At 72.9% G+C, this 56165-nt stretch carries 55 protein-coding genes and 3 tRNA genes (2 of these 58 running past the window's edge); 26 read left to right on the top strand and 32 right to left on the bottom strand.

All coding sequences use genetic code 11. The features are described from left to right. Positions 1-468, top strand: the 3' portion of a protein-coding gene (locus JOE38_RS10645) for a TetR/AcrR family transcriptional regulator (RefSeq protein WP_204576248.1). The gene continues 228 nt to the left of window position 1, outside the view; 468 of the gene's 696 nt are visible here — the last part of the coding sequence; its start codon lies off the left edge, out of view; its stop codon occupies positions 466-468. A gap of 10 nt (positions 469-478) precedes the next feature. Here JOE38_RS10645 and JOE38_RS10640 read toward each other — a convergent pair whose 3' ends face one another. Next, the gene (locus tag JOE38_RS10640) at positions 479-1222 is read right to left on the bottom strand and encodes a TetR/AcrR family transcriptional regulator (RefSeq protein ID WP_204576247.1); all 744 of its coding nucleotides are present in this window, start codon (positions 1220-1222) and stop codon (positions 479-481) included. A gap of 83 nt (positions 1223-1305) precedes the next feature. On the opposite strand from JOE38_RS10640, the gene JOE38_RS10635 reads away from it, so the two are divergent. Next, positions 1306-2868: an MFS transporter gene (locus tag JOE38_RS10635; protein WP_239544808.1), complete on the top strand. Its 1563-nt coding sequence runs from the start codon at positions 1306-1308 to the stop codon at positions 2866-2868. On the opposite strand, the gene JOE38_RS10630 is transcribed toward JOE38_RS10635, so the two are convergent. Beyond that, positions 2840-3595, bottom strand: coding sequence for a DeoR/GlpR family DNA-binding transcription regulator (locus JOE38_RS10630; protein ID WP_204576246.1), 756 nt, complete (start codon positions 3593-3595; stop codon positions 2840-2842). The genes JOE38_RS10635 and JOE38_RS10630 overlap by 29 nt on opposite strands. Before the next feature lie 54 nt (positions 3596-3649). Here JOE38_RS10630 and JOE38_RS10625 point away from each other — a divergent pair, with 54 nt between their 5' ends. Beyond that, a complete protein-coding gene (locus JOE38_RS10625) occupies positions 3650-4018 on the top strand; it encodes a DUF4406 domain-containing protein (protein WP_204576245.1) in 369 nt (122 codons plus the stop codon). A 31-nt stretch (positions 4019-4049) separates the two neighbouring features. Further along, the gene (locus JOE38_RS10620; protein ID WP_204576244.1) at positions 4050-4994 is read left to right on the top strand and encodes an alpha/beta fold hydrolase; all 945 of its coding nucleotides are present in this window, start codon (positions 4050-4052) and stop codon (positions 4992-4994) included. Between the two features lie 25 nt (positions 4995-5019). Here the strand turns inward: JOE38_RS10620 and JOE38_RS10615 are convergent, their stop codons facing one another. The 6 genes from JOE38_RS10615 to JOE38_RS10590 all read right to left on the bottom strand — a co-directional run bounded on the left by JOE38_RS10615 (position 5020) and on the right by JOE38_RS10590 (position 10190). Further along, entirely contained in the window at positions 5020-5610 is a 591-nt protein-coding gene (locus JOE38_RS10615; RefSeq protein WP_204576243.1) for a dienelactone hydrolase family protein, read from the bottom strand. Between the two features lie 136 nt (positions 5611-5746). Beyond that, positions 5747-6685, bottom strand: coding sequence for a MerR family transcriptional regulator (locus JOE38_RS10610; protein WP_239544807.1), 939 nt, complete (start codon positions 6683-6685; stop codon positions 5747-5749). A gap of 22 nt (positions 6686-6707) precedes the next feature. After that, on the bottom strand, positions 6708-7454 hold the full coding sequence (locus JOE38_RS10605) for a HEAT repeat domain-containing protein (protein WP_307838858.1): 747 nt from the start codon (positions 7452-7454) through the stop codon (positions 6708-6710). Then, a complete protein-coding gene (locus JOE38_RS10600) occupies positions 7451-8182 on the bottom strand; it encodes an alpha/beta fold hydrolase (protein WP_204576242.1) in 732 nt (243 codons plus the stop codon). Before JOE38_RS10600 ends, JOE38_RS10605 begins: the two co-directional genes overlap by 4 nt. 95 nt (positions 8183-8277) lie before the next feature. Then, positions 8278-9387 (bottom strand): Gfo/Idh/MocA family protein, encoded by a 1110-nt coding sequence (locus JOE38_RS10595; RefSeq protein ID WP_204576241.1) that lies wholly within the window; start codon positions 9385-9387, stop codon positions 8278-8280. Next, entirely contained in the window at positions 9384-10190 is an 807-nt protein-coding gene (locus JOE38_RS10590) for a sugar phosphate isomerase/epimerase family protein (protein ID WP_204576240.1), read from the bottom strand. Before JOE38_RS10590 ends, JOE38_RS10595 begins: the two co-directional genes overlap by 4 nt. Before the next feature lie 237 nt (positions 10191-10427). Here JOE38_RS10590 and JOE38_RS10585 point away from each other — a divergent pair, with 237 nt between their 5' ends. Together JOE38_RS10585 and JOE38_RS10580 are read left to right on the top strand one after the other, a co-directional pair. After that, the gene (locus tag JOE38_RS10585; RefSeq protein WP_204576239.1) at positions 10428-10817 is read left to right on the top strand and encodes a VOC family protein; all 390 of its coding nucleotides are present in this window, start codon (positions 10428-10430) and stop codon (positions 10815-10817) included. Between the two features lie 95 nt (positions 10818-10912). After that, the gene (locus tag JOE38_RS10580) at positions 10913-11950 is read left to right on the top strand and encodes an alpha/beta fold hydrolase (RefSeq protein WP_204576238.1); all 1038 of its coding nucleotides are present in this window, start codon (positions 10913-10915) and stop codon (positions 11948-11950) included. On the opposite strand, the gene JOE38_RS10575 is transcribed toward JOE38_RS10580, so the two are convergent. From JOE38_RS10575 to JOE38_RS16030, 4 genes are all read right to left on the bottom strand, one after another. Then, complete coding sequence (locus JOE38_RS10575; RefSeq protein WP_204576237.1) at positions 11947-12132, bottom strand: hypothetical protein; 186 nt, start codon at positions 12130-12132, stop codon at positions 11947-11949. The two genes, JOE38_RS10580 and JOE38_RS10575, sit on opposite strands and share 4 nt — an antisense overlap. A gap of 226 nt (positions 12133-12358) precedes the next feature. After that, entirely contained in the window at positions 12359-13330 is a 972-nt protein-coding gene (glsA, locus tag JOE38_RS10570; protein ID WP_204576236.1) for a glutaminase A, read from the bottom strand. Positions 13331-13981: 651 nt separating this feature from the next. Further along, positions 13982-14185, bottom strand: coding sequence for a hypothetical protein (locus tag JOE38_RS10565; RefSeq protein WP_204576235.1), 204 nt, complete (start codon positions 14183-14185; stop codon positions 13982-13984). Next, a complete protein-coding gene (locus JOE38_RS16030; protein ID WP_307838857.1) occupies positions 14182-15267 on the bottom strand; it encodes an RHS repeat-associated core domain-containing protein in 1086 nt (361 codons plus the stop codon). The genes JOE38_RS10565 and JOE38_RS16030 overlap by 4 nt, the downstream gene beginning before the upstream one ends. Before the next feature lie 623 nt (positions 15268-15890). On the opposite strand from JOE38_RS16030, the gene JOE38_RS10555 reads away from it, so the two are divergent. Together JOE38_RS10555 and JOE38_RS10550 are read left to right on the top strand one after the other, a co-directional pair. Further along, on the top strand, positions 15891-16109 hold the full coding sequence (locus JOE38_RS10555; protein ID WP_204576234.1) for a hypothetical protein: 219 nt from the start codon (positions 15891-15893) through the stop codon (positions 16107-16109). 134 nt (positions 16110-16243) lie between these two features. Beyond that, on the top strand, positions 16244-17488 hold the full coding sequence (locus JOE38_RS10550; protein ID WP_204576233.1) for an MFS transporter: 1245 nt from the start codon (positions 16244-16246) through the stop codon (positions 17486-17488). Between the two features lie 45 nt (positions 17489-17533). Here JOE38_RS10550 and JOE38_RS10545 read toward each other — a convergent pair whose 3' ends face one another. Continuing rightward, complete coding sequence (locus tag JOE38_RS10545; RefSeq protein WP_204576232.1) at positions 17534-18283, bottom strand: copper homeostasis protein CutC; 750 nt, start codon at positions 18281-18283, stop codon at positions 17534-17536. Between the two features lie 157 nt (positions 18284-18440). Here JOE38_RS10545 and JOE38_RS10540 point away from each other — a divergent pair, with 157 nt between their 5' ends. From JOE38_RS10540 to JOE38_RS10520, 5 genes are read left to right on the top strand one after another with little or no spacing between them, the layout of a single operon-like run. Further along, on the top strand, positions 18441-19727 hold the full coding sequence (locus JOE38_RS10540) for an extracellular solute-binding protein (protein WP_204576231.1): 1287 nt from the start codon (positions 18441-18443) through the stop codon (positions 19725-19727). A 7-nt stretch (positions 19728-19734) separates the two neighbouring features. Continuing rightward, positions 19735-20697, top strand: a complete 963-nt coding sequence (locus JOE38_RS16025) for a carbohydrate ABC transporter permease (RefSeq protein WP_204576230.1) — start codon at positions 19735-19737, stop codon at positions 20695-20697. Then, positions 20694-21641 carry a carbohydrate ABC transporter permease gene (locus JOE38_RS10530; RefSeq protein WP_204576229.1) on the top strand — a complete coding sequence of 316 codons (948 nt, stop codon included), beginning with the start codon at positions 20694-20696 and terminating at the stop codon, positions 21639-21641. Before JOE38_RS16025 ends, JOE38_RS10530 begins: the two co-directional genes overlap by 4 nt. Beyond that, positions 21638-22645, top strand: coding sequence for an ROK family protein (locus JOE38_RS10525; protein WP_204576228.1), 1008 nt, complete (start codon positions 21638-21640; stop codon positions 22643-22645). The genes JOE38_RS10530 and JOE38_RS10525 overlap by 4 nt, the downstream gene beginning before the upstream one ends. After that, complete coding sequence (locus JOE38_RS10520) at positions 22642-23919, top strand: ROK family transcriptional regulator (protein ID WP_204576227.1); 1278 nt, start codon at positions 22642-22644, stop codon at positions 23917-23919. Before JOE38_RS10525 ends, JOE38_RS10520 begins: the two co-directional genes overlap by 4 nt. 27 nt (positions 23920-23946) lie before the next feature. On the opposite strand, the gene JOE38_RS10515 is transcribed toward JOE38_RS10520, so the two are convergent. Continuing rightward, complete coding sequence (locus JOE38_RS10515; protein ID WP_204576226.1) at positions 23947-25443, bottom strand: M81 family metallopeptidase; 1497 nt, start codon at positions 25441-25443, stop codon at positions 23947-23949. Positions 25444-25665: 222 nt separating this feature from the next. On the opposite strand from JOE38_RS10515, the gene JOE38_RS10510 reads away from it, so the two are divergent. Together JOE38_RS10510 and JOE38_RS10505 are read left to right on the top strand one after the other, a co-directional pair. Then, on the top strand, positions 25666-26526 hold the full coding sequence (locus JOE38_RS10510; protein WP_204576225.1) for a sugar phosphate isomerase/epimerase family protein: 861 nt from the start codon (positions 25666-25668) through the stop codon (positions 26524-26526). Beyond that, positions 26523-27602, top strand: coding sequence for a Gfo/Idh/MocA family protein (locus JOE38_RS10505; RefSeq protein WP_204576224.1), 1080 nt, complete (start codon positions 26523-26525; stop codon positions 27600-27602). Before JOE38_RS10510 ends, JOE38_RS10505 begins: the two co-directional genes overlap by 4 nt. Before the next feature lie 11 nt (positions 27603-27613). On the opposite strand, the gene JOE38_RS10500 is transcribed toward JOE38_RS10505, so the two are convergent. Both JOE38_RS10500 and JOE38_RS10495 read right to left on the bottom strand, forming a co-directional pair. Then, positions 27614-29428, bottom strand: coding sequence for a RecQ family ATP-dependent DNA helicase (locus tag JOE38_RS10500; protein WP_204576223.1), 1815 nt, complete (start codon positions 29426-29428; stop codon positions 27614-27616). A 128-nt stretch (positions 29429-29556) separates the two neighbouring features. Then, positions 29557-30630: a GTP-binding protein gene (locus tag JOE38_RS10495; protein ID WP_204576222.1), complete on the bottom strand. Its 1074-nt coding sequence runs from the start codon at positions 30628-30630 to the stop codon at positions 29557-29559. A gap of 43 nt (positions 30631-30673) precedes the next feature. On the opposite strand from JOE38_RS10495, the gene ykgO reads away from it, so the two are divergent. Continuing rightward, entirely contained in the window at positions 30674-30796 is a 123-nt protein-coding gene (gene ykgO, locus JOE38_RS10490; RefSeq protein WP_015488840.1) for a type B 50S ribosomal protein L36, read from the top strand. 94 nt (positions 30797-30890) lie between these two features. Then, positions 30891-31478: a hypothetical protein gene (locus JOE38_RS10485; protein ID WP_204576221.1), complete on the top strand. Its 588-nt coding sequence runs from the start codon at positions 30891-30893 to the stop codon at positions 31476-31478. Between the two features lie 31 nt (positions 31479-31509). On the opposite strand, the gene JOE38_RS10480 is transcribed toward JOE38_RS10485, so the two are convergent. From JOE38_RS10480 to JOE38_RS10465, 4 genes are all read right to left on the bottom strand, one after another. Beyond that, entirely contained in the window at positions 31510-32640 is a 1131-nt protein-coding gene (locus JOE38_RS10480; protein ID WP_204576220.1) for a sensor histidine kinase, read from the bottom strand. 7 nt (positions 32641-32647) lie between these two features. Further along, a complete protein-coding gene (locus JOE38_RS16020; RefSeq protein WP_204576219.1) occupies positions 32648-33334 on the bottom strand; it encodes a response regulator in 687 nt (228 codons plus the stop codon). Continuing rightward, complete coding sequence (locus JOE38_RS10470; protein WP_204576218.1) at positions 33331-35577, bottom strand: bifunctional lysylphosphatidylglycerol flippase/synthetase MprF; 2247 nt, start codon at positions 35575-35577, stop codon at positions 33331-33333. The genes JOE38_RS16020 and JOE38_RS10470 overlap by 4 nt, the downstream gene beginning before the upstream one ends. A gap of 170 nt (positions 35578-35747) precedes the next feature. Beyond that, positions 35748-35834, bottom strand: a tRNA-Leu gene (locus JOE38_RS10465). A gap of 191 nt (positions 35835-36025) precedes the next feature. On the opposite strand from JOE38_RS10465, the gene JOE38_RS10460 reads away from it, so the two are divergent. From JOE38_RS10460 to pknB, 7 genes are all read left to right on the top strand, one after another. After that, positions 36026-36757, top strand: coding sequence for an FhaA domain-containing protein (locus JOE38_RS10460; protein WP_204576217.1), 732 nt, complete (start codon positions 36026-36028; stop codon positions 36755-36757). Continuing rightward, on the top strand, positions 36754-37338 hold the full coding sequence (locus JOE38_RS10455; RefSeq protein ID WP_204576216.1) for an FHA domain-containing protein FhaB/FipA: 585 nt from the start codon (positions 36754-36756) through the stop codon (positions 37336-37338). The genes JOE38_RS10460 and JOE38_RS10455 overlap by 4 nt, the downstream gene beginning before the upstream one ends. 4 nt (positions 37339-37342) lie before the next feature. Next, positions 37343-38602, top strand: coding sequence for a PP2C family protein-serine/threonine phosphatase (locus JOE38_RS10450; protein WP_204576215.1), 1260 nt, complete (start codon positions 37343-37345; stop codon positions 38600-38602). Then, positions 38595-39992, top strand: coding sequence for an FtsW/RodA/SpoVE family cell cycle protein (locus tag JOE38_RS10445; protein WP_204576214.1), 1398 nt, complete (start codon positions 38595-38597; stop codon positions 39990-39992). Before JOE38_RS10450 ends, JOE38_RS10445 begins: the two co-directional genes overlap by 8 nt. Then, positions 39989-41440 (top strand): peptidoglycan D,D-transpeptidase FtsI family protein, encoded by a 1452-nt coding sequence (locus tag JOE38_RS10440; RefSeq protein WP_204576213.1) that lies wholly within the window; start codon positions 39989-39991, stop codon positions 41438-41440. The genes JOE38_RS10445 and JOE38_RS10440 overlap by 4 nt, the downstream gene beginning before the upstream one ends. Then, complete coding sequence (locus JOE38_RS10435) at positions 41437-43341, top strand: protein kinase domain-containing protein (protein WP_204576212.1); 1905 nt, start codon at positions 41437-41439, stop codon at positions 43339-43341. Before JOE38_RS10440 ends, JOE38_RS10435 begins: the two co-directional genes overlap by 4 nt. A 134-nt stretch (positions 43342-43475) precedes the next feature. Continuing rightward, positions 43476-45224, top strand: a complete 1749-nt coding sequence (gene pknB, locus JOE38_RS10430) for a Stk1 family PASTA domain-containing Ser/Thr kinase (protein ID WP_204576211.1) — start codon at positions 43476-43478, stop codon at positions 45222-45224. A 96-nt stretch (positions 45225-45320) separates the two neighbouring features. Here pknB and JOE38_RS10425 read toward each other — a convergent pair whose 3' ends face one another. The 3 genes from JOE38_RS10425 to JOE38_RS10415 are packed head-to-tail and all read right to left on the bottom strand — an operon-like array spanning position 45321 to position 46917. Beyond that, positions 45321-45959, bottom strand: a complete 639-nt coding sequence (locus JOE38_RS10425; protein WP_204576210.1) for an anthranilate synthase component II — start codon at positions 45957-45959, stop codon at positions 45321-45323. After that, positions 45956-46114: a hypothetical protein gene (locus tag JOE38_RS10420; RefSeq protein WP_015488827.1), complete on the bottom strand. Its 159-nt coding sequence runs from the start codon at positions 46112-46114 to the stop codon at positions 45956-45958. The genes JOE38_RS10425 and JOE38_RS10420 overlap by 4 nt, the downstream gene beginning before the upstream one ends. A gap of 2 nt (positions 46115-46116) precedes the next feature. Beyond that, entirely contained in the window at positions 46117-46917 is an 801-nt protein-coding gene (locus JOE38_RS10415; RefSeq protein ID WP_204576209.1) for a class E sortase, read from the bottom strand. A gap of 105 nt (positions 46918-47022) precedes the next feature. Here JOE38_RS10415 and JOE38_RS10410 point away from each other — a divergent pair, with 105 nt between their 5' ends. Beyond that, a complete protein-coding gene (locus JOE38_RS10410) occupies positions 47023-47262 on the top strand; it encodes a cell division protein CrgA (protein WP_015488825.1) in 240 nt (79 codons plus the stop codon). Between the two features lie 393 nt (positions 47263-47655). On the opposite strand, the gene JOE38_RS10405 is transcribed toward JOE38_RS10410, so the two are convergent. Together JOE38_RS10405 and JOE38_RS10400 are read right to left on the bottom strand one after the other, a co-directional pair. Then, on the bottom strand, positions 47656-48519 hold the full coding sequence (locus tag JOE38_RS10405) for a rhomboid family intramembrane serine protease (RefSeq protein WP_204576208.1): 864 nt from the start codon (positions 48517-48519) through the stop codon (positions 47656-47658). After that, positions 48519-49058, bottom strand: coding sequence for a peptidylprolyl isomerase (locus JOE38_RS10400; protein WP_015488823.1), 540 nt, complete (start codon positions 49056-49058; stop codon positions 48519-48521). Before JOE38_RS10400 ends, JOE38_RS10405 begins: the two co-directional genes overlap by 1 nt. Before the next feature lie 121 nt (positions 49059-49179). On the opposite strand from JOE38_RS10400, the gene JOE38_RS10395 reads away from it, so the two are divergent. Continuing rightward, entirely contained in the window at positions 49180-49800 is a 621-nt protein-coding gene (locus JOE38_RS10395) for a hypothetical protein (RefSeq protein WP_239544805.1), read from the top strand. A gap of 127 nt (positions 49801-49927) precedes the next feature. Here the strand turns inward: JOE38_RS10395 and JOE38_RS10390 are convergent. The 7 genes from JOE38_RS10390 to recF form a co-directional block, all read right to left on the bottom strand. Continuing rightward, positions 49928-50000: transfer RNA gene (locus JOE38_RS10390), tRNA-Ala, on the bottom strand. Between the two features lie 80 nt (positions 50001-50080). Then, positions 50081-50157 (bottom strand) — tRNA-Ile (locus JOE38_RS10385). A 48-nt stretch (positions 50158-50205) separates the two neighbouring features. Next, complete coding sequence (locus tag JOE38_RS10380; protein WP_011931227.1) at positions 50206-50613, bottom strand: DUF3566 domain-containing protein; 408 nt, start codon at positions 50611-50613, stop codon at positions 50206-50208. Then, positions 50606-53293 (bottom strand): DNA gyrase subunit A, encoded by a 2688-nt coding sequence (gene gyrA, locus JOE38_RS10375; RefSeq protein WP_204576207.1) that lies wholly within the window; start codon positions 53291-53293, stop codon positions 50606-50608. The genes JOE38_RS10380 and gyrA overlap by 8 nt, the downstream gene beginning before the upstream one ends. A gap of 82 nt (positions 53294-53375) precedes the next feature. Next, positions 53376-55421, bottom strand: a complete 2046-nt coding sequence (gyrB, locus tag JOE38_RS10370) for a DNA topoisomerase (ATP-hydrolyzing) subunit B (protein WP_239544804.1) — start codon at positions 55419-55421, stop codon at positions 53376-53378. A gap of 188 nt (positions 55422-55609) precedes the next feature. Further along, the gene (locus JOE38_RS10365) at positions 55610-56122 is read right to left on the bottom strand and encodes a DUF721 domain-containing protein (RefSeq protein ID WP_063070915.1); all 513 of its coding nucleotides are present in this window, start codon (positions 56120-56122) and stop codon (positions 55610-55612) included. Further along, positions 56119-56165 carry the final stretch of a DNA replication/repair protein RecF gene (gene recF / locus JOE38_RS10360; protein WP_204576206.1) on the bottom strand. The gene runs 1168 nt beyond the window's last position, so 47 of the gene's 1215 nt are visible here — the last part of the coding sequence; the start codon falls outside the window, past its right edge; its stop codon occupies positions 56119-56121. Before recF ends, JOE38_RS10365 begins: the two co-directional genes overlap by 4 nt.

Raw genomic sequence — 56165 nt, 5'->3', positions numbered from 1 at the left:
ACGCGCTCCGTGCGCCCCAGCCTCGACGTGGTGCGCGGCATCGAGGACCTCGTGCCCGACCGCGCCACCGCCGCCGCCGCCCTGCACGCGCTCGTGATGGTCGACTTCCGCACGCTCGCCGACACCCCGCACAACATCGGCACGCTCTACCTGCTGCCCGAGGTGCAGGGCGAGCGCTACGACGGCTTCCGCCAGCAGCGCCGCGAGCTCCAGGACGCGTACCGGCGCATCGGCACGGCCGCGGCGAGCGCCGAGGTCCGCGCGACCATCGGGCCGGATGCGCTGGGGGCCGTGCTGATCCAGCTGGCCGAGCTCGTGATCCAGCTCCGCCGCCGCGGCGAGCCGGGGGACGCCGACCGCGACGCCATCGCCGCCACGTGCCTGCGCGCGTGCGGGCTGGGGACGGCGGAGATCGCGGAGGCTCGTCGCGACGCCGAGCAGCTGCTGTCGACGGTGCCCGCGCTCTAGCCCGCTCGGGTCACGACGCCGGCGGCAGCCCGGCCTGCAGGCGCACCCCGGCCAGCAGCAGGTCGAGCCCGGAGCGGAACACGTCGAGGTCGTCGTGCGTCGCCATCTCGCCCGCGGCGTCGTGCGCGAACGGGTACTCCTCGGGGTCGAGCTCCCGCCAGCGGTCGGCGAGCACACCCAGGAACCCCTCCCGGTCCAGCCCGCTCTCGAGGAACTCCTGCGGCGGCGGCTCGGCGAGGTCGGCCGCGACCCCGACGACGTAGCTGACGATCGACGACACCGCGTGGAAGCGCTGCCGTGACGTGAGGTCGAGCCCCAGGAGCTGCTGGCCGATGCGCTCGTACATCGCCATCGAGTTGGCCTGCAGCCCGTTGTTGCGGAGCATGTACTGCCCGAACCAGGGCCGGCGCACGAGCTCGTCGAAGAGCGCCAGGGCGACGGCGCGCACGTTGTCGATGGGGTCGGATCCGTGGGTCAGCGGCTCGGTGTCCGCGAGGACCCGGCCCATGACCTCCTCGGTCACCTTCTCGAGCAGCTCGTCGCGGCTCGCGACGTACCAGTAGATGCTCGCCACGCCGCCGCCGAGCCGCGCCGCCAGCGCTCGGAAGGTGAGCGCCTTCTCCCCGGACTCGTCGAGGATCGCGATGGCCTCCGCGAGCACCGTGTCGAGCGAGTGCGACGCGCGCTGCCGTCCCCGCGCGCGGGTGGGCGCGGCGGTGCCGCCGCCCTTCTCCGTGGATCCATCTGCCGCCATGGCTTGCATCCTACCGAACGACGTTCCATACTATCGAACGTCGTACGGTTCTCGTACGGCGTTCGATAAAGATGAGGATCCCGATGAGCACCCCCACGATCACCGCCGCGCCCCTGCGCGGCTACGCCTCCCTCCGCGCCGCCGCCATCCCGCTGGCCGCGCTCTGCCTGGCCTTCTTCGTCGAGATGGTCGACAACACGCTGCTCTCGATCGCCCTGCCGACGATCGGGCGCGCGCTCGACAGCGGCACGACGGGCCTCCAGTGGGTGACGGGCGCCTACTCGCTCACGTTCGGCGGGCTGCTGCTGACCGCCGGATCCGCCGCCGACCGGTTCGGCCGCCGCCGCGTCCTGCTGATCGGCCTCGCGGCGTTCGGCCTCATCAGCCTGGCCGTGGTCCTCGTCACCGACATCGGCCAGCTCATCGCCCTGCGCGCGGCGCTCGGCGCTGCCGCCGCGGCCATGGCGCCCGTGACGATGTCGCTGATCTTCCGCCTCTTCGAGGACGAGAAGCTGCGCATGCGCTCGATCACGATCGTCATGGTCGTCGGCATGTCCGGCTTCGTCCTCGGCCCGCTCCTCGGCGGGTCGATCCTCGCCGCGGTCAGCTGGCAGTGGCTGCTGGTGATCAACGCGCCCCTCGCGCTGCTGGTCTGGATCGGCGTCCGCGCCGGCGTCCCCGCCGACCGCCGCGATGACCTCACCTCCGAGCGCCTCGACCTGCCGGGCACGGCGCTCACCGTCGTCGCGATCGGGCTCGGCTGCTACACGCTCACCAGCGGCGTGGAGCACGGGTGGCTCGCGCCCCTCACGCTCGCCTGCGCGCTCGGCGCCGTCGCCGCCGTCGCGGGCTTCATCGTCCGCGAGCGCCGCGCGGCCTCGCCCATGATCGACCTCGCGATCTTCCGCGCCGGGCCCGTCCGCGGCGCGGCGCTCACGCAGCTCGGGGCGGCGGTCGCGTTCGCCAGCATCCTGTTCGGGCTGATCCTGCACTTCCAGTACGCCTACGGCTGGAGCCCCATGCGGGCCGGCCTCGCGAACCTGCCCATCATCGTCACGATGATCGCCGCGAGCCCGATCGCCGAGCGTTTCGCTACCCGCCTCGGCCACCGCACGGCCTGCCTCGTCGGCACCGGGTTCCTGGTGGGCGGGCTTGTGGGCCTCGCCTGGGCGGTGGACCACGGCTACCTCGCCATCATGGCGACGATGATCGTGTTCACGGTCGGGCTGCGGACGATCATGACCATCTGCGCGGTCGCCCTCGTCGAGGCGATGCCCCGGAACCGCACCTCGATCGGCGCCGCCCTCAACGACACCGCGCAGGAGCTCGGCACGAGCCTCGGCACGGCGGTCGTCGGCACCCTGATCGCGGCGCTCGTCACGACCGCGCTCCCGGCGGGCGCGTGGAGCGCCGAGCTGGTCCGCTCCTTCTTCGCGGGCGAGCGCGCCGCCTACCTCGTGGTCGCCGTGCTGACCGGCGTGATCGCGACGGTCGGCGCGCTGTCGCTCACGGACTCGCGCACGACGGAGGAGCCGACGGCACCCGAGGCGCCCGAGGAGCACGAGCCGTCCGATGCGCCCGAGCCGTCGACGGCCGACCGCGCCGCGGCCCGCGAGGTCAGCGCAGCCGCGCCCCGGCTCGAGTGAGCGCCGCCGCGACGTCCGCGTCGAGGGGCGCGTCGGGATCCAGCACGAGACCCGTCACCTCGGCGAGGTCGAGCACGGGGAAGGCCGACGCGGCGCCGATCTTCTCCGCGCTCGCCAGCACGAACGTCTCGGTCGACTGCGCGGCCATCGCGCGCTTCGTCGCGGCGTCGTCGAGCGAGCCCGTGGTGAGGCCCGCCTCCGGATGCACGCCGGTCACGCCGAGGAGGCAGACGTCCGCGCGCACGCGGCGGAGCGCCTCCGCGGCCAGCGACCCGCTCGCGACCATGGAGTGCCGGGACAGGGTGCCGCCGATGAGCACGATCTCGACGAGCGGGTGCTCGGTGAGCGCGACCGCCACGAGGGGCCCGGGCGTCACTACGGTGAGCCGCAGGTCGTCGGGGATCGCGCGGGCGACCTCGAGGGCGGTCGTGCCCGCGTCGAGCAGCAGCGTGGATCCCGGCCGCAGCAGCCGCACCGCCGCCCGGGCGACCCGCTGCTTGCTGTCCACCGCGATCGCGGCCCGCTCGGAGTGATCCCGGATCGCGGGCGACACCGGGAGCGCGCCGCCGTACACGCGCTGCAGCCGCCCGGCCTCGGCGAGGGTCCGCAGGTCGCGCCGGACGCTGTCCTCCGTGACGCCGAGCTTCGCGGCCGCGTCCTTCGCGACGAGCCGGCCGTCGCGCGCGAGCTCGGCGAGCATCCACTCGTGCCGCTCCGCAGCCAGCATCCGCGTTCCTCCTCGGTTTTGCGCGTTCATGCGTGTTTCATCTAGCGTACTCGCGTGACCGACCCGCAGCTGATCCTCATCGCCGGCCCCTACCGCTCCGGCACGGGAGGCGATCCCGAGCTCATCGCCCGGAACCTCGCCCGGCTCGAGCAGGCGGCCTGGCCCGTCTTCCAGCTCGGGCACGTGCCGATGATCGGCGAGTGGGCGGCGCTGCCGATCCTGCGCGTGGCCGCCGAGGCGGGCGTCGACACGGAGGCCGGTCCCGACGTCATGTACGAGACCGCGTCGCGGCTCCTCACGCACTGCGACGCCGTGCTCCGGCTCCCCGGCGAGTCGTCCGGCGCCGACGCGGACGTCGCGATCGCCCGCCGCCTCGGCCTCCCGGTCTACGCCGACGTGTCCGAGATCCCCGCCCGTGGCTGACGCCGGGACCGCGCCCCGGCCGCGGACGCGCATGCGCCGGCCCCTGCGGATCGCCCTCCGGATCGTCGCCGCGTTGGTGGCCCTGCCCGTCCTGACGCTGGCGGCCACGTCGATCGTGAACGCCGTCGCGACGCCGCGCGACCTCGCCGCCATCGAGCCCTACGGCGAGCGCGTGCCCGTCGACGGGAAGGAGATGAACGTCGTGGTCAGCGGCACCGGCGCGGAGACGATCGTGCTCCTGCCCGGCCTCGGCACCGCGGCGCCCGGCCTCGACTTCCAGCCGCTGATCTCCGCGCTCGACGACACGCACCGGGTGATCGCCGTCGAGCCGTTCGGCACCGGGCTGAGCGACCAGACCGATGTACCGCGCACGGCGACGGCCATCGCGGACGAGGTCCACGCGGCGCTGCAGCAGCTGGGCGTCGACCGCTACGCGCTCATGGGCCACTCGATCTCCGGCGTCTACGCCATCGAGTACGCCGCGCGGTACGGCGACGAGCTCACCGCGTTCGTGGGCATCGACAGCAGCGTGCCGGATCAGCCGGGCTGGGACGAGCCCGTCGCGACCGAGGGGCTCGGCGCGCTCCGCGACCTCGGGATCCTCCGCGTGCTGGCCGCGACCGGCGGCGACACCTACGCGGGGCTCCCCTACGACGAGGCGACGAAGGAGCAGATGCGCCTCTTCACGACGCGGAACGGCACCGCCCCGACCATGCTCGACGAGATGGACCACCTGACGGAGAACTTCGCGTCGGTGAGCGGGCGCACGTTCCCGGCGGACCTCCCCGTGCTGCTCTTCGTGGTGCAGGACGACGCGGAGGTCGACGGCTGGATCCCGCTGCACGAGGCCCGGGCGGCGAGCGTCGAGCGCGGCGAGGTGGTGCCGCTCACAGGCGACCACTACCTGCATCACACGAGGTCGCCGGAGATCGCCGCCGCCACGGACGCGTTCCTGGCGTCGCTCCCGGCCCGCTGACGGCGGCGGCCGGCGCGATCCGGCGTCAGCCGATCCGGTCCAGCAGCTCGAGGGACCGCTCGAGCACGAGGGCCGTGGCGACGGGATCCGACGACGGCAGCGACGCGTCCGTGAACAGGTGCGCGTCGCCGTCGTAGACGAAGACCTCGGCGAGCGCCGGGCCCACCTCGGCGACCAGCTCGCGGGCCGCGTCGAGGTCGCCCTCGCCGGCGAAGAACGGATCGCGCGCCATGCCGTGCACCTGCACGGGCAGCCCGGCCGGCCACGGCCCGAACGCCCACTCCGCCGTGAGCGACACGAACGACTCGTAGAGGAGCGCGCCGCGGGCACCCGGCCGGGTCTGCGCGAGGCGCTGGGCGATGGATCCGCCCCACGAGACGCCGGCGTAGACGAGCTCGGCGGGCAGCCCGTCGAGCGCGCGGTCGGTGCGCTCGGCGACGACGTGGTCGGCGAGGCCCGCCATCAGCGCGAGGCCCGCCTCGATGGACCCGGGCAGCGCGCCGTCGAAGAGGTCGGGCACGTGCACCGTGTGGCCGCCGTCCCGCAGCGCATCGGCGAACGCGAGGACGCCGGGCGTCCGGCCCTGCACGTGGTGGAACAGCACGATCTCGGCCATGGGCGCGCCTCTCGTCGTCCGCGGGGGGGGGCGCGGATCCGGGCGCTCCCGTCGCGGGCCGCCGTGCCGCGAACCTACTCCGCGGGCCAGCGGCGGGGGCGGCTCGGATGCGTGGACCCGCGTCCCCGCCGAGCCCTCAGCGAGCGGTCGCCTCGCCCACGTACGACTCCGCCGCCAGCTCCATGCACCGCAGTCGCGCCGGGGAGAGGTCGTAGGGCATCTTCGCGATGGCGTCCATCGCGCTCATGGACCGGGCGGGCCGCCGAGAGCCGACCTCGTCCGCACCGTCGGCGCCCTCGGGGTGCAGCGCGTCCCAGGCGTCGACGAGGTCGTCGTCGAGGCGCGGGAGGTCGGATCCGTCGATCGCCGCGTGCAGCGTCTCCTCGAAGGCGCGTCGCTCGGCCGCGACCTCGGCCACGCGCGGGTCGTCGACGGCGACCGTGTCGTCGAGCGCCTCCTCGGCGGCCTCGACGCGATCGGACGCCGCGCGCAGGCCCGGGAGGGTGGCGATCGCGATGTAGCGGGTGGCGTTGAGGGCTGCGCCGAGCGGGCCGAAGACGCGCTCCATCACCAGCAGGCCGTCGAGGTCGGCGGGGCGCAGGGATCCCTCGGGCAGGCCCTCGAGGCGGGTGGCGACGAAGTCGGAGAGCAGCCCGAGGCGGCTGCCCCGGGCGCGCATCCCCCGGACGGCCGCGCGCTGGCGGCGCAGCTCCGCCTCCTGGGCGTCGAGGGTCGCCTCGAGCCGGCCGAGGATGCCGTCCACGTCGGCGTCGGCCTCCGCATCCGCGCTCGCACCCGCCGACTCCGGGTCGGCGAACGCGTCGCGGATGTCGTCGAGCGCGATCCCGGCATCGGCCATGCGCCGGATCCACAGCAGCCGGATCATCTCCGCGTAGCCGTACCGGCGGCGGTCGTCGGTGCCGCGCTCGGGCTCGGGGAGCAGGCCGATCTGGTGGTAGTGGCGGATGGCACGCGGCGTGGTGCCGACGAACGCGGCGGCGTCGCCGATCCTGACCTGGCGGGGCGGGATCAGGGACGGGTGCATGGCGGGGCCTTCCTCGGCGGGGTGGGTCATGGCTCCACCCGACCACATGACGCTACGGGAGGTGCAAGCCCGGTCGCCGGGCGAGGTGCGCGCCGAAGGAGGTGCGGCGGGCCGCGTCGACCGCGTCGTCGAAGCGGAGGTCGGGGTCGGCGAGCTGCGCGATCACGGCGAGCGCGTGGATCCGCACCCGGGCGTCCGCCGCGCGCCGCGACCGATCGAGGACCGGCAGCGCCGCCCGGCCCACGCTCGCGAAGGCGCGCGCGAGGCTGGCCTGGGTGTCGCGTCCGCCGCGGCCGAGCTGCGACGCGAGCTGCTGGGAGAGCCAGCGCGCGCCGGCCGGATCGCGGTCGCCGTCGACGAGGCCCGACGCCGTCCGCCAGGCCGTGCGCGCGACGTGGTCGTCGGGATCCCGCAGCAGCGCCGGCGTGATGGCGGGCAGCGCGCGCCGGTCGCCGATCTTGGAGAGCGTGTGCAGCGCCTGGCTGCGCGCCTGCGGGATGGGCGAGACCAGCTCGGCGATGAGCGGCGGGATCGTGAGCTCGCGGTCGTGGCGGATCAGCGCCCACGTGAGCATCTCGCGCACGTTGAGGTCGGGCTCGACGCGGCAGCGGTGGATGAGGCCCTCGACCAGCGCCGGATCCGGCCGGGTGCCCGCGGTGAGCGCGGCCTGCAGTCGGGCCGACGCGTCGGGCGCGCGGAGGGCGGCGGCGAGGCGGGCGGCGATCTCGGCGTCGGCGGGGCGGTCGGGGCGCTCCGGCTCGCGTCCGGCCGGCCCGTCGTCGCGCTCGGCGTCCGTCACAGCACGTCCTCGATCGCCCGGAGCACTCGTTCCGGATCCTCGAGCTGCATGTCGTGGTGGATCCCGGGCAGGCGCCGGACGTCCCAGCCGTGGCGCTCGAGATCCGCCGCGCTCGCGTCGGGCAGCACGGAGGGCGCGTCGTCGGAGAGCACGACCGTGGACGGCACGGCGGGCGCGCTGACGGCGAGCGGGTGGAAGGCCACGTCGCGGAAGACGCTGACCGCCATCCCGCGGTCGAACCTCGCCTGCGCGGCCTCGAGCGACGCCCGGACCGACGCCGGGTAGGCGGCACGCACGCGGGCGGCGGCGCGGGCCCGCGGGATCTGCGCGGCGGCCAGGCCCACGAGCGGCGCCGCCCAGAACAGGCGTCCGCGGATCCCCGTGGTCGGCAGCGCGGGCCGGAACCCGGGGTCGAGGTAGATCGCGCGCGCGGGCTCGAGCCGGGCGACGGCGCGCACCAGCACGGATCCGCCGAGCGAGTGCCCGACGACCGCGTCGAGCCCGCGCGGCAGGGACGCGACGAGGTCGTCGGCCATCTCCTCGATGCCGTAGTCCGGCGCCCGGTCGCTCTCGCCGTGCCCGCGGAGGTCGACGGTCGTGACGGTGAAGCGGCCGGTCGCGACGAGCCGGTCGACGACGGGCGCCCAGGTCGCGCCGTCCGCGCCGAGGCCGTGCACGAGGCCGACGTGGCGCGCGCCGGATCCGGTGGTGACGCGATGCAGCTGCATGGGTCCAGTCTCCTCCGCGCAGTCGTCGGGCGCCGAGCGCGGGACGGCCCCGCATCCGTCTCGGGATGCGGGGCCGTCCGGCCGAGCGGATCGCGCTACAGCGTCGCCGCCGCCGGGTCCCAGTCCTCGGCCAGCGGCGTCGGCTTCGCGACGCTCGATGCGACCTTCACGACCTCGCGGCTGTCGGCCGCGTCGCGGATCGCGAGCAGCACGTCGAGCACGTGCGCCGCGACCTCGCCGGACGCGCGCACCGGGTCGCCGCCGCGGATGCTGCGCGCGAGGTCCAGCACGCCGGATCCGCGGCCGTACGTGGATCCCACGGCCGTCAGCGTCTCCGGCTCCTGCTGCCCGAAGCGCCACAGCTGGCTGTCGCCCTCGAACGTGTTCGGGTCGGGGAGCACGATGGTGCCCTCGCTGCCCGAGATCTCGACGAAGCCCATGCGCGGCAGCGCGTTCTGGAAGCTGAACGTCGACTGCGCCGACTGCCCGCCCGCGAACGAGATGAGCGCCGCGTGGTGCGTGGGCACCTCCACCGGGAAGTCGGTGCCCGCGCGGGGTCCGCTGCCGATGGTGCGCGTGGTGCGCGAGGTCGAGGAGACCGCGCTCACCGTCTCGGCCGCGCCGAACGCGTGCACGAGCGTCGTGACGTAGTACGGGCCCATGTCGAACAGGGGTCCGGCGCCCTTCGCGAACAGGAACTCGGGGTTCGGGTGCCAGGCGTCGGGACCGGGCACGTGGAACAGCGTCGTCGCGGTGAGCGGCTCGCCGATGTCGCCGCGGGCGATGGCGCGCATGGCCGACTGGATCCCCGCGCCGAGCACGGTGTCGGGCGCGCACGCGACCTGCACGCCGGCCGCGCGCGCCGCCTCGAGCAGGTCCTGGCCGGATTCGTGATCCAGCGCCAGCGGCTTCTCGCTCCACACGTGCTTGCCGGCCGCGACGATCCGCCGGCCGACCTCCGCGTGCGTGGCGGGCAGCGTGAGGTTCACGACGATCTCGATCTCGTCCATCGCGAGCAGCTCGTCGACGGTGCCGTGGTTCGGCACGCCGTGCTCCTCGGCGCGCGAGCGGGCGCGGTCGAGGTCGATGTCGGCGACGAACAGGACCTCGAGGTCCGGCATCGCCGTCATGTTCTCCAGGTACGTGCCCGAGATGACGCCCGCGCCGATGACGCCGACGCCGACGCGGCCGGTGCCGCCGGTCACTTGTCGTTCTCCTGCAGCCAGGCGAAGGACGCCGCGATGCCGTCGAACACGTCGCCCGCGTAGTCGTCGAACTCGACGACACGGAGCGCGTGCGGGGCGGCCGCCAGCACGGCGGCGACGTCGACGTCGCCCTGACCCGCGGGCTCCTGCATCTTGAAGGCCTGCGCGAGCTCCGGGGGCACGACGAGCGCGGACTCGGCGCTCGGCAGCACGTTCGCGATCGCGTCGGAGATCTTGCCGTCCTTCACGTGCAGGAACCGCACGCGGTCGCCGAGCTGCCGGAGGAGCGCGGGCGTGTCCATGCCGCCGACGGTCGACCAGAAGGTGTCGAGCTCGAGCACGACGTCGGCGTTGAGGCGCTCCACGAAGAGCTCGTAGACCGGGCGGCCGTCGACCTTGTTCGCGAACTCCCACTGGTGGTTGTGGTAGCCGAAGGCGAGCCCGCGCGCGGCGGCCTGCACCTGCAGCTCGTTGACGCGGTCGGCGATCCTGTGCGCGTCGTCGGCGGTCTGCCAGCGCTCGGAGGGGATGAAGGGGTCGATGACCGTCTGGATCCCGAGCTTCGCGGCGGCGTCGAAGGTGCGGGAGGCCTGGTCGTCGTCGCCGTCGATGACGGGCGCGTGGCCGGAGGGGGCGGTGACGCCGGACGCAGCGAACGCGGCGGCGAACTCGTCGGCGCGCTCGACGAACGCGTACGGCTCGACCTGCGTGTAGCCGATCTCGGCGACGCGGGCGACGGCGCCCTGCAGGTCCGCGGAGACAGCGTCGCGGACCGTGTAGAGCTGGACGGAGGGGGCGGTCATGGTCGCTCCTTTCAGGAGGGTGACTGGTGGCCCGACGGCCACCGCACGCTCCCGCCGTCGCGTACGACGGCTGAGCCACGATGCCCGCAGGGTTCGACCGGCGCGAGACGCGCCGTGCCGTCAAACCTACCGGTGGTCGGGGTCCGGATCCCAGGGGCGCGGGCGACGGATCCTGGTCGGTGTCGGACGCCGGTGCCAGGCTGGCGTCACCGCTCGACGAGGAGAGAAGGACCGCGCATGAGGATCCGGCAGACGATCGTGGTGCTCGACGCGCCGGACCTGGCCGCGGAGAGCGCCTTCTGGGCCGGGCTCCTCGACGGCGAGGTGCACGCGGGCGGCGACTGGCACTACGTGTCGTTCGACGCCGGCTGGCAGATCGGGATCCAGCCCGCGCCCGACTTCGTGCCGCCGGTCTGGCCGGGCGAGGGCCCGCGGCAGCAGCAGCAGATCCACCTCGACTTCTACGTCGACGACCTCGCCGAGGGCCGCGAGCGCGTGCTCGCCCTCGGTGGCCGCCTCCTCCAGCCGGCCGCGGACCCGACGGCGCCCGACCGCTTCGACGTGTACGCGGATCCGGCGGGGCACCCGTTCTGCCTCTGCATCTCGAGCGAGGACGCGCGGGCCTGACCGCGCGCGGGATCGGCTGACCCGCAGGCGCCGTGCCCTAGCGTGGACGCCTCGCGGATCGCACCCGACGACCCGTCCGCCGCAGGAGGCATCGCATGACCGAGCACGGCCGCCCCGCGACGACGGTCCGCGTCACGCGCCTCGTGCACCGCGGCCTCACCGTGCGGATCAGCACGCTCGGCACCCCCGACGACCGCGCGTTCGTGCTCGTCCCCGGCATCGGCGTGAGCTCCGACTACTTCGAACGCCTCGCCCCGCACCTCGACGCGCGCGGCACCGTGCACGCGCTCGACCTGCCGGGCTTCGCGGGCGTCGCCCATCCCGGCCGCGCGCTCGCGATCCGCGAGTACGCCGACCTCGTGGGCGCCGCGATCGACGAGCTCGGCCTCGACGACCCCGTGCTCGTCGGCCACTCGATGGGCACGCAGGTGGTGGCCGACCTCGCAGCTCGGCGGCCCGGCATCAGCACCGTGGTGCTCATCAGCCCGGTCATGGACCCGGCCGGGCGATGGGTGCCGCGCGCCGCCCTCCGCTTCCTGCGCTCCTCGGTGCGGGAGCCGAGCCGGATCCAGGTGCTCGCCATCCGCGCCTACCTCGTCTGCGGCGTGCGCTGGTTCCTGCGCGTGCTCCCGCGCATGATGCGGTACACGATCGAGGCGCGCCTCCCGAAGATCCGCGCGAGCACGCTCGTGATCCGCGGGGAGCACGACGCCGTCGTCCCGCGCGCGTGGGTGGAGGAGATGGGCCGGCTGCTGCCGCGGGCACGGCTGTGGGAGATCCCCGGCGCCGCGCACTCGGTGATGCACGACCACGCCGACGAGGTCGCCCGCCTCTGCCTGGCCCACCTCGAGCGGCCGCCCGTCGAGGGCTCGTCGACCGAGGATGCGTCCGCTCAGCTGCGCCGGTTCCCGGAGGGCGAGGAGCAGCACGACGAGGAGCACGCGGACTTCGCGCCCACGCTCGGCGACTCGATCCGCGGGATCCGCGCGCAGGTGGCCGAGGGCATCGCGATCCGCCGCGACGACGATGCGGCGATCGGCCGCGCGAAGACCGCGCACGCGGAGGCGATGGCGGACGCGGCGGAGCGGGCGCGGCGTCGCGGCGCGCGACGCGACGCCCGATCCCGCGGCTAGCGCGGGGTCGCGTCCGGGCGCGCGCCCGTCCCCTCGCGACCGGCCGTCGTCGCATCGCGCGACGCCCGCTCCAACGCCTCCAGCCGCTTCTCGATGCGCTCCGTCGCCCGCTGCGTCCGCACGACGGACACCGTGATGACGATGGCGAGCACGACGCAGGCGAGCGGGAGCAAGAGGGACACGAGGCCGCCGATCACGAGCCCGGCCATCGGTCCGCCGGGGCCGCCCGGACCGCCGAAGTCCTCCAGCGTGGGGGCGTCGAAGGCGGCGAGCGCGATGAGGTCGAGTGCGCTGATGGGGTCCTCCAGCTGTCGGCGGGCGCGTCCGGGCGACGCTACCCGGGCGCAGGCGCGGTCGGAAGGGGCGACGGGATCATCGCGCCCGTGAGAGGGACCGGCAGCAGCTCCCTCAGCCGCGCCCGTCCGCGCCGCCGAACGCGTGCAGCCCCAGCTCGTCCGCGAGCCGCTGCGCGAGCACCGCGCCGCGCACGCTCGTGCCCTGGTCGTCGAGCGGCGGGCTGAAGACGGCAGCGCCCAGGCGACCGGGCGACGCGAGCACGATGGCGCCGGAGACGCTCGACTTCGCGGGCACGCCGACCCGCCGCATCCACCGGCCGGAGCCGTCGTAGACGCCGCACGTGGCCATCACCGAGACGACGTCGCGCGCCACCTCGCGGGAGACCACGCGTGACCCGGTGAGCGGGTTACGTCCGCCGCACGCGAGCGTCGCGCCCATCGCCGCGAGGATCCCGGGCGTCACGAGCACCGCGCACGCCCGCGCGTAGGCGGCCACCGCGTCGTCGGCCGAGACGTGCAGCGTGCCCTCCGAGCGCATGAGGTGGGCGAGCGCGTGGTTGCGGTCCCCGAGCAGCTGCTCGCACTCGGCGACGTCCTCGTCGACCTCGAGCTCCTGGCCCGCGAACGCGCTGAGGCCCGCGAGGATCCGCTCGGTGCGCTCCTCGAGGGAGGATCCGCGCACGAGGCTCGCCGTGAGGATCGCCCCCGCGTTCACCATCGGGTTCGGCGGTCGGCCGGTGCCGCTCTCGAGCTTGATCGCGTCGAATGCCTCGCCCGTCGGCTCGATGCCGACCGCGTCGAGCGCGGCGCCGTCGGTGTCGGCGAGCGCCAGCGCGAACAGGAACGGCTTCACGGCCGACTGGATGGAGAAGGGGTGCGCGCTGTCCCCCGCCGCGTGCGTGCGGCCGTCGGGCGTGACGAGCGTGATGCCGGCGAGCGTCGGATCCATCTCCGCGAGCTGCGGGATGCTGTCGTCGACCTCGCCGCCGTCCTCGTCGGCGACCGACGCGAGCAGCCGGTCGAGGTCGAGCGCGTGGGCGACGTCGTGCGCGGGATCGTGCGGGGCGGATCCGGGGGCGGTCATGCGTCTAGCCTGCCAGCGCAACCGGCGGGCGACGCGAGCGGGCCGCGGCCGCGGCCGCGGATCCTGCGGAGACCGCGACCTCGCGGAAAATGGTGTGGCCCGGCCTCCGTGCACGGAGGGCCGGGCGGTCGGACCCTCTCCCCCGAGAGGCCGACGCTGCGCAAGGACGTCCCACCCGAAGGGCTCGTCCCGCTGATTGACAACGTAGGCCAACGGAGAACTGCATGCATCTGCATCGACGTTCCGCGGCTAGTCCAGTCGGTCAGCCGACGGTGTCGCGTGGATCCGTGCCGGCCCCCGCGCGCCCGCCGCACGTCCCGGGAGACGAGCCGCGGGAACAGCACGGCGAGCACGGCGATCCCGACCGGGATCCACCCCCGCGGGTTCCCGACCACCAGCCCGGCGACGCCCGCGAGCCCGATTGCGTTCGCGGTGCCCGACGGCGATCGCGATGCAGTACGTGCTCTTCGTCACTCGAGTTGATGAGAGGAACATGCAGCCAGGCCCGAGGGCATAGGTGTTCGCTTCTACCTGCAACGAGGCGCTGGTGCCCGCCGGAAGGCTGCATCAGGGTGGCGCGCACCGTCGCCATGAACGAACGGCCCCGCCGACACAAGTCCACGGGGCCGTTCGCCAGAGCCTCGATCGAAGTCAGAGCTCCCTGCGGCCGATGTCGCGTACGGCGAAGTAACCGCCTACGGCCAGCAAGGCTGCCACTGCCGAGAAGATGCCCCCGATCAGGATGTTGCCACCCATGAACCCTGTGATGGCAAGCAACACAGCGATTGCAGCCAATATGACGACGACGCTCTGAGCGACTCTTCCTTTATTGGACGACGGAGTCAGATTGCTCATACATCACACTCTTCCTTGACTTCCTGCCAGGTAGCCCAAACGCCAGCCCCTTCGAGGAGGAGGCCACCGGCCGTGATGGCCGTGGCGATCGCACCGACGGGGGTTGTGAGCGCAAAGCCTGCTGTTATCAGTAGCAGACCTGCGGCCGAGATGAAGCCAGCAACTGCTCCGGCGCAGCTGAGGCCGCTTGGATCGATGTTACCAACGGGGTTGCATGCCGCGTATGCGTATGGCTGAGGTTCCTGACCGGACGGATCCATCTGCGTGAAGCGGCCCAGCGATGCATCGTAGTAGCGCGCGCCTAGCTTGTACAGGTTCTCGGACTCCTGATAGCCGCCGATGTAGCGCAGCGAGTTCAGCGCCACGGGGCTGTTCGTCGAGCTAGCGCGCTCTTCGCCGTACGGGCTGTAGGAGTAGCCACCTTCCCAGATGCCCGCACCGGAGAACATACCCACGACGGAGCCGAGGAGGTCGGTCACGTAATAGTGGCTGGACGAGATCCGGAACCCCACGGCCTCACCTGAAGGCGTGCGGCTGTAGTTCTGCACGAGGCTGGCGGACGTGTTCGTCTGTCGCGACAATCCGAGGATCGAGTTGGAGAAGGATCGTCCGCCCGTGGCGCTCTGGGTGTCGGTGTTTCCCTCTCCGAACGCGGCGAAGTTGGTCGCACCGATGCTCTGCACCTGTCCGCGGTCGCCGTAGGTCGCGACGACACCGGTGATGCCGTTCTTGACCTGATTGCCGGCGGCGTCGTAGACCCACTGGGTGGTGTCCGCGCTGGTGCTGGTGAGCTGGTTCGCCGCGTTGTAGCCGTAGTCGATGGCGGTGTTCTGCGTGCCGCCCGTGTTGCCGGAGCGGTTCTGCGAGGTTCGGTTGCCGGCGGCGTCGTAGCCGTAAGCCCACATCGCGTTGGTGTTGCCGCCCACCCTCTCCTCGGCGACCGTCAGGCGACTCTGCGAGTCGTACTGGTACGCGGTGACCGCGCCGGCCGGGACGCCCTCCTCCTTGCCGCTGGTGCGGGTCTGGATGTCAAGCGTGTCCACGCCATCCTTCGCGAACGAATACGCGACGTCGGCCGACACATGGAAAAGCGATGGCCCGCCAGAGGTCCTGACGGGCCATCGCTATCAAGTTATTTCGCTTTGCGCTGACGCATGCCTGTCCAGATGCACCAGACTCCAAGGAGTAGAACAGGAATACAGACTATCCAGATTGGAATGCCGAGAGCTCCCGCCCAACCTCGAGTCGACGATTCGTACGACCCGGGTAGCGCAAAAACAAATACAGAAAAAAGGATTAGTACGACACCAAATCCGATTCCAATCTCGGGGCTTAGGTGTTGTTTTCGGTCTTGTGACAAAGGAATTCCGTTCTGTGTAGATTACAAGGCTTCACCGGTGGAAACCAAGTTTCCAACGACGCTGGACAACGCCGAGCATCCGATAGCGGCCGTCAACGATCCCATAAGGGTTGGCGCGAACCCAGTAATGATTCCTGAGCACAGGGATCCAACTATAGCACCAACACCCATGCTCACCGCTGCCTCTGCGTAACCCTTGACAGTACCGGTTCTGTAAGCCGACGCTCCATTGTATGCGAGATCGATGGCGAACATGACAGTATCGAAAACCGTATAGGCGTTATTGCCCGAAGGGTCGAGGTTGATAACTGGATTGTTGTTACCGTACGCGTACGGGGCTTTTTCTTGACCGCTCGGGTCGTACTGCGTGAAGCGTCCTACGCGAACCTCTGGCAGGTCGACGGCTACATCACCCAGGAGGGCGACAGCGGCGGACCCTGGTACTACGGCAACACCGCGTACGGGATCCACTACGGCAACATCCCCCGCGGCGGCGCGGACCGCAGCGCCTTCACCTCGATCACGGCGATCGAGGCCGCGACCGACCTGCGCGTCCTCCGCTAGCGCCCGACGAGGGGGCGGCGCACCGCCTCCCCCGACGGCAGCACGCCCGCTCCGGGCTCCGTCCGCCGGCGATGCAGCCCGCCGCCGTCGCCGGCTCGCTTGCCCGCGGCGGCGCGGCCTGCCAGCGTGGGCGCATGGGCGACGACGTGACGCTGCGTCGCGTGCCCGGGTTCCGCTCGTACTGGGCCGCTGCGACCGTCTCCTCGTTCGGGACGGCGGTGAGCGCGGTGGCCGTCCCCGTCCTCGTGGTGACGGTGCTGCACGCGACTCCCTTCGAGGTCGGTCTGGTGAACGCGGCCCAGTTCCTGCCGTACGCGCTGTTCGGCCTGGTCGTCGGCGCGTACGTCGACCGCGTCCCCCGCAAGCCGCTGCTGATCGCGGCGAGCATCGGCCGTGGCGTGTCCCTCGGCGTGATCCCCGTCCTGTGGCTGACGGGATCCCTGACCCTCTGGGCCACGGCGGCGGTGCTGTTCGTCTTCGGCGTCCTGTCGGTCGTCGGCTTCGCCGCCACGCAGTCCCTGCTGACCCGCATCGTGCCGCGCCCCCTGCTCCTGGCCGCGAACGCGCGCCTGGACCAGAGCGACGCCGCCGCCCAGACGGCGGGCCCGGCTCTCGGCGGCGTGCTGGTCGGCATCGTGACCGCGCCGATCGCGATCGCCCTCGATGCGGTGAGCTACCTCGTCGACGCCGTCCTCATCGCCCGGGTCCGCGTGGTCGAGCACACGCCGGCCCGCGAGGCGGGGGCGCGGCTGCGCCGGGACATCGCCGACGGGCTGCGGTGGACGTACGGGCACCCGGCCCTCGCGCCGCTCGCGGTCTCCACGCACCTGTGGTTCCTCGCCAACGCCGCCGGGCTGACGGTGTTCGCGATCCTCGCGCTCCGCACGCTCGAGCTCCCGGCCGCCGTCTACGGGGCGATCCTCGCCGTCAGCGGGGTCGCGATGCTCGTCGGCGCGACGGCCGCGCCGCGCCTCGGCGCGCGGTTCGGCGCGGGCCGGACGATCGTCGCCGCCCGTGCCGCCTACCCGGTCGCCTGGGCGGCGATCGCGGTCGCGACGATCGGGGTCGGCTCCGTGACGCAGCCGGCGACGGTGGCCGCCCTGTTCGTCGCGTTCGCCGTCCAGGGCGCTGCCGCCGGATGCGAGAACGCGAACGAGATGAGCCTCCGCCAGACCATCACGCCCGACGAGCTCCTCGGCCGCATGAACGCCACCATGCGCAGCGCGAACCGCACGCTCGCCGCGGCCGGAGCCGTGTGCGGCGGCGCCCTCATGTCCACCGTCGGAGGCGGGATCTCGCTGCTCGCCGTGACCCTCGTCTTCACCGCTGCGGCCGTCGTCGCCGCCTGCTCCCCCCTGCGATCCCCCGTGGTCCGATAGGGGTCCTCGCCCTCAGCGCGTCATCGACCCCTCGTCGGAGGCGGATCACCGGGACGAAGCCCGCACCGCCGCCACCGCAGCCGCCACGATCCCCCCGTCGGTCACGTCGTGCGCCGCCTCGCCGCCGCCCGGGCCCACGCGCGTGGCGGTCGCGCGCCGCCGGGCCGAGAGGTGGATCGCGTCGACGCCCGCGCCCACGAGACCGGGGATCGCGTCGACCGTCACTCCCCCGCCGGCCTGGATCTCGAGCCGCCCCTCCGCGCGCGCCACCAGCTCCGCGAGCGCCGCCACCCCGTCGCCCGCCCGCGCGGCACCGCCGGACGTGAGCACGCGAGAGGCCCCCGCGGCGAGCAGCGCATCCAGCGCGGCGATCCGGTCGTCGACGGCGTCGATCGCACGGTGGAACGTGAAGACGGCGTCGCCCGTCGCGTCGACGAGCCGCGCGAGGAGATCCGCGTCCACCCGCCCGTCCTCCGTGAGCCCGCCGGAGACGACGCCCGCGGCTCCCGCGGCGAGCGCCGCCCCCACGTCCCGCAGCATGACCGCGCGCTCGTCGGCGTCGTGCACGAACCCGCCGGGACGCGGCCGGATCAGCACGTGGACCGGCAGCCCGACCGCGACCACTGCCTCCACGAGCCCGACGCTCGGGGTCACCCCGCCCGTCGCGGCGAGCGCGGAGCACAGTTCCACGCGGTCGGCGCCGGCGGCGGCGGCGGTGCGCGCGGAGGCCGCGTCCTGCACGGCGATCTCCACCGCCACGCGTCGATCGGGGGACGGGTCGGCGGGGCGCGTCATGGCCCCATGGAAGCACGGGCACCCGGATCCGCCGATGCCGCAGATGAAGAACATGTTTATGCAGCCGCGATTTAACACGGCGCGTGCCTGCGCGGGCCCGGGTGCTCGGAGCATGGTGCCACCCGCCACCCGCACCGCGAGACCAGGAGACACCGTCATGGCCGACATCACCCGCCGCACCGCCATCGGGCTGGGAGGGGCGTTCGGCCTCACCGCGCTCCTCGCCGCCTGCGCCTCCGGATCCAGCGGCGGCGGTGGCCCCGCCACCGCCGACCTCCGCGTCTGGATGATGACCGACTCGGTCTCCCAGGAGGCGCGCGACTGGCTGAAGAAGACGTTCGAGGAGCAGCACCCCGGATCCACCCTCACCATCGAGCTGCAGGTGTGGGACGGCATCGTCTCGAAGCTGCAGACCTCGCTCGCGAGCGCCGACTCCACCCCCGACATCATCGAGCTCGGCAACACGCAGGCGCCCACCTTCTGCGCGGTCGGGGCCCTCACGAGCCTCGAGGACATGAAGGAGGAGCTCGGCGGATCCAGCCTCACGCAGTCGCTCGTGGAGCTCGGCTCGCACGACGGCCAGATGTACGCGGCCCCGTTCTACGCGGGCAGCCGCCTCTTCTTCTACCGCAAGGACATGTTCGCCCAGGCCGGCGTCGAGGTCCCCACGAGCGTCGACGAGCTCACCGCCGCCGCCGCGAAGCTGCAGGCCGCGCACGCGGGCGACCCGTCGTTCTCGGGCCTCTACCTCCCGGGCATCTCGTGGCAGTCGGCGCTCGCGTGGCAGTTCACCGAGGGCGGCCGCCTCGCCGAGCAGGACGGCGACACCTGGAAGGGCTCGCTCTCCAGCCCCGAGAGCCAGAAGGCGTTCCAGGCGCTGCAGGAGATCTGGAAGACGGGATCCACCGCGGGCGGCGTGACCGACAGCGAGGTCTCCGAGAAGCCGTGGGTGCCGTTCAACGCGGGTGAGACAGCGATGTTCTTCGGCTTCAACTGGCACCTGGCCAACATCGACAAGGCCCTCGTGGACGCCGGGAACGTGGGCTACTTCGGCTTCCCGGCCGCCGCGGGGGGCGACGCCGGGCACCCGTTCGCGGGCGGGTCCAACGTCGCCATCTCGGGCCGCTCGAAGAACCAGGACCTCGCCAAGGAGGCCATGAAGCTGATCTTCTCGCAGCCCTTCCAGGAGTACTTCGCCACCCAGGGCGGCTGGGTCCCCGGCAACCTCGACTACGCCGCCGCGCTCGGCAGCGACGAGCTCGCCACCCTCACCACCGAGGCCGTGCGGAACTCGGTCGGCACGCCGGCCGCGCAGAACTGGGCGCTCGTGGAGGGCGCGCGCGTGATCGACGACTTCTACGTCGCGGTCGCGGCCGGCGGCGACACGGTCGCGCTGGCCTCCGCCGCCGACGCCAAGCTCACGAGCCTCCTCGGCCAGGCGTGATCCGCCCGTGAGCGCCGTCCTCAGCACGTCCACCTCGACCCCGTCGCCCGCGCCGGCGCTCGAGGCGCCGCGCAGCCCGAAGGCCGAGCGCCGGCTCGCGTGGGTCCTCGTCCTGCCGGCCGTCGCGATCGTCGCGGTCGGCCTCGCGTACCCGCTGGCGCGGCAGGTGATCATGTCGTTCCAGCGCTTCGGGCTCGCCCAGCAGTTCGGGCAGGCGCCGGAGCTCGTGGGCCTCGACAACTACGCGCAGGTGCTCGGGGATCCGGCCTTCTGGGCGTCGCTCGGCCGGTCGGTGGGCTTCTGCCTCGCTTGCGCGGCGGCGACCGTGGTCATCGGCACGGCCGGCGCGATGCTGCTCACGCAGGTCCGCCGCTCCATCGCGGTCGCCGTGCAGATCGTGATGCTCGTGGCGTGGGCGATGCCCGTGCTCAGCTCGCTGCAGGTGTTCCAGCTCCTGTTCGACCCGCGCAGCGGCGTGGTCGGCTGGACCCTCGGCCAGCTCGGCGTCGAGGGCATGGTCGGCTACAACTGGCTGTCGGATCCGCTGACGTTCTTCGCGGTGGCCGGCCTCCTCATCACGTGGATGAGCGTGCCGCTCGTGGTCTTCATGGTCTACGCGTCGGTGACGCAGCTCGACGAGTCGATGATGGAGGCCGCCCAGCTCGACGGCGCCGACGGCCGCCAGCGGTTCGTGCACATCGTGGCGCCGTCGGTGGCCCCGGTGCTCCTGCTCGTGAGCCTGCTGCAGGTGATCTGGGACCTGCGGGTGTTCACGCAGATCCACATCCTGCAGCAGAGCAGCGGCATCACCGACCAGACCAACGTGCTCGGCACGTTCGTCTACCAGATCGGGCTCTCCGGCGGGAACTACGGCGTCGCCTCGGCGGCCGCCATGGTCATGCTCGCCGTCAGCCTGGTGCTCACCTGGCGCTACATCCGGGCGCTCCTGACCGAGGGGGACGGCCGATGACCGCGACCATCGCACGCTCCGCGACGACGCCCGCGTCCGGCTCCGCATCCGCCCCCGGCTCGCCCGCCGCGGCACCGGGCGACGCGCGACCCGCCGCCCGCGCGCCCCGCGCCCGCCGCCGCCGCTCGCCCGGCCGCATCGCGCTCGACCTGGTGGCGATCGCGTTCGGCCTCGTCTGGCTCTTCCCCGTCTACTGGATGGTGGACGCCGCGTTCCTCACGCCCGAGCAGCTGTCGTCGCGCACGCCCACGTGGATCCCCGTCGGCGGCACGCTCGAGCACTTCGCGCGCATCCTGGGCGACGGCCGGTTCTGGTCGGCGCTCAGGATGAGCACGCTCATCGCGCTGGTCGTGGTGGCCGGGTCGCTCGCGTTCGGGGTGGTCGCCGCATTCGCGCTCAGCCGGTTCCGCTTCCGGGGGCGCACGTCGATGATCGTGGCCGTGCTCGTGATCCAGATGATCCCCGCGGAGGCGCTCTTCATCTCGCAGTACCGCATGCTCGACGGCTGGGGCCTGCTCAACTCCGTGCTCGGGCTGAGCCTGCTCTACCTCGCCGCCAACGTGCCGTTCACGATCTGGGTGCTGAAGGGCTTCGTCGACGGGATCCCCGTCGAGCTCGAGGAGGCCGCCATGCTCGACGGCTGCAGCCGCGTCGGCGCGTTCCGCCGGGTCACCCTGCCGCTGCTCGGATCCGGCCTCGTCGCCTCCAGCATCTTCAGCTTCCTGGCCGCGTGGAACGAGTACACGCTCGCGCTCGTGACCCTCTCCGCCGACGACAGCCGCACGCTGCCGCTCTGGCTCCAGGGCTTCCGCGGCCAGATGCAGGAGACCGACTGGGGCGGCATCATGGCAGGATCGACGCTCATGGCGCTCCCCGTGGTGATCCTCTTCCTCATCGTGCAGAAGCGCATGGCGACGGGCCTCACCGCGGGCGCGGTCAAGTGACGGGCCTCCCGCGGCTCGAGCTGCGGGTCCCCCGGCCGGTCATCGCCTTCGACATCGGCGGCACCGACGTCAAGATCGCCGTCGTGGACGCGCGCGGCGAGGTCGTCGAGGCCCGCTCGATGCCGACGCCCACCCACGACGCCGCCGCGCTGGTCGCCGCGCTCGCCTCCGCCGTCGCCGACGCGGCGCGCGACCACCCCCATGCCGCGCCCGAGGCGGTCGGCGTGCACGTGGCCGGCGTCGTCGACGACGACCGCGGCGTGGTCGTGCTCGCCGAGCACGTGGGCCTCCGCGAGGTGCCCATGCGCGACCTGCTGGCCGACGCCACGGGGCTGCCCGTCGCGTTCGGCAACGACGCGCGCGGCGCCGGGGTGGCCGAGTTCGAGATGGGGGCGGCGCGCGGGACCCGCGACGCGGTCGTGGTCACCATCGGCACGGGCATCGGCGCGGCCGTCTTCGTCGACGGCCGGCTGTACACGGCGGGCGGGCGCGGCGCCGAGATCGGTCACCTGCGCACGACGCCCGTCGGATCCGACGCCGGCGTCCGGTGCGCGTGCGGCGGCTCCGGCTGCCTCGAGACCGTCGCGTCGGCGCAGGGCGTGGCCGACGCGTACGCGCGGGCGACCGGCAGCGCGAGCACCGAGGGCGGATCCGCGCGCGTGTTCCGCGCCGCGGCCGCCGGGGATCCGGTCGCGCAGCGGGTCGTCGACGCGTGCATCGACGCGCTCGCGCTCGCCTTCGCGCAGCTGACGGCGATCCTCTCCCCCGAGGTCGTCGTGGTCGCCGGCGGGCTGTCCCGCGCGGGCGAGCAGCTCCTCGGGCCGCTGCGCGAGCGCCTCGACTCCCTCCTCACCTTCCAGCGCCGCCCGCTCGTGGTGGCCGCGCGCTTCGGCGGGCAGGCCGGCGTCATCGCGTCGGCCCTCATCGCCGGGCGGCTGCCGGAGGCGGGCCGGGCCGGCGCCGTGGATGCCGCGCGGTCGACCGCCGGGGCCGTGGGCGCGTGACCGTCTCCCCGCCCGCGGGATCCGCCGGTCCGCCCGCGGCGCGCCCACCCGAGCGCCTGCTCGGCGGCGGCCGCCTCCCGCCGCCGCCCCCGCGCATCCGGCGCCAGGTCCCCGACAGCGAGATCGCCGGTGAGACCGCCTCCGCGCTGCTGTACATGATCGCCACGGGCTCGGCCACGAACCGCGCCGACCTCGCCCGCACGCTCGGCCTGCCGCCGTCCACGATCACGGGGAAGATCGCGCAGCTGCTCCGCGCCGGCCTCGTCGAGGAGCGCGGATCCGGTGACCCGACGGGCGGCCGTCGCCCGCGCGTGCTGCACCTCCGCGACGACGCGGGCGTGATGCTCGCCGCCGACCTCGGCCGCAGCCACGCGCGGCTCGCGCTCCTCAGCATGTCCGGCACGATCGTCGACGCGCGCACCATCCCCATCGACATCGGCGCCGGCCCGCTCGGCGTGCTCGCGCTGGTCGCGACGGCGCTGCGGGCCCTCGTCGCGGAGTCGGGGGATCCCGTCGTCCGCGGCGTGGGCATGTGCCTGCCCGGCCCGGTGGACACCGCGCGCGGCATGGTCGAGTCGCCCGCGTCGATGCCCGGCTGGCACCGCTTCGACGTCGTCGGCTGGCTCGCGGACGAGTTCGACGCCGTCGCCGTGGTCGACAACGACGCCAACATGATGGGCCTCGGCGAGCACGCGACCCTCGACCGCCGGGCGGCCGGATCCCGCGTGCGGGTGGGCAGCATGCTCTTCCTCAAGGCGGGCGCGTCGGTCGGCTGCGGCATCGTCATCAACGGGCACGTGTACCGCGGCGCCACCGCGCTGGCGGGCGACATCGCGCACGTCCGGGTCGCGGCCGCCGCGGGGATCCCGTGCAACTGCGGCAACAGCGGCTGCCTGGAGACGGTCATCGGCGCGAACGGCATCGTCGCCGGGCTGCGCGCGGCGGGCGCGCCCGTGCGCGACCTGCCGGACGCGGTGCGGCTCGCCCACGACGGCGACGCGCGCGCCACCACGCAGCTGCGCCAGGCCGGGCGCACGGTCGGCGACACGCTCGCGGCGGTCGTCAACTTCTTCAACCCCGAGGTGGTGGTCATCGGGGGGATGCTGTCGACCGTCGAGCCGTTCGTCGCCGCCATCCGCTCGCAGCTCTACGAGAGCTGCCACCCGCTCGCGACGACGACGCTGCGGATCCAGCAGAGCGAGGCCGGCGTGGACGCGGGCGTGCTCGGCATCGGGCAGCTGTGCCTGCGGCGGGCGCTGGCGCGGCTGTACTGAGCGGCGCCCGCGAGGCCCGCGCCGCGCTCAGGACGCGCGCGTCATCATCCGCGCGGACAGGTCGGGCGTCTCCGTCACCTCGTCGAACGGCACCATCGGCCGGATGATCCGGTGGTGCGGCAGCCGCGCGAGGTCCTGGTCGACGCCGCCGGGCGTGAGCGCCATCATCCAGTCGGCCGCCATGGCGTGCAGCTCGGGCTCGAGGTAGCCGATCTTCACCACCACGATGTCGGCCGCCCGCGCGTCGATGCCGTTCCGCTGGAAGTCCCGCTCCAGGTGGTACGGCTTCCGGCGGCCCGTGAGGATCACGCGCAGCCCGCCCACGCGCACGACCGCCTCGACGTCCGCGGCCGGATCCCCGTGCGCGATGTGCTCGACCGTGCCGCGGATCTCCGCGGGCGGCGCGACCGTGTCGTCCACGAGCGCGCCGGCCCGCACGTCGACCTCGCCGCCCACGCCCGCCGCCACGCACGCGGCGACGGCACCCGGATCCGGGATGGACGCGTACACGGCCTCGACGGCGCCCGACGCGATCTCGGGCCGCGCGAGCAGCGCGCGCAGGGTGCCCGTCGCGTCGCCCGCGCCGCCGGCCGTGGGGTTGTCGCCCGAGTCGCTGAGGAAGAAGGGCGTCGCGTCGCTCGCGACCGCGCGGTCGAGGCACTCGTCGAGCGTGCCCACGGGCGCGACGAAGGCGAAGTCGTCGCGCACCCGCCAGAGCTCGGCGGCCAGCTCCTCGGCCGACGCGGCGACGACCGCGGGGTCGTCGCCCGTGACGACCACGGCCGCGTGGTTGCGCGGCTCGTCGGCCCAGGCGTAGCCGATCCAGATCCCCGCGTCGATCACGCCGTCGCGCGCCGTGATCCCCGGGATCCGCCCGTACAGCCCCTTGGCTGGCTCGTCGCGCGTGCTCGTCTTCTCGCCCGGCAGCAGGATCGGCACGGGCACCCACGCGGTCGCCACCGGATCCCGGCGCCTCGGCCCCGTGAGCCGGTCGACGAGGTTCCCGACCGCGCGCTCCACGGTCTCGAGCGCGTCCTCGTGCGGGGCGAGGCGGTAGCAGGTGATGAGGTCCACCGACGTGGCGAGCAGCGGCGTGACGTTGCCGTGCAGGTCCATGGTCGCGGAGACGATCGCGTCGGGGCCGACGAGCTCGCGGATGCGGGCGGCGAGCGCGCCCTCCGGGTCGTCCGTGCCGATGACGCTCATGGCGCCGTGGATGTCGAGGAGCACGCCGTCGACCGGGCCGTCGTCGCGCAGCGAGCGCTCGAGCGCGCCCAGCATGTCGTCGAGGATCGCGCGGTGGTCGTCGGCCGGGACGGGGCCGCCGGGGATCGCGCGGAAGTGCGGCAGAGCCGTCCACGCGGTGCGCTCCCGCAGCGGGGATCCGGGCGCGAGGAACGGGCGGCCGGCGAGGTAGGCGTCGCCCTCGGTGCGCACGAACTGGTCGACGCGGGTCACGGCGGGCGAGTACACGCTCGCCTCGAGCGACATGCCGAGCGAGACGATCCGGGGGCGGTGCGGCATGGGGTCCCTTCCGTCCGGCGCGGGTCGGGTCGGGTCGGCGAGCGCCGCCCTCCTGCCGGGTGCTCCCACCATATGGAGGCCCGCGACGCGTCCCGCCGGCCGGCGGTTACGGCTCCGTTAAACCGGTCGCGTCCGAACGGCGGGCCCGGGACGCCGACGGACGCCGCGCCTAGCGTGGGATCACGGCCGACCGCCCGGCCGCCGGATCCGGAAAGGCCGCCCATGCGCATCGGCGTCAGCTCCTACACGTTCGCCCCGGCCCTCGAGGCCGGCACCCTGACCGTCCCCGACGTCGTCGACCTCGTCGCCGACTCCGACGCCGCCCACCTGGAGATCTCGATCGCCGGCCTGGGCAGCGAGCTCGTCGACGACCCCGCTCTGGTCGCGGCCATCCGCGCCCGCGCCGACGCGCGCGGCGTCGAGCTCGCCAACTACGCGGTCGGCGCCGACCTGCTCGCCCCCGACCTCGACGGCCAGGTCGCCCGGCTGCACGAGCACCTCCGGGTCGCGCACGAGCTCGGGATCCCCCTGCTCCGGCACGACGTGTTCGCGTGGCCCTGGCGCGAGACCGACGACGACGCGTTCGAGCGCGCCTTCGCGACGATCGTGCCCGTGTGCCGTGACCTCGCCGACCACGCCGCGACCCTCGGCATCGCCACCACCGTCGAGAACCACGGCATGAGCATGAACGCGAGCGACCGGATCCTGCGCCTCGTCGAGGCCGTCGACCGGCCCGCCTTCCGCGTCACGCTCGACGTGGGCAACTCGCTCTGCGTGGACGAGGATCCGCTCACCGCCGTGCCGCGCCTCCTCCCCCACGCCGCGGTCGTGCACCTCAAGGACTTCGACGTGCGCGACGTGCCGCCGGACGGCACGTGGATGACGACGCTCGGCGGGCGGGGGATCCGCGGCGCCGTCGTCGGCGCCGGCGACCTGCCCATCGGCCGCATCCTCGCGCTCGTGGCGGAGTCGGGCTTCGACGGCCCGGTGTCCATCGAGTTCGAGGGGCTCGAGGATCCGATCACGGGCTTCACCCAGGGCCTCGCCGCCGCCCGTCGCCTCGCCGCGGAGGCCGTCCGATGAGCGCGCCCGCCGCATCCGCCGCCCCCGTCCGCATCGGCGTCGTCGGCGCCGGCACCATCGCCGGCCTCCACCTCGCCGCCTACGCCCGGAACCCCGACGTGGTGATCGCCGGCATCTGCGACATCGACGGCGAGCGGGCCGCCGCCCGCGCCGCCGAGCACGGCGCGGGCATCGTGTCCACCGACTTCCGCGCCTTCGTCGCCGACCCCGGCATCGACGCGGTGAGCATCTGCACCCGCAACGACACGCACGCGGAGGTCGCGATCACCGCGCTCGAGGCGGGGAAGAGCGTGCTGCTCGAGAAGCCCATGGCCGTCACGGTCGCGCAGGCCGAGGCCATCGTGGCGGCCGAGGCGGCGAGCGCCGGATCCGTGCAGGTCGGCTACGTGCGCCGCCACTCCTCGAACGCTGTCACCCTCAAGCGCTTCGTGGACGCGGGCGACCTCGGCCCCCTGTACTACGCGAAGGCCGTGTTCCTGCGCCAGGCGGGGGATCCGGGCGGCTGGTTCTCGAACCGGTCCGTCTCCGGGGGCGGCCCGCTCATCGACCTCGGCGTGCACTTCCTCGACATGGCCCTCTGGCTCATGGACTTCCCCGAGCCCGTCGCGGTCACCGGCTACACGTTCTCGCGCCTGGGCAGCCGCACGAACCTCCGCGGCCTCACGCGCTACCTCAGCGCCGACCAGACGCCGTCGGACGACCCGGTCGAGGACCTCGCGGGCGCGGTCGTGCGCTTCGCCTCGGGCGCCGTGCTCGCGATCGAGACCTCGTACTCGCTGCACGGCCGCGACAGCCAGTCGTTCGAGGTGTTCGGCGAGCGGGGCGGCGCGACGCTGGAGCCCGAGCTGCGGATCACGACGGAGCTGCACGACACCGCCGTGGAGATCATGCCGAACATCGACGCGCTGTCGTTCGACCTCGACGAGGGCTTCCAAGTCGAGATCGACACGTTCGTGCGCACCGTGCGCGGCGAGGTCGCGCCCGTCGCTCCCGCGGCGCACGGGCTGCACCTCGCGCGGATCCTCGAGGCCGTCTACGCGTCGGCCGCGAGCGGGCGCGAGGTGCGGCTGGACTGAGGCGGCGGGCCTCACGACGGCTGCAGCAGCTCCCCCTCCTCCACGAGCTTCCGCGACAGCACGCGGTACCCCTCGCTCTCGAAGAAGACGGTGATCCGGTCCTCCTCCGTGCTCATCACTGTGCCCGGGCCCCACTCCGCGTGGGTGACCTGCGACTGCGCGGGGAACATCTCGTCCGACGCGGCGGGCGCGTCATCGGCGGCGGCTGGCGCCCCCATCGCCGCGTCGTGCGCGTCGCCCTCCTCGAGCCGGTCGCACGCGTCGCAGTTGCCGCACCTCTCCGGCGACTCCTCGCCGAAGTACCCGAGCAGGAACTGGCGGCGGCACTGCGGCGTCTCGGCGTAGCCGCGCATCATGTCGAGGCGCGAGACCTCGATGCGCTCGCGCTCCTGCGCGACCTCCTTGGCGCGGGACGCGGCCTCGCGCGGATCCAGCTCCTCGCGCACGAAGGCGCCGTCCCGGTCGGATCCGAGCACGCCCGCGTCCACGAGCAGGTTGAGCACGCCGCCCACCGTGCGCGCCGACATCCCCGCGCGCTCGGCGACCGCGGCCGGCCGCACCGGGCCGTCGACGCCCGCGACGGCGACCGCCGCGTACACGTCGCGGAGGCTCGCCGGCCGGGGCGTGCGCGCCGCGAAGAAGCGGCGGAGGCCGAGGTCCTCGGCGCGGTAGTGCAGGATCCCGACCGCCGGCTCCCCGTCGCGACCCGCGCGCCCGACCTCCTGGTAGTACGCGTCGACGGACTCGGGCGGAGCCGCGTGGATCACGTACCGCACGGTCGGCTTGTCGATCCCCATGCCGAACGCGCTCGTCGCGACCACCACGTCCACGTCGTCCTCGTGGAACGCGGTCTGCACGCGCTCGCGCTCGGGCGCCGGCAGGCCCGCGTGGTACGCGTCGACGCGGAGCCCGGCCGCGCGGATCTCGTCGGCGTAGTCCTCGGCGTCCTTGCGCGTCGCCACGTAGACGAGGCCCGGCTGCGTCTGCTCCACGACGTGCGCGACGATCGCGCGCCGCTTCTCCGCCTCCTCGGTGTGCCGCCGCACCTCGAGCCGGATGTTCGGCCGGTCGAAGCCCGACGAGAGCACGAACGGGTCGCGCAGCCCCAGCCGCTCCTCGACCTCGTTGCGGATGGGCGTGGATCCGGTCGCCGTCATCGCGACGGTCGGCGGGTGCCCGAGCGCGTCGATCACGCCGCCGAGCCCCAGGTAGTCGGGCCGGAAGTCGTGGCCCCACGACGCCACGCAGTGCGCCTCGTCGATCACCACGAGCGACACCCCGCGCGCCACCAGCCGCTCGACGACCTCGTCGCGCGCCAGCTGCTCGGGCGTGAGGAACACGATCCGCGCGCCCGGCTCCTCCACGGTCGCCCACGCCTCGTCGAGCGCCTTCCCGCGGATCGTGCTGTTGATCACGCGTGCAGGTGGCGCGGCGGGCGCGTCCTCGAGGTTCTGCACCTGGTCGGCCTGCAGCGCGATGAGCGGCGAGACGACGACGGTGAGGCCCTGCATCAGCACGGTGGCCACCTGGTAGATCGCGGACTTGCCGTAGCCCGTGGGCATGACGACGAGCGCGTCGCGCCCGCGGACGAGCGGGCCGATCGTGCGCACCTGGCCGTCGTGCAGCTCGTCCCAGCCGAAGGACTCGCGCGCGACGCGGAGCGCGTCCTCGGGCTCGGGTCCCGGCACGGGCTCCGGGACGATGGCCGGATCCTCGGCGGCGGGCCGCTCGTCCGCCGTGCGCTCGTCGGCCGTACGGTCGTGCGTGGTGCGGGTGGTCGTGCGGGTGGTGCGGGTCGTGCCCGCCGCGGTGCGGTTCTGCTTCACCTCCCCACTGAACGCCGGGCGTCGAGCAGTGACCAGGCGCGCGCATGCGCTCACGGCGGACCGTCACGCTCCCCTGCCGCCGGGCGCGCCGCGCGGGCGCCGGGGCAGGCGCCGGCCGCGCGGTGCCGTCAGTCCGCGTCCACCCGCGGGAACGGATCCGCGTACCCGACCCACGCGGCCGGCCCCGCCGCGAGCTCCTCCCCCGTCAGCACGGCCCGCCCGATCGCCCGCCGCAGCACGGCCGGCCGCAGCCCCACGCCGAAGAACGCGATCTCCGTGCCGTGCGGCGCGCCCTCCTGCCACGGGTCGATCCCGGTCGGCTGGAGCGTCAGCATGGATCCCACGCTCGACCACCCGCCCACCTCGCCGGGCCGCGACGCCAGCGACACGAAGCCCTTGGATCGCAGCACGAGGCCCGCTCGGTCGGGCCGCAGCTCCTCCTCCACGGCGAGCGCGAGCCGCTCGGGGTGCAGCGGCCGCGGGTCGCTCACGACGACGGATCCCACGGGCCCCTCCAGCCGATCGACCTCCCCCGGCCGCGTCGCGACGCCCGCAGCCGTGAGCTCGCGCATCCACCCCGCCGATGCCGCGAGCCCCGCCACGTCGCCCCAGCGCGGCAGCCGGTCGAGCGCGAGGGGCCGGCGGGCGTCGAGCACGGCCGCGCGCGGCGCGAGCCGGCGCACGAGCGCGACGAGCGTCCCGCGCGACTCGACCGGCACGCGCGCCATGCCGGTCAGCACCACCACGGTCGCGTACTCGACGAGGTCGGCGAGCGTCTCGGCCTCGTCGAACGCGTCCTCCACCCGGCCGAAGGCGATCGTCTGCAGCCGGTCGGCGGGCACGACCGAGACGACGTGGCGGAGCCCGAAGCCGGATCCCGCCCCGCCGAACGCCCGCTGCATGTCGTGCTCGCGGCGCAGCAGCAGGTCGAGCTGCATGCCGGTCGCGCGCGCGTCGGCGGTCGCGGGGATCCCCACCACGGCCTCGACGCCCGACCCGCGCTCCGCGAGGTCGTCGAGGAACCGCGCGATGGGCTCGACCGGATCCGCCTCCTCGGGCGGCAGCACGAGCACCGTCGCTGCCACGTCGTCGACCGCGTCGCGCAGCACCGCGCGGAGGCCGGATCCCTCTCCCACCACGAGGACGACGCCCGACGGCGGCTGCGGGTACACGGGCAGGGGCAGGTGGTCGCGAGCGGGCATGGCGCTAGTCTATTGAGAACCGTTCTCGTGAAAGGACCATCCCATGAAGGTGCGCAACTCGATCAAGGCCCTGAAGAAGATCCCCGGCGCGCAGGTCGTGCGACGCCGCGGCCGCGTGTTCGTCATCAACAAGAAGAACCCGCGCATGAAGGCCCGCCAGGGCTGACCAGCCACCCGGCCGGCGCCCCGCATCTGGGGCGTCGCCGGCGGGACCCGCGTCGATACGGTGGAGACCCACCGAGCGACGAGGGGTCCGCCGCATGATCGTCGCCGTCATCATCGCCTGCGAGATCGGCTTCTGGGCCGTGCTGGCCGCCGGGCTCGCCGTCCGCTACGCCCTCCGTCGCCCGCGCCTCGGCGCCGCGGTCCTCGCGTGCGTGCCCGTGGTGGATCTCGTGCTGCTCGTCGCCGTGACCATCGACCTCCGCGGCGGGGCCACCGCCGACTGGACCCACGGCCTCGCCGCCGCCTACCTCGGCGGATCCGTCGCCTTCGGCCACTCGATGCTCCGCTGGCTCGACGTCCGCTTCGCCCACCGGTTCGCCGGCGGCCCCGCGCCCGTGCGCCCGCCCCGGTCCGGCCGCGCCAGGGTGCGCCACGAGTGGCGGCTCTGGATCCTCACGGTCGCCGCCTACGCGATCGCCTGCGCCCTGCTGCTCGCCGCCATCGCGTTCGTCGGCGACGCCGCGCGCACCCAGGCGCTCGGGGACTGGATCGGCCGGCTCACCGTCCTCCTCGGCATCTGCACGATCTGGGCCGTCGCGTGGACCATCTGGCCGGGCCCGGAGCCCGAGGCCGAGCCCGGGGCCGAGCCGGCCACGGTCCCCTCCTCGGCGGCCGGCCGCTGAGCCGCGTCGGCGCCGACCGGCCGACCCCCCCTCAGAGCGGGAATCGCAGCCGCAGCACGTGGGATCCGTCGGGCCGCGTCTCGGCCGTGAGGCTCCCGCCGAGCAGCTGGGCGCGCTCGCGCAGGCCGGTGAGCCCGTGCCGCCCGCTCGGCAGGTCGAGCAGCGGGAGCGTCGCCCGGCCCGCCTCGACCTCGAGCAGCACGTGGCCCGCGTCGAGCCGCCCGGTGATCCGCACGGCCGCCCCGGTCGCGTGCTTCCGCGCGTTGGTGAGGCCCTCCTGCACCGTGCGGTAGACGGCGCGCTGGGCGGCCGCGGGGAGGTCGGCGGGGAGGTCGATGTCGGTCGTCGCACGGATCCCGCTGGCCGCCACGAGCGCCGGCACGTCCCGGAGGGTCGGCTGCGGCGCGAGCTCCCGCCGCTCGCCGCCCGCCGCGCGGAGCACCTCGACCATGCCGCGCAGCTCCTCGAGCGTCACCGTGCTGAGCCCGCGGATCGTGCGCGCGGCCTCCCGGGAGCGCTCGTCCGCCGCGCCGACCTGCATCGCCCCCGCCTGCACGGCGATGAGGCTGACCTGGTGCGACACCACGTCGTGCATCTCCCGCGCCAGCACCGCGCGCTCCCGGGCGAGCGCGACCTCCGCGGCCTGCCGCTGCCCGAGGGTCTGCGCCTCCCGCAGCTCGCGCAGCTGCGCCGCCGCCGTCCGCCGCTCAAGGAGGAACGCGCCGAGGAGCGCGGGCCCGACCGTGTAGATCGTCGCGTCCACGAGGGGCCCGACCACCGACTGCAGGTCCTCCGGCGGCGCGATCGGCAGCAGGTACGCGACGAGGGACGCGCCTGTCGCGACGCCCACCCGCCAGCGCGCGGCGCGCGAGAGGCCGAGGTCGAAGAGGGCGACCACGAGCGGCACGTACGCGATGCCGATGTAGAAGGCCGGCATCGCCGCGAGGAGGCTGAGCCACGGCCAGCGCCGGCGCAGCAGCAACCCGAGGCACGCGACGACGCCGGCGACCGCATCCCACGGCGACTCCGCGTCGGCGAGGAACGTGAAGGAGGCCGCGGTGGCGACCCCGGCCACGAGCAGGTCGACGAGCGCCGCGCGGATCCGGTCGGCCCGGGTCGCACCGCCGGTCGCGGTCGCGGCGTCCTCGACCGTCACGCGCATCGCCCACTCACCGGCGCGGCACGAGCCCGGCGCGGTCGGCGACGACGGCCGCCTCCACGCGCGTGCCGACGCCCAGCGCCTGGACGATCGAGCTGACCGTCTCCTTCACCGTGCCGAGCGTGAGCCCGCACTCCGCGACGATCTCCGCGTTGGACAGGCCGCGCGCGAGCGCCTTCAGTACGATCGTCTCGCGGTCCCCGAGCCGGGCGACGCGCGCCCGGGCCGCGTCGTCCTCGAGCGAGCGGAAGAGCCGGCCGGGCCGGAGGCCGGGCGCGAGCACGATGCCGCCGGACGCGAGCGTGAGCACGTGCCGGGCGAGCTGCTCGGGATCCGTGTCCTTGAGCAGGAAGCCCGACGCCCCGCGGTGCAGGGCCTCGAGCACCTGGTCGTCGGTGTCGAATGTCGTGAGCATGGCGACCGCGGGCGGCCGGGGCTCGGCCATGAGCTCGGCGAGGATCGCGAGGCCGTCGGGCGCGGGCATCCGGATGTCGAGGAGCACCACGTCGGGCGCGTGCTCCCGCACGGTCGCGACCGCCGTGTCGCTCGAGACGGCCGCGCGCACCGCGATGCGCGGGCTGGCTCCGAGCACCATGGCGATGCCGGAGCGCACGAGCGACTCGTCGTCGACCACCACGACGCTCACGACGCGTGCGGCCTCGGAGGTGCCCTCGCCCACGCCGGGTCCGTCGCTCACGCGTCCCGCCTCCCGCCGGTGGATCCGCCGCCGATGCCGGTCGCGGCGCCGCGGTCCCCCGTGTGGCCGAGGCTAGCGTCCCGGGCCGCGCGCCTGGCCGCCCGGCGCACGCGACGGCCGGCACGGGCCTCGCCCCGCGCCGCCCGCAGCGCGCCCACCAGCTGCCGGATCCGCAGGGTCGGCACGTACGCGGCCGTCAGCGCGCGCCCGATCGGCGCGAGGTCCGCCGCCGTGGGGCAGGCGAGCCAGAGCGTCTCGTAGCGCGGATCGAACTTCGCCTTGAAGCGCAGCAGCGAGGTGAAGCCGTAGGACGGCTCGAGCACGCGCCCGGTCGCCGCGAGCAGGCGGGCCACGACCCGGTCGACCAGGCCGGCGGGCCGCATCGCCCCGACGCCCGCGAGCGGCGTGCCGGACAGGCTGAGCGTCTCGAGCCCCTCCTTCTGGAAGGCGCGGGCGGCGGTCGCGATGAGGAACTCCATCACGCCGGGCATCGGGTCGGCGCCGCGGCGCATCACGTCGAGCGTCCTCCCGACGAGGCGGCCGTCGCGGAAGACGGGCAGCCAGCTGGTGACGCCGTGCACGCGGCCGTCGGCGTCGACCGCGAGCAGCATCCGCACCTCGGGATCGTCGAGCTCGCGCAGGCCGCCGAGCGTGAAGCCCATCTCGGGCAGCGCCTTCGCGTCGGCCCAGTCGCCGCTCAGCGCGTCGACCGCGCGACGGAGCGGGTCGGGCAGGCCGCGGTACGTGCCCCACAGCGCGTCGACGCCGTCCCGGGCCGCGCGGTTGGTGGCGGTGCGCAGATCCTGCCGGCGCTTGCCGGAGGTGGAGAAGCCGGGGAGGTCGATCACGGCCTCCTCCGCGACCGGCGTGATGCTCCAGCCGAGCTCGGCGAAGACCGGCAGGTGCCGGGAGTGGATGCTGTAGAAGGCGGGCACGAGGCCGTGGGCCGAGCAGTGCCGGGCGAAGGCGCGGATCGTCGCGGGCGCGTCGACCGCGGAGGCCAGCGGATCCGAGACCGTCAGCGCCACCCCGTGCGCGGCGCGGTAGGCGACGGCGCCGCGGGGGGCCGGGTCGCCGTCCTCGCCGGCGAACCAGTGGCTGCTGCCGGCCCACGTGCCCATGAAGCCGAGGGATCCGGCGTCCGAGCGGATCAGCTGCGCGAGGACGCGGTCGCGCCCGGCCGAGCGCCCGTCGGCGACCGCGCGCGCGGCGAACGAGCGCCGCCGCACCACGAGCACGACGAGCGCGGCCGCCGGCACGAGCCACGTGGTCAGCACCAGCAGGGGCAGCTCGAGGTCGATCCAGGAGTCGATGGGGAAGGCGAACCAGTCCTCGGCGAGCGGGATGACGGTGTCGTACCAGGCGAGGAGCCCGGTGACGAGTAGCAGCGCGGCGGTCCCGAGCACGAGCCCGAGACGACGCCCGCGGAGGAGCAGCGCGACGGCGACGATGAGCACGCACAGCACCGCCACCGTGGGGCCGGGATCCAGCAGCGACCCCATCGCGCTCAGCACGCCGATCGCGTCGCCCGAGACGGCGGCGATCCACCAGCTGAGCGTGACCGTGCCGAGCAGGGTCGCGGCGACGACGCGGGCGCGGGACGACGCCTCGTCCTGCCAGGCGGGGCGGGCGGACAGCGGCACGAGGACGCGCCCGAGCCCGAGCCCGATGAGGAGCGCCACGCCGCGCGTGAGGTCGACGCCGTGACCGCCCGCGAGGAGCCCCGCGAGGACCGCCGCGAGCACGGCCGCGCGGAGGCCGTCGCGGTGGGCCGGGGCGAGCCCGCGGCTGGCGGCGGCGGCCACCGCCACGAGCACGACGGACGGCGCCCAGAGGCGGTCGGCCGCGTCGATCTGCGCGTAGAGGTCGCCGACGGCGACGCCCGCGGCGAGGAGGAGCGCGGCGACGGCGACGGGCGCCAGGGAGCCGAGGGCCGCGACGAGCGCCGTGCGGAGGATCCCGATGCGGCTCTCCGACCAGGCCAGCACCATCACGGTGACGGCGATGCCGATCGCGGTGGCGGCCGGATGCGCGAGCTCGCCGAGGCCGGCCATGAGCCCGATCCACGCGCTGCCCCCGAGGACGGCGAGGATCGCGAGCGGGTGGCGGGCGAGGGCGCGGCCGACGACCCGGAGCGCACCGAGCGCGGCCTCGGCGGGGCCGGACGCGGCGCTCGTTGGCGGTGCGTCAGCGGGGTCGACGGGCGTCGGTCGGGCGGCGGGGGCGAGCGTCGGGTGCGTCACGTCCCCAGTGTGCGCAGCGCGGGGCCGCCGGCGCATCGGCCGGGGGATCCGATCGGCCCGACCATCGGCTGATCCCGTCCGCCGATCGGCTGGGCCCGCGTCGCCGCTCCGCCCGTCCTCGCGCCGGAGACGCGAAGAGGCCCCCGGGTGATCCCGGGGGCCTCCTGTGCTGGTGCGCGAGGGGGGACTTGAACCCCCACGTCCTCACGGACACACGGACCTGAACCGTGCGCGTCTACCAATTCCGCCACTCGCGCCAACCGGACGACATTATCACGCCCAGGAGCCGGTCCCGTGCCGCCCGATCCCGCGCCGCCCGGGCCCCCGTCCGCCCCTCCCCGAGGGCGATCCGCACCCCGCGCGGGGCCGGTGTCCAGGGCACCGCCTCGCGAGTTGGCTACGATCTCCCTATTCATCCGCGGAAGGACCGCGCGAGGACGGATCACACGTGGGAATCCTGGACAACTTCGAGAAGGGCCTCGAGCGCGCCGTCAACGGCGCCTTCGTGAAGACCTTCAAGTCCGGCCTGCAGCCCGTGGAGATCGCCGCGCAGCTGCGTCGCGAGCTCGACACCCACGCCGCCGTCGTGGATCGCGACCTCATCCTCGTGCCCAACTCCTTCACCCTCCGGGTCTCCCGGGCCGACGCCGAGCGCATGGCGAGCATCGGCACCGCGCTCACCGACCAGCTGCGCCAGGCGGTCGAGAAGCACGCCTCCTCGCAGGGCTACCAGTTCGCGGGCGTGGTGCAGGTGGGCTTCCGCGAGGACGACGCCATCTCCGAGGGCGTCCTGGAGATCGACAGCCGCACGGCGGAGGGCAGCGTCACGTGGATGCCCGTGGTCGACGTCGCCGGCACCCGCCACCCGCTGCCCGTGGGCCGCACGGTCATCGGCCGCGGCAGCGACGCCGACATCACGGTCGACGACCCGGGCACGTCCCGCCGCCACGTCGAGATCGCGTGGGACGGATCCCGCGCCCAGGTCCGCGACCTCGGCTCCACGAACGGCTCCGAGCTGAACGGCGCGCCCGTCACGAAGGCGCCGCTCCCGCCCGAGTCCGTCATCCGCATCGGCCGCACCGCCATCACCTTCCGCGTCGTGCCGCAGGCCACCGAGGAGCGCGGCGGGCGCGACACCCGGGGCCGGGGCCACGACGACGGGTTCTGGGGAGCGTCGTGACCGAGCTGACCCTCCTCGTCCTCCGTCTCGCGTTCCTCGCGGTGCTGTGGCTGTTCATCTTCGGCATCGTCTACGCGCTGCGCTCCGACCTCTTCGGCCAGCGCGTGCGGAAGCTGCGCGAGGAGACGGGCGCGGCGGGCGGATCCCCGTTCCCGCACTCGCCGTACGCCGCGGCGGCCGCCGCCCCGCCGAGGTCCCCGCAGCCGGCCGTGCAGCCCCCGCCCATCTCGTCGATGCCGTCCGGCGCCAACTCCGGCGCCGTCCCGTCCCGCGCGAAGGCCACCACCTCCACCGCCCGCCACCTCGTCATCACCTCGGGCGCCAAGGCCGGCACGGAGATCCCGCTCGGCACCGAGCCGCTCACCATCGGCCGCTCGAGCGAGTCGGGCCTCGTGATCCGCGACGACTACACGTCCACCCACCACGCGCGCCTGCTGCTCTGGAACGACGAGTGGATGATCCAGGACCTCGACTCGACCAACGGCACCTTCCTCGACGGCAAGCGCGTGAGCGTGCCGACGCAGGTGCCGCTCGACACGCCGATCCGCATCGGCGCGACCAGCTTCGAGCTCCGGCGGTAGCGGCGTGGCGACAGTGACGCAGGCCGCTGCCGTCTCCCACGTGGGCAAGGTCCGGTCGAACAACCAGGACTCGGGCTACGCGGGGCGGGACCTCTTCGTCGTCGCCGACGGCATGGGCGGGCACGCGGGCGGCGACGTCGCCTCCGCGGTCGCCCTCACGCGCATCATCGAGGCCGACAAGGTCTACGCCTCCGCCCACGACGCCGAGTTCGCGCTGCAGGCCGGCCTCGTCGCCGCCAACCAGCTCCTCGCCGAGACCGTGTTCGAGCACTCCGAGCTCACCGGGATGGGCACCACCGTCAGCGCGCTCGCCCGCGTCGGCCGCCACGTCGCCATCGCCCACATCGGCGACTCGCGCATCTACCTCTTCCGCCGCGGCGAGCTCAGCCAGATCTCCGCCGACCACACCTTCGTGCAGCGCCTCGTCGACAGCGGCCGCATCACGCCCGAGGAGGCGCTCGTCCACCCGCGCCGCTCCGTGCTCATGCGCGTGCTCGGCGACGTCGACGCGGCGCCCGAGGTCGACACGCAGGTGCTCGACACGCACACGGGCGACCGTTGGCTGCTGTGCTCGGACGGCCTCAGCAGCTACGTGTCCGAGGAGCGGATCACCGAGATCCTCGCGACCGCGGGCACGCCCGACACCGTCGCCGACGCGCTCGTCAAGGAGTCGCTCGACCACGGCGCCCCCGACAACGTCACGGTCGTGGTCGTCGACGTGCTGGAGGAGGACGACGAGGCCGCCGCCCGGCCCGACCCCGAGCCCGTGCTCGTCGGATCCGCGGCGCAGCCCCTCGCGTTCGGCGACGAGCCGGCGAAGCGCGCCGTCCGCATCCCGTCGCTCCTGCTGCACCCGCTGCGCGCCACCACGGCCGCGCGCGACGCGCAGTTCGAGCCGGAGTCGGACCAGTACCTCGAGGCCCTCATCGCGGAGGACCGTCGCCGCGCGCTCCGCCGCCGCGTCACCTGGCTGGTCGGCGTCGCGCTGATCCTCGCGGGCCTCGTCCTCGCGTGCGTCCTCGGCTACCGCTGGACCCAGTCGCGCTACTACGTGGGCGAGGCCGACGGCACGGTCGCGGTCTACAACGGCGTGCAGCAGACCATCGGCCCGATCGAGCTCTCGCACGTCTACGCCCGCACCGAGGTGCAGGTCGACGACCTCCAGCCGTTCTACCGCCAGCAGGTGGAGCAGACCATCAACGCCGACTCGCTCGCGGGCGCCGAGGAGATCGTCAACCGGCTGCAGGAGGCCGCGCGTGGCTAGCGCCGGCGTGACGGACGCGCCCGTGCGCGGCCGCGAGCGCGCGCCCCGGATCCCGCGCATCCGCGTGCCCCGACGCCTCAGGAACCTCGAGCTCGCGCTGGTCGTGCTGGCCTCCGTCATCAACGGCGGCGCCCTGTACCTCGTGCAGCTCGGCGTGCTCGGCGCGTTCGACCAGAGCTTCTTCATCCCCGCCACCGGCCTCGCGGTCCTCGTCCTCGGCATGCACGTGGCGCTGCGCTGGCTCGCGCCCGATGCGGATCCGTTCATCCTCCCCATCGCGACCGTGCTCAACGGCCTCGGGATCGCCGCCATCTATCGCCTCGACCTCGCCGCCGGGCTCTCGGGCTGGGACAGCGTGGCCGTGCGGCAGATCGTCTGGTCGGGCCTCGCCATCGTGTGCGGGCTCGCGGTCATCGTGCTGCTGAAGAACCACCGCGTGCTGCAGCGCTACCGCTACATCGCCATGTTCGTCGGCCTCATCCTGCTGCTCCTGCCGATGCTCCCGGTCATCGGCCAGAACATCAACGGCGCGCGCGTCTGGATCCACATCGGCGGCTTCTCGTTCCAGCCCGGCGAGATCGCGAAGATCTGCCTGGCGGTCTTCTTCGCGGGCTACCTGGTCACCGCCCGCGACAGCCTCTCGATGGTGGGCGTCAAGGTCCTCGGGATGCGCTTCCCGCGCGTCCGCGACCTCGGCCCCATCCTGCTGGTCTGGGCCGTGTCGATGAGCGTGCTCGTCTTCCAGCGCGACCTCGGCACCTCGCTCCTCTACTTCGGCCTGTTCATCGTCATGACCTACGTGAGCACGGGCCGCATCGGCTGGGTCGTCCTCGGCCTCGTCCTCTTCCTCGGCGGCGCGTACGGCGCGAGCACCCTCGGCTACGTCGGCGGTCGCGTCGACGCGTGGCTCAGCCCCTTCGACCCGTCCGTCTACGACGCGAACGGCGGCAGCTACCAGCTCGTCACGGGCCTGTTCGGCATGGCCGACGGCGGCCTGTTCGGGCGCGGGCTCGGGGAGGGCATGCCCAACCTCACCCCGCTCGCCAACAGCGACTTCATCTTCGCGAGCCTCGGCGAGGAGCTCGGCCTCACGGGCGTCTTCGCGATCCTCGCCCTCTACCTGCTGCTCGTCTCGCGCGGCTTCCGCATCGGCTTCGCCGGCCAGGACGACTTCGGCAAGCTGCTCGGCATCGGCCTCTCGTTCGTCATCGCGCTGCAGGTCTTCGTCGTCATCGGCGGCGTCACGCGCGTCATCCCGCTCACGGGCCTCACGACGCCGTTCATGGCGGCGGGCGGATCCTCGCTGCTGGCCAACTGGATCATCGCGGCCCTGCTCCTCCGCCTCTCCGACACCGTCCGCAACCAGCCCCGATTGGTGGTCGAGTCGTGAACCGCGAGCTCAAGCGCGTCTCCGTGTTCGTCCTGGCCATGTTCGTGGCCCTCTTCGTCGCGGCGTCGGTCATCCAGGTCGTCTCCGCGCCCACGCTGCAGGCGGATCCGCGCAACAGCCGCACCATCATCGCCAGCTACTCGGCCGAGCGCGGCTCGATCCTGGTCGACGGCACGCCCATCGCCTCCTCGGTGCCGGTCGACGACCGCTACAAGTTCCTCCGCACCTACGCGCAGCCCGACCTCTACAGCGCGGTCACCGGCTACTACACGCTCGGCCAGGGATCCACGGGCCTCGAGGACTCCATGAACGACGTGCTCAGCGGCACGAGCGGCACGCAGTTCTTCGACAGCCTCACGCGCACCTTCACCGGGCAGGACCCGAAGGGCGCGTCGGTCGAGCTCACGATCGACCCGAAGGTGCAGCAGGCGGCGTACGACGCGCTCGGATCGCTGCAGGGCTCCGTGGTCGCGATCGAGCCGAAGACCGGCCGCATCCTCGCGATGGTCTCCAAGCCCGGCTACGACCCGAACACGCTGGCGTCGCATGATCGCGCGGCCGTGCAGCAGAGCTACTCGTCGCTCCTCGCCGACCCGGCGAACCCGCTCATCAACCGGGCGGTCAACAGCCTCAACCCGCCCGGATCCACGTTCAAGCTCATCACCGCGGCCGCCGCCATCGAGTCGGGCCAGTACACGCCCGACTCGCTGCTGCCCAACCCGCCCACCTTCACGCTGCCCGGCACCGGCACGGTCATCACCAACGCCGGCGAGGGCGCGTGCGGCCCCGAGGCCGAGGTCAGCATCGCGACCGCGCTGCGACTCAGCTGCAACATCCCGTTCGCGCAGCTCGGCATCGCGCTCGGCTCCGAGCGGATCGCGGCGATGGCCGACGCGTTCGGCTACGGCAAGTCGATCGACGTGCCCATGGCCAGCGCCAAGAGCGTCTTCTCCCCCGACCTCGACGACGCCCAGACCGCGCAGTCCGCGTTCGGGCAGCTCGACGTCCGCGCCACCCCGCTGCAGACCGCCATGGTCACGGCCGGCATCGCGAACGGCGGCGAGGTCATGAAGCCGAGCGTCGTCGACAGCGTCCTCAACCCCGACCTGAGCGAGCTCTCCGGCTTCTCCCCCAGCCGATTCGCCGACCCGATCTCGAAGGAGACCGCCGACACCATGACCCGGATGATGATCGACGACGTCCGGAGCGGCGTCGCGTCGAATGCGAGAATCAGTGGCGTCGACGTGGCCGGCAAGACGGGCACCGCCCAGAACGGCTCCGACGACCCGTACACGCTGTGGTTCACCGGCTTCGCGCCGGCGGAGGACCCGCAGGTGGCGGTCGCGGTCCTGGTCGAGGACGGCGGCGGACGAGGACGATCGGGCTCGGGGAACACCCTCGCCGCCCCCGTGGCGAAGAAAGTGATTGAGGCGGTGCTGGACAGATGAGACCCACGAGCGGACTGACCTTCGGAGGGCGTTACCAGCTGGGCGATCGCATCGCCATCGGCGGCATGGGCGAGGTGTGGGAGGCCACCGACCTCGTCATCGGGCGCAAGGTCGCGATCAAGATCCTCAAGGACGAGTACCTCGGCGACCCCGGGTTCCTCGAGCGCTTCCGCGCCGAGGCCCGCCACGCCGCGCTCGTCAACCACGAGGGCATCGCCAACGTCTTCGACTACGGCGAGGAGGACGGCAGCGCCTTCCTCGTGATGGAGCTCGTGCCCGGAGAGGCGCTCTCCACGATCCTCGAGCGCGAGCGCGTGCTGTCCACCGACAAGGTGCTCGACATCATCGCCCAGACCGCGCTGGCCCTCCACGCCGCGCACCAGGCCGGGCTCGTCCACCGCGACATCAAGCCGGGCAACCTGCTCATCACGCCCGACGGCCGCGTGAAGATCACCGACTTCGGCATCGCGCGCATCGCCGACCAGGTGCCGCTCACCGCCACGGGCCAGGTCATGGGCACCGTGCAGTACCTCTCGCCCGAGCAGGCGAGCGGGCACCCGGCTTCGCCGTCCACCGACGTCTACTCGATGGGCATCGTCGCGTACGAGTGCCTGGCCGGCCGCCGCCCCTTCACGGGCGAGTCGCAGGTCGCCATCGCCATGGCGCAGATCAACGAGCTGCCGCCCGAGCTGCCGGTCACCGTCGCCGAGCCCGTGCGCAACCTCGTCATGTCGTGCATCGCCAAGAAGCCGGCCGACCGCCCGCAGAGCGCCGCGCACCTCGCGCGCGCCGCGCAGGCGCTCCGCCGGGGCGACGTCGCCACCGCGACCATCGCGGTCGCGGCCGTCGCCGGTGCCGCCGCGCTCGCGGATCCCGCGCCCACGCAGGCCACGCAGCTCATGCCGTCCGGCCGCCGCGCCGCCGACACGGGCGCGACCACCGTCCTGTCCTCCTCCGCGCCGCGCGCCGGCACGGCGGATCCCTTCCTCCTCGACGACGCGGACGACGAGGAGCCCGAGGAGCCGCGCGCCCGCAAGCGCGCCATCTGGATCTTCGTCGTCGTCGCGATCCTCGTGATCGGCGCCATCGTGGCCGGCGCCATCGCCCTCACCGCCGGCCAGCGCGGGGACAACGCGGCCCCTGCGCCGGTCGAGACCACCGCGACCCCGAGCGCGAGTCCCTCCCCGAGCCCGACCCCCACGCCCTCGCCCACGGCGAGCACGGTGGACGTGAACCGGGACGACTACATCGGCCGCGACCAGAAGACGGTCACGGCGGAGCTCACGGCCCTCGGCCTCAAGGTCACCGTCATCACGGGCAGCGCCGCGCCGTCCGGCGAGGAGGAGGGTCGCGTCACGGCCATCACCCCCACCGGCACCGTCGCGAAGGGCGCCACCATCCAGATCACGGCGTACGGGCCGCCCACCCTGCCCACCGCGGCGCCGGGCACGCCGACCGTCGAGCCGACGGACGTCCGCGCCGGCCAGGAGGTGGACATCTCCTGGCCCGCCTACTCCTGCCCCGCCGGCCAGACGCTGAACGGGTACCAGATCCAGGCCGACTCCGTCTCAGGTGGCGCGACCGGCACCTGGGGCGGCAGCACGAACCCGACGAACGCTCAGACCACGTCGGGCGAGATCAAGGTGGGCACGAACCCGGGCACGTTCACCGTCAAGTACCTGGCCATCTGCGGCACCAACGAGTCGCCGTACAGCAGCACCGTCACCGTCACGGTCGAGGCCGCCCCGGGCGGCACCGGCGGCGGGACGGGCGGCGGAACGGGTGGCGGCACCGGGGGCACGGGCGGCGGCGCCGGCGGCACGACCGGCATGGCGCCGACCCCCGCCCCGGGTCGCACCGACGAGCGCTCGCTGGTCTCCAGCTCCCACCGGAACCCCTGACCGGCGGTCCACGCGGGGGCGGACGGCGACTGCTCGTCCGCCCCCGTCCGCCTGTCCCGGGTCCGCCCGGATCCCCAGCGGACCCCCGGTAAGCTCATCCCCGTCCGAATCCCGATCCCGACGAGAGGCAGCCCGTGACCGACACCCGTGTGCTGGGCGGCCGCTACGAGGTCGGGGCGCTGCTGGGTCGCGGGGGCATGGCCGACGTCTTCGAGGGCGTCGACTCGCGTCTCGGTCGTCGCGTCGCCGTCAAGGTGCTCCGCCGCGGCCTCGCCGAGGATCCCGCCTTCCGCAGCCGCTTCCGCCAGGAGGCCCAGGCGGCCGCGCGCATGTCGCACCCCACCATCGTGCGGGTCTTCGACGCGGGCGAGGACGTCGTCACCGACCAGGACGGCGCGTCGCACACGGTCCCCTTCATCGTCATGGAGCGGGTCGAGGGCCGCCTCCTCAAGGACGTGATCACCGACGGCCCGCTCGATCCGGACGAGGCCGTCCGCATCATGGGCCAGGTGCTCACCGCGCTCGAGTACTCGCACCGCGCCGGCGTCGTCCACCGCGACGTCAAGCCGGGCAACATCATGGTCACGCCCACCGGCCAGGTGAAGGTCATGGACTTCGGCATCGCCCGCGCCGTGTCCGACACCTCCGCCACCATCGCGCAGACCACCGCCATCCTCGGCACCGCCCGCTACTTCTCCCCCGAGCAGGCCAAGGGCGAGTCCGTGGACGCGCGCACCGACCTCTACTCCGCCGGCGTGGTCCTCTTCGAGATGCTCACCGGCCAGGCGCCGTTCCGGGCCGACACGGCTGTCGCCGTCGCCTACCAGCACGTCAGCGAGACGCCCGTCGCCCCGAGCTCCCTCCAGGACGCGGTCTCGTCGCAGCTCGACCAGGTCGTGCTGCAGGCCATGGCGAAGGACCGCTACGCGCGCTTCCAGACGGCGGGCGACTTCCGCACCGACCTCGATCGCGCCGCCGCGGGCACGCTCGCTCCGCGCGAGGCGCCGACCAACGACGTGGGGGCGACGCTCTTCGGCGCGCCCGCCGGCCCCTCCTCCTCCCAGCAGGCGCTGCGTCAGCTCGGCGTCGACGACGACCGCACCGTCCGCACCCAGAGCCGCCCGCCGGTGCCGTGGATCTGGGCCGGCGTCACCGTGGTGGTCGTGATCCTCATCGCCGTCGTCATCTGGGTCACCAGCCTCAGCTCCATCGCGCCACCCGACATCAGCCCCACCGTCCCCGACGTGACGGGCTCGACCTACTCGAGCGCGGCCGCGGCCCTCGAGGAGGCGGACCTCGTCCCCCTCGAACGCGAGGAGGCCAGCACCACGGTCGCCGAGGGCGTCGTCCTGCGCACCAACCCGGACCCGGGCGAGAACGTGGCCGCCAAGACCGAGATCGACGTGTTCGTCTCCTCCGGCCCGCCTGAGGTCCAGGTCCCGAACGTCATGAACATGGACGAGGGCACCGCCACCGCCGCCCTCGAGGCGGCGGGGCTCAAGGTGGGCGAGGTGGTGCGCCAGTCGTCGCCGACGGTCCCCGACGGCGTGGTCATGCAGACGGAGCCGGGATCCTCCCAGCAGGTCGACCAGGACTCGACGGTCAAGCTCGTCCTGTCCAACGGCAAGGTCGCCCTGCCCGACGTGCTCGGTCAGCCGCTCGTGGATGCGCAGAAGCTCCTCGAGGCATCGGATCTGGTCGTGACGACCCGCCGCGACCCCTCCTGCGGTCGAGCCGACGGATCCCCGGTGAGCCAGCAGTCGGTGCCGCCGGGTGACGTCGCGCAGCGCTCGACGGTCGCCCTCACGTACTGCACGGGCACGGTGCGCAGCACGCCGGCACCCACGACGGGCACGCCGACCCCGGATCCCGCACGCGGCTGATCCGCACGCGTCGCCCCCTGTGCGCGGCCGACGACCGCCCGAGGTTCACGGACCGCATCCGGCCCCGCCGCGGGACGGCGACGTCGGCGGACCGGCTCAGGTCACGCGGACGAGCGGCGACAGACGCGAGGCGGTGTCGCGAGCCCCGGCGAGACCGGCGCCCTCCAACCAGTTGCCGAGCATGCGGTAGCCGCCCTCGGTCAAGACCGACTCCGGGTGGAACTGCACGCCGACGATGGGCGCCGCCTCGTGACGCAGGCCCATGATCACCCCGCCCTCGGTGCGCGACGTGACCACCAGGTCGGACGGCACCGTCCCGTCGACGACCGCCAGCGAGTGATAGCGCGTGGCCGTGAACGGCTGCGGCACACCGAGGTAGAAGTCCCCGTCGTCGTGCGTGACCAGCGAGGTCTTGCCGTGCATGAGCTCCTCGGCGTTAGTGACCGTGGCGCCGAACGCCTCGGCGATGGCCTGGTGCCCGAGGCAGACCCCGAGCAGCGGGGTGCCGGACGCGAGGGCCGCCGTCACGGTGGGGATCGAGACGCCCGCCTCCGACGGCTTGCCCGGCCCGGGGGACACGAGCACCGCGTCGTACTCCGAGATGACCCCGGCCATGTCGGCATCAGCGTGGTCGTCGTTGCGCATGACCACGGTCTCGGCGCCCAACTGCTGCAGGTACCCGTTGAGCGTGTAGACGAAGCTGTCGTAGTTGTCGATGACGAGGACGCGTGTCACTGATGCACCGTGACTTCCTGGGTGTTGACGATGGAGTCGACCCAGGGGAAGACCCAGGTGACGAGGGAGAAGAGGATCGCCGCGAGGAGCACGAGGACGATGAGCAGCCGGACCCACACCGGCCCGGGCAGGACGCGCCAGAACGCCGCGTACACGCTCAGCCCGCCTTCGCGAACGACGTGCCGGCCAGGGCGGCGGGCGTGGACGCATCCGAGCGCGGCTGCCAGGACTCGAAGACGCTGTACGCGATGACGCGCTCGGCGGCGGAGAAGAGCGGGTTGCAGCTGGTCATCGTGAGGATGCGGTCACCGGGCTGCGCGTCCGGTGCCTGGGGCACCTCGTCGAGCACGTCGACTCCGGTGGGCTTCACGTACTCGAGTGTACGGAAGCGGTAGGTGTACCAGCCGTCCTGCGTCTCGACCACGATGGCGTCCCCCACCCGCAGGTCGGTGATCTGGTTGAAGGGCTTGCCGTAGGTGGTGCGGTGCGCCGCGACGGCGAAGTTCCCGATCTGGCCGGGCATCTGGGTCTCGCGGTAGTGGCCGATCTTGCCGTGGTTGAGCACGCTCGAGAGGCCGACCCCCGTCGCGACCGGCACCACGTAGTCGGGCCCGAAGCGCGGGATGTAGATGTTGCCGAAGTCCGTGGCGTCGGTGGAGGGCGCCTGGGTGATGACGGGATCCCCCGGTGCCACGGGTGACGCGGACGGGTCGGGTGTGGCCGCCGCGTCCGGTGCGGCCGTGGCCCAGCTCCGGCTGTTCTCCAGGGCCTGGTCGCGCTGGCCGCTGCTGACCACGATGTCGTTGAACCACAGCTGCCATCCCAGGAACAGCATGATGAGGACGCCGGCCGTGAGGAGCAGCTCGCCGAGGACGCCGACCGTGCCGAGCAGCGCATCCCCCCGCCTGCCACGGCGCCGCGTCGCGCGGCGGGATGGGGCGGGGTCCTGAGCGCTCATGTGCCGATTGTAGGCGGCGCACCTGCGGGGTACGGCCCCGCGAGCGCCCCGTGGAGCCGGGCATCCTCCCGGCCCGGTGCAGGACGGTACGGCTAGAATCGCCGCATGGCCCGCGACAAGACGACGAGACCCTCCCGCCAGGAACGCGTGCGCGACGAGGACGCCCCGAACCCCGTGTGGTTCAAGCCCATCATGTTCGGCTTCATGCTCGTCGGGCTCGCCTGGCTCATCGTCTACTACGTCAGCCTCAACGCCTTCCCCATCCCGGACCTCGGCGTCGGGAACATCCTCATCGGCTTCGGCCTCATCCTGGTCGGCTTCCTCATGACCACCAGGTGGCGCTGACCCGAGCGCCGATACGAGAGCCCGTCACCATCCGCTGGTGACGGGCTCTTCTGCGTCTCCGGCGATGCGCGCGCGGATCCCCCGTTGTCCACAGAGGTCCTGTGCACAACCCTCCACACATGTGGAGAACCGCACGGAGCGTTCTGCCGGATCACGCTGGCCCGGCGGGTTACCCGCGGAAGCCCACGAGCGTGGCGATCCAGCCGAGCTCGGCACCGTCCCACGCCGTCGGAGGTCCTCCCCCATCAGCCCCTAATCACACGCGTGTAACTATCCCCACTGTGGACGAGCCTGTGGATAACCCCGCTGGGCCCCAGGGGCACGCGGATGGGTAGCGTGGCAGACGACGAACGCGCCGCCCCCGAGGGGACGGCGCGCGCAGGTGCGGGTCGGTCAGAGGGTGACGGGGAAGACGGCCGCCGCGACGAGGATCGCCACCGCGAGACCCGCGAGGGAGCCGATCTGGGTGCCACGCTGGCGGGCGTCCCTCGTCCGCAGGAGCACGAGCGCCACGACAGCTCCCGTCACCAGACCGCCGACGTGTGCCTGCCACGAGACGCCCTGCACGACGAAGCCGAGCAGCAGGTTGAGCACGATGATGCCGAGGAGCGGGCCGACGTTGCCGCCGAGCTTGCGGGCGAGGACGAAGTAGCCGCCCATGAGCCCGAAGATCGCGCCCGAGGCGCCGACCACGGCCTGCAGGGGCTCGCCCATCACGGCACCGATGAGCTCCACGCCGAGGGATCCGCCGAGCGCGGAGATGAGGAAGAGCGCGAGGAAGCGGCCACGTCCGAGCATGGGCTCGAGGACGCGGCCGAAGACGAAGACCGACAGCATGTTGAGGACGATGTGCAGGATGCTCGCCGGCGAGTGCGTGAACGCGCTCGTCAGCATCCGCCACGGCTCGTAGTCACCGGAGGCGACGCTGCCGTAGACGGGCGCGAACCACAGCGACGTGGTGACGTAGTCCCCGACGACGGGCAGCACCTGGAGTATCCAGACGACGGCGCAGACCGCCATGATCCCGTACGTCACGACGGGCGCGGAGCTCCGCGTCATCCGAGTGACGAACGAGGCCCGGGAACGGGGAGCGGTGCGACGCTGCTCCTTCATGTCCTCCGGGCAGATCACCCCGACGGCGGCCGGCGTCTGGCACTCGGGGCAGATGGTCCGCCCGCATCGCTGGCACAGCACGAAGCTCTGCCGGTCGGGGTGCCGGTAGCAGCGGTCGGCCGCCGTACGGGGTGAGTCGGTCATCAGACCTTCTCGACGGTGACGCTCTCGATCACGACGTCCTCGCGGGGACGGTCGCGGCCGTCGGTCGGGACCGCGTTGAGCGCGTCCACGACCTTCTTGGACGCGTCGTCGGCGACCTCGCCGAAGATCGTGTGCTTCCCCTGGAGCCAGGTGGTGGGGGCCGTGGTGATGAAGAACTGCGAGCCGTTCGTGCCGCGGCCGCCCTGGGTGCCGGCGTTCGCCATCGCGAGGATGTACGGCTTCGAGAAGTCGAGGTCGCGGCTGATCTCGTCGTCGAACTGGTAGCCCGGGCCGCCCGTGCCCTGGCCGAGCGGGTCGCCGCCCTGGAGCATGAAGTCCTTGATGATGCGGTGGAAGACGACGCCGTCGTACAGAGGGTCGGTCGACTTCTTGCCGGTCTGGGGGTGGGTCCACTCCTTCTCGCCCGTGGCGAGGCCGACGAAGTTCTCGACGGTCTGGGGCGCGTGGGACCCGAAGAGGTTGAGGACGATGGTGCCGTGGTTGGTCGTCATGGTGGCGACGTGAGTGTGCGCAGACATGGAGCAATGGTCTCACGGCGGAGCTGGGACTCGGCGGACGCACAGGGTCCGTCGTGTTTGCCCGCAGAGGCACCCGTGCCAGACTGAAGATCCTGGCGAAATCACACCGATGGAGGTCCCCTTGGGTCTGTCACGCAAGAACAAGAAGGAGTTGGCGAAGCTCCGCACCCACGCGGCCGCCGTCCTCAAGGAGCAGCGCGAGGTCCTCGACCGGGCCAACGTCGTCGTGGCCGAGGCCGCGCACACCGCGCGCAAGCTCTCCGACCAGCACGTCGTCCCCGCCGTCAAGCGCGGCGTCGACGACCACATCCGGCCGGGCTACGAAGCCGGCGCCGAGCGCGTCCGCACCGCGGCCGACTCCGCCTACAAGGGCTTCACGCACACGGTCCTCCCTGCCGTCGCCGGTGCTGCCGGATCCGCGGTCGCCGCGACCGAGGGCATCCGCAACAGCAAGCAGGTGAAGGACGCGGTCAAGAAGGCCGGCAAGGTGTCCTCGAAGGCGCAGGAGTTCGGCAAGCACTACGTCGACAACGGCCGCTCCTACGTGGGCCGCTACGTCCCCCAGGTCGCGCCCGCGAAGAAGGGCCTCGGCTTCGGCGGAGTCGCCCTCATCGCGCTCGGCGTCGTCGTGGTCGGCGGCGTCGGCTACGCGCTGTACCAGACGTTCCGCGCGGACGACGACCTGTGGATCGCCGACGACGAGCCGGAGGCCGTGGACGCGAAGGACCAGCCCGCGAGCTGATCGCCGCTCCTCGATCGCGCCGCGATCCGACGAAGGCCCGGACACCGAGAGGTGGCCGGGCCTTCGTCGTCCGGTCGGACGCGCCCTCCGCGAGACGAGCCGGAGGAACCCGGAGACGGGCGAGATGTGGAGTCACGGGGAATCGAACCCCGGACCTCCTGCTTGCAAAGCAGGCGCTCTACCAATTGAGCTATGACCCCGATCGGCGAGCCTCGGACCGCCCTGCGGTCTCCCGACTCGCTTCCCGCCATGCCCCCGGATCGTGCGGATCCGGGGGTGTTGGTGGGGATACCAGGATTTGAACCTGGGACCTCTTCATTATCAGTGAAGCGCTCTAACCAACTGAGCTATATCCCCATCGGGCAGGTACACGTTACCGTACGCCTGCCCGTTTCTCCCAATCGGCTACGCGTTGGTGAAGCCGACGAGGACGCCGCCCGTGATGCGCACGCTCAGGTTGTAGAGCAGCGCGGCCACGGCGCCGAGCACGGTGCCGACGACGATGTTGAGGACGGCGACGACGATCGCGAACCCGAGCACCTGGCCCAGGCCGAAGACGTCCTGGAGGGAGAAGTCCGCGGATCCGGAGACCTCCTGGAACAGCTGGTCGACCGTGCCGAACACGTTCGTGGTCTGCAGGACGACGTAGATGAGGAACGTCGCGACGACCGTGATGATGCCGAGCACCACGGAGAAGAGGAACGCGAGCTTCAGCGCCGACCAGAAGTCGACGTACACGAGCTTGAGCCGCACCTGCTTGGTGGTGGTGGCCCGCGACGACTTCTTCGCGAGCTTCTCGGCGACACTACTCATCAGGTGTTCCCTTTCCAGCAGCGGTACCGTCGGACGCGTCGGGCGCAGCTTCGGGGACCACCAGGTTGCGTTCGGAGTTCTTGGCCAGTGAGATGATCCTGTCGTCGTCCGCGAACCGGGCGAACACGACACCCATGGTGTCGCGGCCCTTCGCCGGGACCTCGGCCACGACAGACCGTACCACCTTGCCGCTGGCGAGCACGACGAGGATCTCGTCCTCCTCGCCGACGATGAGCGCACCCGCGAGGTCGCCTCGGGCGTCCTGCAGCTTGGCCACCTTGATGCCCATGCCGCCGCGGTTCTGCACGCGGTACTGGTCCGCGGCGGTGCGCTTGGCGAAGCCGCCCTCGGTCACCACGAACACGTAGCCCTGCTCCCCGACGACGGATGCGCTGAGCAGCGTGTCGTCCCCGCGGAACGTCATGCCCTTCACGCCGGACGTGGATCGACCCATCGGACGGAGCGCCTGGTTGTCGGCGGAGAACCGCAGCGACATGCCCTTGCGGGACACGAGGAGCAGGTCGTCGTCCTCGTCCACGAGGAGCGCCGAGACGAGGGCGTCGCCGTCGCGGAGGTTGATCGCGATGATGCCGCCGGTGCGGTTCGTGTCGTACTCCGTGAGGGCCGTCTTCTTCATCAGGCCGTCGCGTGTGGCGAGCACGAGGTACTGCGCCACCTGGTAGTCGCGGATGTCGAGGACCTGCTGGATCTCCTCGTCCGGCTGCATGGCGAGCAGGTTCGCCACGTGCTGGCCCTTGGCGTCGCGGCCGGCCTCCTGCAGCTCGTACGCCTTGGCGCGGTAGACGCGGCCCTTGTCCGTGAGGAAGAGGAGCCAGTGGTGCGTGGTCGTGACGAAGAAGTGCTCCACCACGTCGTCGGCCCGGAGCTGCGCGCCGCGCACGCCCTTGCCGCCGCGGTGCTGGCTGCGGTAGTTGTCGATGCGGGTGCGCTTGATGTACCCGCCGCGCGTGACCGTGACCACCATCTCCTCCTCGGGGATGAGGTCCTCCATGCTCATGTCGCCGTCGAAGCCGAGCATGATCTCCGTGCGCCGGTCGTCGCCGTACTTGTCGGTGATCTCCTGCAGCTCGGTGCTGATGATCTCCCGCTGCACGGTGGGCGTCGCCAGGATGTGCTTGTACTCGGCGATGCGCTCCTCGAGCTCGGCCGCCTGGTCCTGGATCTTCTGACGCTCGAGCGCGGCGAGGCGGCGGAGCTGCATCTCGAGGATGGCGTTGGCCTGCAGCTCGTCGATGTCGAGCAGCTTCATCAGGCCGCTGCGGGCGACCTCGACCGTCTCGGACCGGCGGATGAGGGCGATGACCTCGTCGAGCGCATCGAGCGCCTTGAGGTATCCGCGCAGGATGTGCGCACGCGCCTCGGCCTCGTTGAGCCGGTACTGCGTGCGGCGGACGATGACGTCGATCTGGTGGTCGACCCACGCGGAGATGAAGCCGTCGAGCGCGAGCGTGCGCGGGATCCCGTCGACGATCGCGAGCATGTTCGCGCCGAAGTTCTCCTGCAGCTGCGTGTGCTTGTAGAGGTTGTTCAGCACGACCTTCGCCACCGCGTCGCGCTTGAGCACGATGACGAGGCGCTGGCCGGTGCGGCCCGAGGTCTCGTCGCGGATGTCGGCGACTCCGCCGAGCTTGCCGTCCTTCACGAGCTCGGCGATCTTGATCGCGAGGTTGTCGGGGTTCACCTGGTACGGCAGCTCGGTGACCACGAGGCACACGCGGCCCTGGATCTCCTCGACCGCGACGACCGCGCGCATCGTGATGGACCCGCGGCCCGTGCGGTACGCGTCGATGATGCCCTTGGTGCCGAGGACCTGGGCGCCGGTCGGGAAGTCGGGTCCCTTGATCCGCTCGAGCAGCGCCTCGAGCAGCTCCTCCCGGTTCGCGTCGGGGTGCGCGAGCAACCACTGCGCGCCGGACGCGACCTCACGGAGGTTGTGCGGCGGGATGTTGGTGGCCATGCCGACCGCGATGCCGACGGATCCGTTGACCAGGAGGTTCGGGAAGCGCGACGGGAGGATCTTCGGCTCGAGCGTGCGGCCGTCGTAGTTGTCCTGGAAGTCGACCGTGTCCTCGGTGATGTCCCGGACCATCTCCATGGCCAGCGGCGCCATCTTGGTCTCGGTGTATCGCGGGGCGGCGGCGCCGTCGTTGCCGGCGGAGCCGAAGTTGCCCTGGCCGAGCGCGAGCGGGTAGCGCAGGCTCCACGGCTGGACGAGGCGCACCAGCGCGTCGTAGATCGAGGAGTCGCCGTGCGGGTGGAACTGGCCCATGACCTCGCCGACCACGCGGGCCGACTTGAAGAAGGAGCGGTCGGGGCGGTATCCGCCGTCGTACATGGCGTAGATCACGCGGCGGTGCACGGGCTTGAGGCCGTCGCGCACCTCGGGCAGCGCGCGCTGCACGATGACGCTCATCGCGTAGTCGAGGAACGAGCGCTGCATCTCGAGCTGGAGGTCGACCTGCTCGATGCGGTCGTGCGTGACGACGACGGTGGCGTCGGGGTCGACTATCGCACCGGGCAGCGAGTCCGAGGCGGCAGCGGCGGAGGACGCCGGCGTCACGCCCTCCTGTGGCAGGGCGTCGTCGGTGGACGCCGCCTGCTCGTCGTCCGGAGTCGCCCCCGTGCCCTGCTCGTCGTCCGGAGTGTTGTCGTCGGCCATGGAGGTCCCGTTCAGAGGTCGGTGGATCGTGGGGTCGGCGTGGGGCGGCGGTCGGCATCGGGCCGTGCCGCCGCCCGGTCGATCAGATGTCGAGGAACCTGACGTCCTTGGCGTTGCGCTGGATGAAGCTCCGGCGGGACTCGACGTCCTCGCCCATCAGCGTCGAGAAGACCTCGTCGGCGCCCGCGGCGTCGTCGAGCGTCACCTGCATGAGCGTGCGGGTGGCCGGATCCATGGTGGTCTCCCACAGCTCCTTGTAGTCCATCTCGCCGAGGCCCTTGTAGCGCTGGATGCCGTTGTCCTTCGGGATGCGCTTCCCGTTCGCCTGCCCGTGCGCGAGCAGGGCGTCGCGCTCCGCGTCCGTGTAGACGTACTGGTGCTCCGCGTTCGACCACTTGAGCCGGTACAGCGGCGGCTGCGCGAGGTACACGTAGCCGAGCTCGATGAGCGGTCGCATGTACCGGAACAGCAGGGTGAGGAGAAGGGTCGTGATGTGCTGGCCGTCGACGTCCGCGTCGGCCATGAGCACGATCTTGTGGTACCTGACCTTCTCGGCGTTGAAGTCCTCGCCGATGCCCGCGCCGAACGCGGTGATCATCGACTGCACCTCGTTGTTCTGCAGCGCGCGGTCGAGGCGCGCCTTCTCCACGTTGAGGATCTTTCCCCGCAGCGGCAGGATCGCCTGCGTCGTGGGGTTGCGGCCCTGCACCGCGGAACCGCCGGCCGAGTCTCCCTCGACGAGGAACACCTCGCTGAGCGCCGGGTCCTTGCTCTGGCAGTCCTTGAGCTTGCCGGGCATGCCGCCCGACTCGAGCAGGCCCTTGCGCCGGGTCTGCTCGCGCGCCTTGCGGGCGGCCAGCCGCGCCTGCGAGGCCTGCATCCCCTTGCGGATGATGTCCTTCGCCTGCGCCGGGTTCTTCTCGAGCCAGTCGCCGAGCTGCTGGCCGACGATGCGCTGGACGTAGGCCTTCGCCTCTGTGTTGCCGAGCTTGGTCTTGGTCTGGCCCTCGAACTGCGGCTCGCCGAGCTTCACGGAGATGACGGCGGTGAGTCCCTCGCGGACGTCGTCGCCCGTGAGGTTCTCGTCCTTCTCGCGGAGCAGCTTGTTCTCGCGCGCGTAGCGGTTGACGAGCGTGGTGAGCGCCGCGCGGAACCCCTCCTCGTGCGTGCCGCCCTCGTGCGTGTTGATGGTGTTCGCGTAGGTGTGGACGCTCTCCGTGTAGGAGGTGGTCCACTGCATCGCGACCTCGAGGCTGATCTTCTTGACCGTGTCCTCGGACTCGAAGGCGATGACGTCGGCGTTGACGACCTCGGTCTTCTTCGCCTTCACGAGGTGCTCGACGTAGTCGACGAGGCCCCGCTCGTAGAGGAACTTCTCCGTGCGGTGCTCGGCCCCGTCGACCTCGCGCTCGTCGTGCAGCGTGAGGGCGAGCCCCTTGTTGAGGAACGCCATCTGCTGGAAGCGCGCGCGGAGCGTGTCGTAGTCGAACTCGACGGTCTCGAAGATCTCGCGGCTGGGCCAGAAGGTGATGGTCGTGCCAGTCTCGGTGGATCCCTCGCCCTTCTGGAGCGGTGCGTCCGGCACGCCGATGGTGAAGCTCTGGCGCCACACGGCGCCCTGGCGGCGGACCTCGACGTCGAGGCGCTCCGACAGCGCGTTCACGACGGAGCTGCCGACGCCGTGCAGGCCGCCGGACACCGCGTACCCCCCGCCGCCGAACTTGCCGCCGGCGTGCAGCTTGGTGAGGACGAGCTCGACCGTGGAGATCCCCTCGACGGGGTGGATGTCCACCGGGATGCCGCGCCCGTCGTCGACGACGCGGATGCCGCCGTCCTTCCGCATGGTGATCTGGATGTCGCTGGCGAACCCGGCGAGGGCCTCGTCGACGGAGTTGTCGACGATCTCGCTCACCAGGTGGTGCAGACCGCGCGGGCCGGTGGACCCGATGTACATGCCGGGCCGCTTGCGCACGGCCTCGAGGCCCTCGAGCACCTGGATCTCGTTGGCGCCGTAGTCGTTGCTCACCTGCTGGCGGGTGATGTGGTCGGAGTCGTTGTGCGTCTCCTCGACCTCCACCTCGTCGGGGGTGGAGTCGTCGGGGAGGTCCTGTGAGGCATCCGATGTCATGAAGTGGTGGCTCCTGCCGCGTCGACGCGCCCCTGCCCGACGGCGGACGCGCGCGGATCACGAGGTGATCCGGGGACCGTCGTCCCTGGACTGCGGGCGACCCCTCATTCTATCGCAGTAGTAGGCTCCGCACCTCCTATCCGGCCCGCTGCGGCGCTTTCGCGGCGGGGGTGACCTGATTCGCCTCCCTAGCCGTAGGTATCGCGCGGGCCCCGCCCTGGGATCGACCTGGGACCCTTTTTCCAGGACGGGGCGTTCGGCCCCTGGAAGCGGATCGACCTGATGCCCGCGTCGGGGAAGCGCTCGGCGATGCGCGTCGTGATCTCCACGCGCATGAGCCGGAGCTGCGTCGCCCATGCCGTGGACTCGCATTCGACCGTGAGGAGGCCGTCCTCGATGCCCACCGGCGACGAGTGCACGGCGGTCTCCTCGCCGGCGATCGTCGTCCACGCCGCCATGAGCTCGGCCTGCGACAGCGATGACGTCCATCCCATGCGCGAGGTGAGCGAGTCCATCACGTTCCCGAGCGAGTCGGGATCCCGTCCGGGCTGGAACGGGGAGCTGCCCGCCTTCTGCTCGCGGCGCTTCCGCGCGGACGGCGACCGCACCGACGCGTCGCCGAACACCCGGCGGAAACGTCGGTAGACGGCCACCGCCTCCGACTCGGGCAGCGGACCGCCGTCGGCGGCGCGGGGGATCACGCCGCTCCCCCGTCCTTGTCGGCGGTCGCCGGCGCCGGCGCCG

This window comes from Clavibacter michiganensis (genome assembly GCF_016907085.1).
GTDB classification, from domain to species: domain Bacteria; phylum Actinomycetota; class Actinomycetes; order Actinomycetales; family Microbacteriaceae; genus Clavibacter; species Clavibacter michiganensis_O.
The sequence above is the reverse complement of the archived record's forward strand: the minus strand, read 5'-3'. Positions and strand labels throughout refer to the sequence as shown.

Coding starts and splice junctions, on each gene's coding strand:
- JOE38_RS10640 (WP_204576247.1), bottom strand. CDS start 1,222: ATGGCGGCAGATGGATCCACGGAGAAGGGCGGCGGCACCGCCGCGCCC.
- JOE38_RS10635 (WP_239544808.1), top strand. CDS start 1,306: ATGAGCACCCCCACGATCACCGCCGCGCCCCTGCGCGGCTACGCCTCC.
- JOE38_RS10630 (WP_204576246.1), bottom strand. CDS start 3,595: ATGCTGGCTGCGGAGCGGCACGAGTGGATGCTCGCCGAGCTCGCGCGC.
- JOE38_RS10620 (WP_204576244.1), top strand. CDS start 4,050: ATGCGCCGGCCCCTGCGGATCGCCCTCCGGATCGTCGCCGCGTTGGTG.
- JOE38_RS10615 (WP_204576243.1), bottom strand. CDS start 5,610: ATGGCCGAGATCGTGCTGTTCCACCACGTGCAGGGCCGGACGCCCGGC.
- JOE38_RS10610 (WP_239544807.1), bottom strand. CDS start 6,685: ATGACCCACCCCGCCGAGGAAGGCCCCGCCATGCACCCGTCCCTGATC.
- JOE38_RS10600 (WP_204576242.1), bottom strand. CDS start 8,182: ATGCAGCTGCATCGCGTCACCACCGGATCCGGCGCGCGCCACGTCGGC.
- JOE38_RS10590 (WP_204576240.1), bottom strand. CDS start 10,190: ATGACCGCCCCCTCCGTCCAGCTCTACACGGTCCGCGACGCTGTCTCC.
- JOE38_RS10585 (WP_204576239.1), top strand. CDS start 10,428: ATGAGGATCCGGCAGACGATCGTGGTGCTCGACGCGCCGGACCTGGCC.
- JOE38_RS10580 (WP_204576238.1), top strand. CDS start 10,913: ATGACCGAGCACGGCCGCCCCGCGACGACGGTCCGCGTCACGCGCCTC.
- glsA (WP_204576236.1), bottom strand. CDS start 13,330: ATGACCGCCCCCGGATCCGCCCCGCACGATCCCGCGCACGACGTCGCC.
- JOE38_RS10565 (WP_204576235.1), bottom strand. CDS start 14,185: ATGAGCAATCTGACTCCGTCGTCCAATAAAGGAAGAGTCGCTCAGAGC.
- JOE38_RS10550 (WP_204576233.1), top strand. CDS start 16,244: ATGGGCGACGACGTGACGCTGCGTCGCGTGCCCGGGTTCCGCTCGTAC.
- JOE38_RS10545 (WP_204576232.1), bottom strand. CDS start 18,283: ATGACGCGCCCCGCCGACCCGTCCCCCGATCGACGCGTGGCGGTGGAG.
- JOE38_RS10540 (WP_204576231.1), top strand. CDS start 18,441: ATGGCCGACATCACCCGCCGCACCGCCATCGGGCTGGGAGGGGCGTTC.
- JOE38_RS10530 (WP_204576229.1), top strand. CDS start 20,694: ATGACCGCGACCATCGCACGCTCCGCGACGACGCCCGCGTCCGGCTCC.
- JOE38_RS10515 (WP_204576226.1), bottom strand. CDS start 25,443: ATGCCGCACCGCCCCCGGATCGTCTCGCTCGGCATGTCGCTCGAGGCG.
- JOE38_RS10510 (WP_204576225.1), top strand. CDS start 25,666: ATGCGCATCGGCGTCAGCTCCTACACGTTCGCCCCGGCCCTCGAGGCC.
- JOE38_RS10505 (WP_204576224.1), top strand. CDS start 26,523: ATGAGCGCGCCCGCCGCATCCGCCGCCCCCGTCCGCATCGGCGTCGTC.
- JOE38_RS10495 (WP_204576222.1), bottom strand. CDS start 30,630: ATGCCCGCTCGCGACCACCTGCCCCTGCCCGTGTACCCGCAGCCGCCG.
- ykgO (WP_015488840.1), top strand. CDS start 30,674: ATGAAGGTGCGCAACTCGATCAAGGCCCTGAAGAAGATCCCCGGCGCG.
- JOE38_RS10485 (WP_204576221.1), top strand. CDS start 30,891: ATGATCGTCGCCGTCATCATCGCCTGCGAGATCGGCTTCTGGGCCGTG.
- JOE38_RS10480 (WP_204576220.1), bottom strand. CDS start 32,640: ATGCGCGTGACGGTCGAGGACGCCGCGACCGCGACCGGCGGTGCGACC.
- JOE38_RS10435 (WP_204576212.1), top strand. CDS start 41,437: ATGAGACCCACGAGCGGACTGACCTTCGGAGGGCGTTACCAGCTGGGC.
- JOE38_RS10415 (WP_204576209.1), bottom strand. CDS start 46,917: ATGAGCGCTCAGGACCCCGCCCCATCCCGCCGCGCGACGCGGCGCCGT.
- JOE38_RS10410 (WP_015488825.1), top strand. CDS start 47,023: ATGGCCCGCGACAAGACGACGAGACCCTCCCGCCAGGAACGCGTGCGC.
- JOE38_RS10405 (WP_204576208.1), bottom strand. CDS start 48,519: ATGACCGACTCACCCCGTACGGCGGCCGACCGCTGCTACCGGCACCCC.
- JOE38_RS10400 (WP_015488823.1), bottom strand. CDS start 49,058: ATGTCTGCGCACACTCACGTCGCCACCATGACGACCAACCACGGCACC.
- JOE38_RS10380 (WP_011931227.1), bottom strand. CDS start 50,613: ATGAGTAGTGTCGCCGAGAAGCTCGCGAAGAAGTCGTCGCGGGCCACC.
- gyrA (WP_204576207.1), bottom strand. CDS start 53,293: ATGGCCGACGACAACACTCCGGACGACGAGCAGGGCACGGGGGCGACT.
- gyrB (WP_239544804.1), bottom strand. CDS start 55,421: ATGACATCGGATGCCTCACAGGACCTCCCCGACGACTCCACCCCCGAC.